We start from the raw sequence: 56,998 nt of genomic DNA on the forward strand, positions 1-56,998 counted from the left end.
GCGCAAGCAGCTGTTCCAGCGCCTGTGCGGCGGGCTCGCCGGCATTGCCAGCCAAGGCGGTGCGCGCTGGTGCGCGGTGCAGCGCATCGTGCAGGTGGTCAGGCAGGTGGTCGGGCTCGATGGTGCCGTCGCCATCGTGGCCGCACAGGGCTGCGGCGTAGCGCAGCGCGTTGTGCAGCTCGCGCAGGTTGCCGGGCCAGGCGTGCGCGGCCAGCACGGCGCGGGCTGCGTCGCCCAGGTGCAGGTGGCTGCCCAGGGTGGCCAGCATCTGGTCGGCAATGGTCTGCAGGTCGCTGCGCTGGCGCAGCGCAGGCAGGCGAAGCTCGGCCGCGTTGAGGCGGTACAGCAGGTCTTCCCGGAAGCTGCCACGCCGCACCAGCTCGGCCAGCGGCTGGTGCGAGGCCGAGATGAAGCGCACCGCCACCGCCCGTGGCACGCGCGCCCCCAAGGGAGTGATTTCGGATTCGGACAGCACCCGCAGCAGCTTGGCCTGCAGGGCCAGGGGCATGTCGCCGATCTCGTCAAGGAACAGCGTGCCCTCGTGTGCCGCAGCAATCAGCCCTTCGCGGCCCTTGCTGGCGCCGCCGGTCCAGGTGCCGGGCAGGTAGCCGAACAGCTCGCTCTCCAGCAGTGCCTCGGGAATGGCTGCGCAGTTGATGGCAATGAAGGAGCCGCTGCGGCCGCTGGATGCATGCAGCGCGCGGGCCAGGTATTCCTTGCCTGCGCCGGTCTCTCCCTGCACCAGCACGGGCAGCTCTTGAGGTGCGAGCCGCGCGGCCTTGCGCAGCAGCGTCTGCAGTGCGGCATCACCCGTGTCCAGCGCCTGCAGCGCAGCAGGCAGCGGGGGCTGCGCCGGCCTTGCCTGCGCTTGCAGGCGGCGTGTCCGGCGCTGCGGCTCCATGGCATGGGCGAAGAGGATGCTGCCGTCGCGGGCGCGGATGATGCGCTCCTGCGCCGGGCGATTGCGGCGCAGCTCGGACAGGTGGCGCAGGTCCACGTCGAAGAAACGCTCCAGCGGCTGGCCGATGAGGCTCTTGCGCTGGCGCCAGTCCAGTTGCGCGGCCGCTGCCAACAGCCGCGCGCCCGCGTGGGTCATGGCGCGGATGCGGCCACGTGCATCGACGCTGATGGAGGCGTCGGGATCGACGTCGAGGAAATCGGGCGACTGGGCCAGGCGCACCACCCAGTCCTGGCCGGACTGCGCCATCAGGTTGGCCTGCTCCACCCGCCGCGCCGCGGCCATGACGAGGTTGAGCGCCAGGTTCTGGCTGGCCCGCTCGGCAGGCGAGCGCAGCAGCGACAGGTCCAGCACCGCCGCGAGTTCGCCGCGCATGTCGTAGATGGGCGCGGCCGTGCAGGACAGGCCGGTGTGGGTGAAGTCGAAATGGTCGCTCTGGTGCACCGTCAGCGCCTCGCCCGTCTCAAGGCAGGCACCCACGGCCGAGGTGCCCGAGTGGTCCTCGCGCCATTGCGCGCCCAGATACAGGCCCGCGCGGCGCAGGTCGCCCTTGTCGGCCTCATGCCCGAGGAAGTCCACGGCCACGCCATGCCGGTCCGCCAGCAGCAGCACGTAGTCCAGTCCCTTGAGCTGCTGGTACAGCCGCTCCAGCGCATGGCGGGCGATGTGGATCAGCGGCTCGGACTCCTCGCGGTGCGCGCGCAACTGGCCTTCGGTGACGATGTGGGCTTCGCTGGTATGCGCCGGGTCGAGCCGGTGGGAGTCGATGCAGCGGCGCCAGCTGCGCAGCACGGCGCGGTCGCGCTCCTGCCCGCGGTGGGAGTAGCCCAGGCCGAAGGCTTCGATTTCCTGGATGTGCGAGGCGTAGGACTGCAGGGGCATGGCGTGGAGTCGATGCGGGCTTTGAACGTGCCGCAGACGATTCTGTGCCCTGTGCGGCGCAGCGCCAATCAAGACTTACCCACTGCCCCTGCTGCGCTGCAGCACGCCTGGTGCGACAGGTGTCGCAGGGCTGCCCCACCTGTGGCGGGCGGCAATGCCGGGCAGCGGGGTGCAAGGCGCAGGGTTTGTACCGGAGGCGCGCAGGCAACCCCTTGATTTGCCTGGCGCATCCTGCCGCCGGGCCTGCCTGGCATGGTGATTGCGTAAGAGCGCCTGCCCGAAGAAAAACCAGCGGGCATGACCGCATCAAGGAGACAACCATGACCGATACGACGCCCAACGCCCGCGCCAAGGCGATGCTTGACCAACTCAACCATGCCCTGGGAGACCGCGACTTCGCGGCCGCCAGCCGCCTGTTCGCCGACGAATGCTACTGGCGCGACCTGGTGCTGCTGACCTGGAACATCAAGACCATGGAAGGGCGCAGCCAGATCGCCGACATGCTGGCTGCGCAGCTGGACGCCGCGGCGCCCGTGCGCCTTTCGCTGGACGAGCGCGAGACGGTGGAGGAGGCCGATGGCGTGGTGTCCGCCTGGATCGTGATCGACACGCGCCATGCGCGCGGCGGCGGCCATGTCCGCATCAGGGACGGGCGCATCTGGACGCTGCTGACGGCCGCCCAGGAGCTCAAGGGCCATGAGGAACCCATGGGCACGCGCCGCCCGATGGGGGCCGAGCACGGCATCCGGCGTGGCCGCCAGACCTGGCTGGAGCGCCGCCAGCAGGAGGCCCAGGAACTGGGCCGCGACAGGCAGCCTTTCGTGCTCGTCATCGGCGGCGGCCAGGGCGGCATTGCGCTGGGCGCGCGGCTGCGCCAGCTGGGGGTATCGCACATCGTCATCGACCGCCAGGCGCGCCCTGGCGACCAGTGGCGCAACCGCTATAAATCGCTGTGCCTGCACGACCCGGTCTGGTACGACCACCTGCCGTACATGCCTTTCCCGGACAACTGGCCCGTGTTCGCGCCCAAGGACAAGATCGGCGACTGGCTGGAGATGTACACCAAGGTGATGGAGGTCAACTACTGGTCGTCCACCAACTGCCTGAACGCCCGCTTCGATGAGGACCGGCAGGAATGGGAAGTCACCGTGGAGCGCAATGGCGAGACGCAGGTGCTGCGCCCCAGGCATGTGGTGTTCGCCACCGGCATGTCGGGCAAGGCGAATGTGCCCAAGATCAAGGGCCAGGACATCTTCAAGGGCGAGCAGCAGCACTCGTCCCAGCACCATGGCCCGGACGCCTACGCGGGCAAGAAGGTGGTGGTGATCGGCGCCAACAATTCCGCCCACGACATCTGCGCGGCCCTGTGGGAGCACGGCGCCGATGTGACCATGGTGCAGCGCTCGTCCACGCACATCGTGCGCTCCGATTCGCTGATGGACATCGGCCTGGGCGACCTGTACTCGGAGCGCGCCGTGGCCAGCGGCGTGACGACCAGGAAGGCGGACCTGATCTTTGCCTCTCTGCCCTACCGCATCATGGCCGACTTCCAGGTGCCGGTGTACAACCGCATCCGCGAGCGCGACGCTCAGTTCTACCGCCAGCTGGAGGCGACCGGCTTCATGCTGGACTTCGGGGATGACGACTCGGGCCTTTTCATGAAGTACCTGCGCCGCGCCTCGGGCTACTACATCGACGTGGGGGCCTGCGATCTGGTGATCGACGGCAGCATCAAGCTGCAGGCGAGCAAGCAGATCAGCCACCTGTCGGAAAACGCGGTGGTGCTGGCCGATGGCACCGAGCTGCCGGCGGACCTGGTGGTCTACGCGACCGGCTATGGCTCCATGAACGGCTGGGTGGCCGACCTGATCAGCCAGGAGGTGGCGGACAAGGTGGGCAAGGTCTGGGGCCTGGGCTCGGACACCACCAAGGACCCGGGACCGTGGGAGGGCGAGCAGCGCAACATGTGGAAGCCCACGCAGCAAGAGGCGCTGTGGTTCCACGGCGGCAACCTGCACCAGTCGCGCCACTACTCGCTGTACCTGGCGCTGCAGCTCAAGGCGCGGCAGGAAGGCCTGCCGGTGCGTGTCTATGACCTGCAGCAAGTTCATCACCTGCGGTAAGGCCGAATAATCGCCATGGGGCGGCTGTGCCGCCCGCCAACCCAGCCTTGCAAAACAGAAAGTTCAATCATGAAAGCAGCACGTTTCCACGACCGGGGCGACATCCGCATCGAGGACATCCCCGAACCCGTGGTGGAGCCCGGCACCGTGGGCATCGAAGTGGCCTGGTGCGGCATCTGCGGCACGGATCTGCATGAGTTCATGGAAGGGCCGATCTTCATCCCGCCCTGCGGCCACCCGCATCCCATCTCGGGCGAGTCCGCCCCCATCACCATGGGGCATGAGTTCTCGGGCGTGGTGTACGCCGTGGGCGCAGGGGTGGACGATATCCAGGTCGGCCAGCATGTGGTGGTGGAGCCCTACATCGTGGCCGACGATGTGCCCACGGGGCCGGGCGACAACTACCACCTGTCCAAGGACATGAACTTCATCGGCCTGGGCGGGCGCGGTGGCGGGCTGTCCGAGCGGATTGCCGTCAAGCGCCGCTGGGTGCATCCCATCTCCGATGCCATTCCACTGGACCAGGCCGCGCTGATCGAGCCGCTGTCCGTGGGCCACCATGCCTACACCCGCAGCGGAGCGAAGGCCGGCGATGTGGCACTGGTGGGCGGCGCCGGCCCCATCGGCCTGCTGCTGTCGGCCATCCTCAAGGCCAAGGGCCTGACCGTCGTCATCACCGAGCTCAGTGCCAAGCGCAAGCAAAAGGCGCGTGAATCGGGCGTGGCCGATCACATCCTGGACCCCTCCGAGGTGGACGTGGTGGCCGAGGTGATGAAGCTCACCGGCGGCAAGGGCGTGGATGTGTCGTTCGAATGCACCAGCGTGAACAAGGTGCTGGACACGCTGGTGGCCGCGACGAAGGCCACGGGCGTGGTGGTGATCGTGTCCATCTGGAGCCATCCGGCCACCATCAACGTGCACAGCGTGGTCATGAAGGAGCTGGACGTGCGCGGCACCATCGCCTACTGCAACGACCACCAGGAAACCATCAAGCTGGTCGAGGAGGGCAAGATCAACCTCGAGCCCTTCATCACCCAGCGCATCCAGCTCGATGACCTGGTGGCCCAGGGCTTTGACACGCTGATCCACAACAACGAGTCGGCGGTGAAGATCATCGTGCAGCCACGGTTCAAATAGCCGCTGGGCACCGCGACTGCACGAACCTGCATCTTTCGTGCCGGTCGCCGGCGGAGCCAGGCGCAAAGGGGTCAAAACCCGGCGGGGGCCGACACATGCCTCCCGCCGGCAAGCAGGGTTTCCAAAAATCGCTCAGACTAGCCAGAAGCGACTTTTTGCAGTGCCGAAGATTTCTGCAACCGACTGAAAAACCCGCGGAACTTCGGCTTTAGCACTCAATCCTAACGAGTGCTAATATGAAGGAATGGAAGAAAGGAACTCTGCAATGACAAACGCCTCCGGCTCCATTGCGACCACCTTGGCGCCCGCTAACCCCTGGGCCCTGGTGCCGCCTCTGGGCAATCTGGATGCCTACATTTCCGCGGTCAACCGCCTGCCCATGCTCACCCTCGAGGAAGAGCAGGACTACGCCCGCAAGCTCAAGGAACACAGTGACCTGGACGCCGCAGGGCGTCTGGTGATGTCCCACCTGCGCCTGGTGGTGTCCATCTCGCGCCAGTACCTGGGTTACGGCCTGCCCCACGGCGACCTGATCCAGGAAGGCAATGTCGGCCTGATGAAGGCCGTCAAGCGCTTCGATCCCGATCAGAACGTGCGCCTGGTGAGCTACGCCATGCACTGGATCAAGGCCGAGATCCACGAGTACATCCTCAAGAACTGGCGCATGGTCAAGGTCGCCACGACCAAGGCCCAGCGCAAGCTGTTCTTCAACCTGCGCTCCATGAAGCAGGGCCTGAAGTCCGACGCCGCCATGGCCGAGGACGGCGCCATGCTGCGCGACACGCTGACCTCCGGCGAGATCGACGCCATGGCCGAGAAGCTCAACGTCAAGCGCGAAGAAGTCATGGAGATGGAAACGCGCCTGGCCGGTGGCGACGTGCTGCTGGACCCCTCGCCCAGCGATGATGGCGAGCAGGCCTTCGGTCCCATCGCCTATCTGGCCGACGGCGCACATGAGCCCACGGCCATGATCGAGTCGCGCCAGCGTGACCATCTGGCCACCGACGGCATTGCCATGGCGCTGGATTCGCTGGACGACCGCAGCCGCCGCATCGTCGAGGAGCGCTGGCTCAAGGTCAACGATGACGGCTCGGGCGGCATGACGCTGCATGAGCTGGCCGCCGTGTATGGCGTGAGCGCCGAGCGCATTCGCCAGATCGAGGTGGCTGCCATGAAGAAGATGAAGAAGGCCCTGGCCGAGTTCGCCTGATGGCCTGACGGCCTGGGCTGACAGGCTGCTTCAAGACAAACCCGGATAATCTCCGGGTTTTTTATTGCCCGCAGCCTTTGCGGCCCCCACGCACCCATGCCCGCCAGCGCCATCTCGCCACTACGCCGCCTCTTCGCCAATGCCTTGGCCACCGCCCTGGCTTCGGCCCTGCTGCCTTGCGCCGCCGTGGCGCGCGACCAGTGGCCCAGCAGGCCCCTGCATCTGATCGTGGGCTTTCCCGCGGGCTCCTCGCCCGACCTCACGGCGCGCGCCCTGGCCGAGCCGCTGGAAAAGCGCCTGGGCCAGCCCGTCATCGTCGAGAACAAGGTGGGCGCAGGCGGCAACATTGCAGGCGAGCAGGTGGCCCGTGCGCGCGATGGCCATACCTTCAGCGTGATGATCAACGGCAACCTGACGATTGCCCGCCTGCTCAACCCCGCCGTGCGCTACGACCCCGTCAAGGACCTGCAGCCCGTCAGCCTGATCGGCGTGGCACCCCTGGTGCTGGTGGCGCCGGCCGGCGCGCCCGAGGGCCGGGCCTTCCTGGAGGCCGCTGCCCAGGCCGGCAGCCGCTGGAGCTACGGCTCGCCCGGCGTGGGCACCGTGGGCCACCTGGGCATGGAGCTGCTCAAGAGCCGCTCCGCGCTCAGGCCCGAGCACATTCCCTATCCCGGCTACCCGCAGGTGTTCAACGCCATCCAGGGCGGCGACCTGCAGCTGTCCATGCTGCCGCCCGCGCTGGCCATGGCCCAGGTCCAGGCCGGCAAGCTGCGCGGCGTGGCCGTGACCTCGGCCGCGCGCAGCCCGCTGGCGCCGGGCCTGCCCAGCCTCAAGGAGCTGGGCGTGGGCGATTTCGACCTGGAGATCTGGAACGCCGTGGCGGCGCCCAAGGCCATGCCCGCCGCCCATGTGCACAAGCTGGCCGAGGCCGTGAGCGAGATCGTGCGCTCGCCCGAGATGCGCGCGCGCCTGGCCGCCCAGGGCTGGCAGGCCGTGGGCAGCTCGCCCGAAGGCCTGGCCCTGCGCATGCGCCAGGACGTGGCGACGCTGGGCCGCATCATCCGCGAACAGGGCATACGCGCACAATGATGCGCCCAGTGACGTGCCCTCTTTGACACCCCCATGACCGCAGCCCAAGCCTTTACCGAACTCAACGCCTGGCAGGTCATGGCCTGGGGCCTGGCCTTCTTTGGCGTGCTCTACCTGGCCGGTGGCTGGGGCATGTCGGCGCTCACGCGCTGGCTGCAGCGGCGCGGCGTGGGCCGCGTGCTGGACACGCGCCCGCTCAAGCCCGACCAGTTGCAGCGCGAATGGCGCCAGTCGCTGCATTCGGTGCTGATCTTCGGCATCGGCATGATCGTGCCCTGGGGCCTTCTGCAACTGGGGTGGGCGCGGCTGGAGCCCGATGCAGGCCCCTGGCGCATTGCCGTCGAAATCGTGGTGCTGCTGATCTGGAACGATGTGCATTTCTGGATCAACCACCGCCTGCTGCATACGCGGCTGCTGGGGCGCTTTCATGGCGACCACCACCGCTCCATCGTCACCACGCCGTGGTCCACCTACAGCTTCCATCCCATCGAGGCGCTGATGCTGGGCAACGTCATCCTGCTGCCCATGGTGGTGCACGACTTCAGTTTCTGGTCGCTGGCCTCGGTGCCGGTGCTCAGCCTGCTGCTGAACGTCATAGGCCACTCCAACTACGACTTCTTTCCCGGGGTGTCCGACACGCATGCGCTGGCCGCCAGCCGGCGCCACCACCTGCACCATGCCCGGCCCAACGGCAACTATGGCTTTGCGCTGGCCTTCATGGACCGGCTGATGCGCACGCGCGTGGCCCTGCCCGCCACGGCCCGGCCCAGGACGGAATGAGCCGACCGCCTGCTCGCCACGTCCAGCCCCGGCTGCCCCGGCTGCGCCACTGGCGCGACCTGCAGTCGCTGGCCTATCTGGTGGCGCTGCCGCTGATCGTGTGGTGGCAGTGGCAGCACGGCTGGAACCTGTGGCTCTACGGGATCGAGCTGTTCCTCACGCTGGGCGTGGGCGTCATCCACCACAACCACACGCATTTGCGCATGTGGCGCGGGCGCTGGGCCAACCGCTTCACCGACTACTGGCTGACCCTGCTGCAAGGCCACCCGACCTTCGTGTTCTGGCCCGCCCATGTGGCCAACCACCACCGCTTCCGCCACGGCCCGCGCGACATGGCACGCACCTACCGCTTCGGCGGCGACCACAACCATCTGCTGGGCTACCTGCTCCACCCGCTGCAGGCCGGCTGGGTGCTGTACCCGCTGTTCCTGCGCTGGCTGGGCCAGCTGCGGCGGCATTGGCCCGGCGCCTTTCGCTACTGCATGGGCCAGTACCTGTTGTGGCTGGGCAGCTGGGCGCTGCTGCTGTCGCTGGATTGGCAAAAGGCCTTGCTGCTGGTGATCGTTCCCCAGCTGCATGGCCTGCACTGGCTGCTGGCCACCAACTACCTGCAGCACGCCCATGCCGATGGCCGGCCGCTGACGCGCGGCCAGCGGCTGGACAGCGCCACGCCACTGAACTACGCGCGCAATTTCGAGGGCTGGGTCAATCCGCTGCTGTTCAACATCGGCCTGCACACGGCCCACCACGAGCGGCCCCAGGCCCACTGGTCCGAGCTCACGCGCCTGCACAGCGAGCACTACCGCCAGCGCGTGGCCCCTGCGCTCAACGAAGGCGGACTGCTACCCTACATGGCCCGCGTCTTCGTGCTGGGCACGATCTGGCCGCCGGCCCGCACGCGTGCGCACATGCCTCCCGGAACATACGACTGATACGTCCCAGAACCCATGCCCGTCGCCTATTCCAACGTCTATCTGCATGCCGCCGGCATGTTCCTGCCCGGTGAACCCGTGGACAACGCAGGCATGGATGCCTACGTGGCGCCGCTCAACCGCCTGTCCGAGCGCCTCAAGCGCCGCATCCTGGCCGAGAACGGCATTGTCCAGCGCCACTACGCCATCGACGCCGAAGGCCGCACTGTCCACAGCAACACGGCCATGGCCGCCCAGGCCATCCAGGACTGCCTGGCGCAGGCCGGGCGCGCGCTGGGCGATGTGGGCTTCCTGGCCAGCGGTTCCTCGGGCGGCGATGCGCTCATGCCCGGCTTTGCCAGCATGATCCAGGGAGAGATGGCCGCGCCGCCCATGGAGACCCTGTCCGTGCACGGCGTCTGCGCCGCCAGCGTGGGCGCGCTGCAGGCGGCGGCCCAGGCCGTGGACCGCGCGCCCGACTCGCTGGCCCTGGCCGTGGCCAGCGAAATGCCCTCGCGCCTGTTCAAGCGCTCGCGCTTCGCGGCACAGGGATACAACACGGATTTCGACGCCCACTTCCTGCGCTGGATGCTGTCCGATGGCGCGGGCGCCGTGCTGCTGGGCGGCCCGCAGGCCCTGCCCGACGCGCCCGGCCTGCGCCTGAAGCTGCGCTGGACGCACCTGCGCAGCTTTGCGGGCGACTACCCTGTCTGCATGCAGCTGGGCCTGACGCCCGACCGCGCCACCAGCCACCTGGACTTTGCCGCCTGGGGCGATGCCGAGGCCGCAGGCGCGCTGTCGCTGCGCCAGGACATCCGCCTGCTGCCGCACCTGTTCGATGTCTGCATCCACGAATACGCCCACCTGGCCCACACGGGCTGGGTGCCCGAGCGCGGCATCGACCATTTCCTGTGCCACTACTCGTCCGAGCGCTTCATCCCCGTGGTCGATGAGCTGCTGGGCAAGGCGCAGCTCGGCATCCCGCGCGAGCGCTGGTGGAGCAACCTGGCCTGGCGCGGCAACACGGGCGCGGCTTCCATCTTCGTGATGCTGTCCGAGTTCCTGCGCACGCAATCGGCACGCCTGAAGCACGGCGACACCGTGCTGTGCTTCATTCCCGAATCGGGCCGCTTCACGGCCGGCTACATGCTGCTGGAAGTGGAGGATGCGGCCCAGGCTCCCACCGCCACCCCGACCACCGCCGCAGCACGCAGTGCCACCGCCGAAGCTCCCGCTGCCCCGGACCTGCTGCCCGATGTCTCCACCATCGCCCCGCCCCACGACCCGAACCAGGCCCCGGCCACGCTGGCGCCGCTGCTGACCGAACTGGCCAGCCTCTGGCAGGACTACCGCTCGCGCGTGTGGCGCACGCCGCTGCTGCAGCGCATACGCACAGGCAGGCTGCAGACGGCGGACTACGTGCGCTGGATGAGCCACTGGGTTCCCCAGGTGCGCGAGGGCAGCCTGTGGATGCGCGAGGGCGCGGCCTCGCTGACCGGCGAACATGCGGCGCTGGCCGCGCTGATCGACGTGCATGCGGGCGAGGAGCAGAACGACTTCCGCATCCTGCACGAGGACTACCTCAAGGCCGGTGGCACCGAGACCGACCTCACCCGCCTGCGCCGCAACCCCGGCGGCGAGGCGCTCAACGCCTATCTGCACGGCCTGGCCGCCACGCCCAATCCGATCGGCCTGCTGGGCGCCATCTACATCATCGAAGGCACGGGCCAGCGCATCGTGCCCAGCCTGCTGCCGCTGCTGCGCGCCAGCCTGCCGCTGCCGCCCGATGCCTTCCGCTTCCTGGAATACCACGGCGCCAACGACGAACACCACCTGGAACGCTGGCTCATGGCCGTGCAGATGGTGATGGCGCTGGACGGCACAGACGGCAGCGGGGGCACGGCGGCGCAGGCCATCGTGCGCACCGCGCGCCACACGGCGGCGCTGTACCTGATGCAGTTCGAGCATGTCCTGACCGAGGAGAACTGATGCCACCGCCAGACTTCATCGACCAGCCCCACGACGAGCGCGACCCCAGCCCCTGGCGTGCCCTGTACCTGGACCAGAGCACGCCGCTGCCCGACGACGTCAAGGCCGCCTGGCTGCGCGACTGCAGCAGCGGCTCGCGCCAGTACCTGCTGCCCTTCCTGCGGCCACTTGCACGCACCAGCATCGTGCTCATCCAGATCCTCAAGGTGCTGCTGCCGCGCAATTGGGCGCACTCCAGGCTGCTGCACCGGCTGCTGGCCTTCAGCATGAACCGCTTCGTCTCGCCCGAGGCCAACTGGCTCATCCTGCGCCATTTCCACCTGGGCTCGCAGATCCTGGCCTTTGTCGCGGCCAACGCGCCCACGCCCGTGTCCACCACACCGCTGGAGCCAGGCAGCATCGACGACATCAGGGACGACCTGTTCCTCAGGCACGACCTGAACCTGTTCAACTTCGTCATCCGCCTGAACAACGCGCTGCGCGCCGCAGGCCAGGAACTGCAGCCCGTGGCCGAGCCCGACTTCTCCATGCTGCGCAACCCGCCCCTGCGCCTGGAGGACATGCCGCGCGGGCGCCTGAACCTGCTGGACCTGCAAAGCGCCATCGAGGTCTACACGCCCGTCTACCAGCTGCTGCTGACCGACAACGACTTCTGGCGCGCCAGCAACTCGCTGCAGCTGGACGAGACCGTGGCCATCTATGCGGCCAAGATCCTCGCCTCGCCCGAGCACCTGGTCATGCTCAACAACAAGCACCCGCTGGTGCCGCTGTCCACCCTGCGGGCCGGCCACCGCCTGGTGCTGCACGGCCTGTCCACCGAAATGCTGCACTGCCTGCTGATGAAGGTCGCCAGCGGCGACATCCCCCTGCCCGCACGCGAGCTGGCACGCATGCGCGAAGCCGCCCGCGCCCACGGCAGCGAAACGGCCAGCGGTGCCGACCATGCCAGCAGCGCCAGCAGCACGGCAGCCGTCTGACCCAGGTCAAGGAACAGCGGCGGATTGACGCCATCTGGCGCGAAAACGGTTACATCGCGTTGCATTCAGCCGCAGGGCCCGCTAGCCTGCACGGCTTCGCCCTGGCCGCACGCCCGGGTCCCTGCCAGCGCCAGGGCGCCTCCTGCCCTGGCTTGCGGCGCCTTCGAACCGTCCGTGCCATGCCATCGTCGTCCTTTGCGCCTTCAGCCGTACGCTGCAGCGAATGCATGCGTTCGTCGCACTGCCTGCTGGGGCAACTGCCCGAACCCGCCTTCCTGCAATGGCTGCCGCACATCCGCGAACGCGGCCTGGCCAAGGGCCAGAAGCTCCAGGCGCAAGGCTGCGTTGCCCATGAATTCCAGGTGATCAAGCTCGGTTTCGTCCTGGCTATCCGCCGTGGCGGCGACGGCGTGCAGCGGCCCGTGGCACTGTTCGGCAACGGCCACGCGCTGGGCAGCCCGGGCTGGCTGCAGCAGCCCTCGGCCATGCACTTCGAGGCCCTGGGCCCGGGGCGCATCTGCTGCGTGGACATCGCCACCATCACGCGCCGCGGCCTGGTCGATGCCGCCTTCGTGCGCGCGCTGGCCACCAGCTACACCTGCAACAACGCCCTGCTGGCGGAATGGGCCCACATCGTCCGCATCCCCGGCGTGCTGCGCCAGCTGGCCGCCACCCTGATGCAACTGGCCGCGCTGCAGTCAAGCCTGCTCGTGCGCCTGCCCAGCCAGGGCGCACTGGCCGCCCTGCTGGCCACCACGCGCGAAACCATCGCACGCAGCCTTGTGCGCCTGGTGCAACTGGGCGCGCTGGAGCGGCCGGATCGATGGCATTGCGTGCTGCAGCCTGCGGTGTTGTCGAGGATCAGTGGAGGTGGGGTGAGGGAGGTGGGGTGAAGGAGGTGGGGTGCGAGAGGCGTGGCGGTTGATCGGGCGGACCGGTAGGCTTGCCGACCTGTTGCAACATCAAGCGCCAGGTTTGGCAGAACCGCCGTCCCTGCTCACCATCGCTGCCTTCCCATCGCAACAGTCCGCAGTTTGATGCTCAAGCGCCTCTTCCTCCTGCTGCGCCAGCAAGGTCGCCACGGGCTTGTGAATCAGCGCGGGAATCTGCTCCGCCGGCATGGCGCGGGCGAAGAGCCAGCCCTGGTAGGCGTCGCAGTCCAGGATGCGCAGCAGGCGCAGCTGCTCGGCGGTTTCCACACCTTCGGCCACCACCTGCAGGCCCAGGGTGCGGGCCAGCGCGATCACGGCCTTGACGATCTTGGCGTCGGCCGGGCTGTCGAGCATGGGGCCGATGAAGGTGCGGTCTATCTTCACGCGCGAGACGGGCAGATCGCGCAGGTGGGCCAGCGAGGAGTAGCCGGTGCCGAAATCATCCAGCACCACGCAGACGCCTGCAGCAAGCAGGCTGCCCAGCAGTTCGCGCGCCTGCTGCGGGTCGGTCATGGCGGCGGACTCGGTGACTTCCAGCTCCAGCAGGTGCGGCGGCACGCCATGCCGGGCCAGGCTGCCCATGAGGCGCTGCTGCAGGTCGGCCTGGCGCAGTTGCTGGGCCGAGAGGTTGACCGCCACGCGCAGCGGCATGCCTGCGCGCAGCCAGTCGCCGGCCTGGCGGCAGGCCGCATCGATCACCCATTCGCCCAGAGCGAGGATCAGGCCCGTGGACTCGGCCACGGGCACGAAGCGCTCCGGCGAGACCCAGCCCATCTGCTCGTCGTTCCAGCGCAGCAGGGCCTCCACGCCCTGGACCTGGCCGCCCATCACCTGCACCTGGGGCTGGAAATGCAGGCTCAGCAGACCCCGGTCCAGGGCGCGCTTGAGGCGTTCGTGCAGCAGCACTTTCTCGGCCATGGCCTCGCCCATGGCGCTGGCATAGCAGGCGTAGGAGGCACGGCCGCGCTGCTTGGCGTCGTACATGGCCATGTCGGCATAGCGCATGAGGGTGGCCGCATCGCCCGCGTCCTGCGGGTAGAAGGCCACGCCCACGCTGGCGCCGAAGTTCAGCGCGTAGTGGCCGATGGCGCAGGGCCGGCACAGCTCGCCCAGCAGCGCGTCGACGCGCCGGCGCAGGTCCGGCCCGTTGCAGGGATGCAGCACGGCGGTGAACTCGTCACCGCCCATGCGCGCCAGCGTGGCCGAAGTGCCCAGCGCGGCCTGCAGGCGGCGAGCCACTTCCTTGAGCACCTGGTCGCCCACGTCGTGGCCATAGCCGTCGTTGATGGCCTTGAAGTTGTCGAGGTCGAGCAGCAGCAGCGCAAAGGACGCGGGCCCGGTGCCCGAGCCCGAACCCGAGCCCGAACCCACTTGCGCCTGCGCCTGCGAGATCGCCTGCTCCAGCTGCAACCCGAACTGCCAGCGGTTGAGCAGGCCGGTGAGCGTGTCGTGCGTGGCGTGGTAGTGCATGCAGGCCTCCATCTGGCGCAGCTGCGACAGGTCGCGCACAAAGGCCACGGCCACGCCCCCGCCGTGCGGGGAATGGCCCAGGGCGATGTCCACGGACAGGCGCTTGCCGTCCTTGCGCAGCAGCCACAGGTCCCGCCCCTGCCCCATGGGCCGGCGCGCGGGCTGGGCGAAGTAGGACTGCAGCTGCGGCCCATGGGCCGCATGCGCCTCGGGCGGCAGCAGCATCTGCAGCGGACGGCCCAGCAGCTCGGAGGCGCCATAACCGCTCATGGCCTGCATGGCGGGATTGGCCAGCAGGATGCGGCCCTTGCGATCCACGAGCACGATGCCGTCGGGCGCGGCCTCCATGGCCACGCGCTTGAGCTCCTCATCCAGCGCCTCGCACGGCCCGATCAGATGGCCGGCTTGCGCGCTCCAGGCCGACGCCATCATGCGGACGGCCCCTTGCCGTGGAAGACCGATGCCGCAGCCTCCAGCGCCTGAGCCTGCGCGGCCAGCTGCTGCGCGTGCGCGATGGTGTCGCGCGCCAGCGTGGCGTTGTGCTGGGTCATCTGTTCGAGCTGCTGCACGGCGGCCTGCACCTGTTGCACGCCACCGGCCTGGGCCTGGCTGGCGGCCTGCATGCCTTCGGCCAGCAGCAGCTGCTCGCGCATGTCGGCCTGCACGGCGAGCATGGCCTCGCCCATTTCGCGCGCCATGGCGCAGCTTTGCGCCACCTGCTGCTGCGATGCCTCGATCAATGCCTTGATCTGGCGCGCAGCGTGGGCGCTGCGCTGGGACAGGCCGCGCACCTCGTCGGCCACCACGGCAAAGCCCTTGCCGTGCTCGCCGGCGCGCGCGGCCTCCACGGCGGCGTTGAGCGCCAGCAGATTGGTCTGAAAGGCAATGCCGTCGATGAGCGAGCTGATCTCCCCGACCTGGTCGCTGGTCCGGGCCACGCCGCGCATGCCCTGGTCCAGTTGCGCGACCATGCGGCTGCTCTGCCCGGCCATGTCCACGCCATGCCGTGCGCGGCGGGCGGCCTCGCCGGCCTGGGCGCTGCTGCGCTCTATGGCGCAGGCCAGGGCCTGCATGGCCTGGGCCGATTGCTCCAGGCTGGCGGCGGCAGCCTCGGTGCGGTCGCTCAGTTCGGTGCTGCCCTGCTGCACGGCCAGCGCGCAGCGGCGCACCTGGTCGCTCTTGCCCTGGATGTCGTCCACCAGGGAGACCAGGTTGAGTCCGGTCTGCCGCACGGCGCCGCCGATGGCGCCGATCTCGTCCGTGCGCTGCGTGAACAGTTCCCCCGTCTGCTGCCCGCTGGCCACGGCCTGGGCCTGTCCGCGCAGGGCAGCCAGGGGCATGAGCAGCCTGGTGCGCAGCCACTGCCCGGCCGCCACGCAAGCCAGGCTCCAGATCAGCCAGGCGGGCCAGATCTCGGCCAGCGTCAGGGACAGGGGCAAAGCCGAGGCCCAGGCCTGCAGCGACGGCAACCACAGCCCGGCCGATCCCAGCAGCCACAGTCCCGCCACCATGGCCTGCGCCCGCCAGGCCAGCGGCCTGAAGCGCCACCAGCGCTGCAGCGCGCCCGCGGCGCCACGCCCCACTGGGAAGCCCCGGTGCAGGCCCAGCGAGCGCACGCCGGCATTGATCTGTTCATAGAGCGCCGCATGCTGCTGCACTTCGCACGGCTGCGGCCGGGTGCGCACGGACAGGTAGCCGACCACGGTGCCCGCATGCCGTATGGGACTGGCGTTGGCGCGCACCCAGTAGTGGTCGCCGTTCTTGCGCCGGTTCTTGACCAGGGCGCTCCAGGGCAGCCCTCGCTGGATGGTGGACCACATGTCGGCGAAGGCGGCGGCCGGCATGTCCGGATGGCGCACGATGCTGTGGGCCTTGCCGTAGAGCTCGGCGGCCTCGAAGCCGCTGACGCGGATGAAGGCATCGTTGGCATAGACGATGCGCCCCTTCAGGTCGGTGACGGAAAGAAGCGTCTCTCCTTCGTTCAAAGGGTACTCACGCTGGGTGACGTACACGTTTCGCCGCATGGATCAGGTCTCTTGGAGATGGGCGGGGCGTCGGCATGACGCTCCAGGCGGGGCCCACTCTAAGCAGTCCTGCGGCGATGCACATCAGGGATGGTGTGCCGCATCGCGCCTAAACGCAGCCAATGTGACGGCGGTCACACTGGCTGCGGCGCGCGCAGGATCAGGAACGCTTTTCCTGCAGCAGGGCCTTGACGTCGGCGCCCAGCACCTGCGGGCCGCCGCCGTATCGCTCATACACGCGCAGGCGGCCGGCCGTGTCATAGACATAGCTGCCGGCCGAATGGTCCAGCGTGTAGGTGCCTTCGGTCTTGCCGGGCACCTTCTTGTAGAAGAGCTTGAAATCCTTGGCCACGGCCGCCGTCTCTTCGGGCGTGCCGTGCAGGCCGACGAAGCCGGGATCGAAGTTGCCCAGGTAGGCCTTGAGCACCTCGGGCGTGTCGCGCTCGGGGTCCAGGGTGACGAAGACGCCCTGCAGCCTGTCGCCATCGGCGCCCAGCTGCTGCTTGACCTCGACCAGCTCCTGCAGGGTGGTGGGGCATACGTCGGGGCATTGCGTGTAGCCGAAGAAGACCACGACGACCTTGCCCGCAAAGTCCTTGATGCTGCGCTGCTTGCCGTCCACATCGCGCAGGGGAATGTCCTTGGCGTATTCGGCGCCCGTGACATCGACGCCCTGGAAACTGGTCTTGGCCTCGCGCGAGCATCCGCTCAGCGCCAGGGCGCCCCATGCCATGGCGGTCACGCCCAGAAAGCGCAGCGCTGTCCGTTTGTTCATGCTTCCTCAACAAGGTAGTTGCCGCAGGCTGCGTGGCCGCAAAGCCTGCGCGCCGCCCGGGCTGGAAAGGGAAAAGGCGAAAGCGTCTGCTGAAGGCGCTTTCGCACAGCCGCAAACCATAACCCATAACCGCAAGACCCCGGCGCTGCGGGGCCTGCCTGCCTCCATGAGACGGCCTGGCTGCCGGCTCGGTTCCTTGGCGCAGGCCTCAGTCGCCGTCGCCGGGGCGTCCCGCCGTGTCCCACGAGGCCGATGCTCGCAGCAGCCGGTCCAGGTCGCGCTTGGCCTTGCCGGCGTCGGCCATGCCCAGCCCGGCGGGCATGCGCATCATCCAGTGGCCCTGCGGGTCCACCACGTACAGGTGGTCCTGCAGCGCATGACCGGGCGCGGGCTGCAGCCAGCCGCGCAGCACGGCCTCGGGCACGCGCAGCACCGTGGCCTGGGCCAGCGCGGGGCGCAGGTGGGCAGGCACGGGAGCGTCGTCGGAGATGAGCCAGACCCGGTCCAGCCGGTCCTTTTCGCGGCCCAGGGTTTCGCGCAGCTGGCGCTGCAGATAGAGATGGCTTTCGCAGGCGCTGCCGCAAGCCCCGCCCGCCACGCTCAGCAGCAGCCATTGGCCCTTGAGCGACTGCAGCGGTACAGGGGCGCCGTCCAGCGTGGTGGCCGTGGCCGGTGGCAAGGCTGGCTGGTCCGCGATCAGCTCGCCAAAGCTGCGCTGCTGGCCAGGCCGCAGCACGTAGTAGGTGAAATAGGAGGCCACCACGGGCGCGGCGCAGACCGCGAACACGGCCAGCATCTTCCAGCGGCCGCTGCGCGTGCGTTGCGCGCCGGCAAGGCCCGGCTGCAAGGGTGGCAGGCCATGGACAGTCATCTCCAGGGGAGTCTCAGGAGCGGGCATGGCGCGGGCGGACAAAGCGTCGGACGATTTGGAACCAGACATACAAAAGCGTGATCAGGGCCGCAAGTCCAAACCATTGGAACGCATAGCCATGGTGTTTCTCGACACCGGCCGTCACAACGGGCCAGTCGCGCCGCAGGCCTTCGCTGGCTTCGCCGGTCTGCAGCAGGCTCCATTCGCGCAGCGGCAGCCCGGAGGCCACGGCCCATTCGGCAATGTCCACATTCTGTCGGATGCGCGACTTTTGCCCATCAGGGTCTGCCCCTGCACGGCCGAATTCGTAGAGCCGGGACGGCGCGGCCTCCATGCGCCCCTCAACGGTCACCAGCCCTTCGGGCGTCTGCACCTCGGGCAGGGCCGTGCGGTCCAGGAAGTTGCGCGGCACCCAGCCGCGCTGCACGGCAATCACCACGTCCTCATGCGGCGCAGCCAGCCGCAGCGGCGTGAGCACGAAGAAGCCCGGCTGGCCCTGCATCTGGCGGTTGTCCAGGTACAGCGTCTGCCCCGCAATCCAGTGGCCCTGCAATTGCACGGGACGGTGCAGCCAGGGCGCGGCTTCGGGGTTCGGCACCGCACCGGGCTGCACGGCTGCCAGCTGGGCGTTGCTCCACGGCGGCAGGCCCTGCTGGCGCTGCACGGCGTCGAACAGTTCCTGCTTGTAGGCCGCGCGCTGCAGCTGCCAGCGGCCCAGGGACAGCGTGACGGCCACGCCGATCAGCGCGGCCAAGGTGATCAGTACAAACCGCCAGCGCTCTGGCATTCTGGAAACACGCACCGGATAATCCACCCATGAAATTCGTGATCGTTCTCGCCCTGCTGGCCATTGTCGCCAGTCTGGGCAGCGCCCTGTTCTTCATGATGCGCCGCAATCCCGAAGACCAGCAGGGAGCGGGCGACGACAGGCGCCGCAGCCGCGCGATGTTCCGTGCACTGGCGCTGCGCGTGGGCCTGTCCATCGCGCTGTTCCTGTGCGTGCTGCTGGCGGCCAAGCTGGGCTACATCCATCCCACCGGCTGGACCGCCGGGCAATAGACAAGCCCCCTGCCCCCACAAACAAAAAGAAGCGCCCTGGCGCTTCTTTTTGCATGGGGCCGGATACAGATTACATCCAGTAGACCAGCACGTAGAGGAACAGCCACACCACGTCCACGAAGTGCCAGTACCATGCCGCGCCCTCGAAGCCGAAATGCCGCTCGGCCGTGAAGTGCCCGGCATGCAGGCGCATGGTGATGAAGAACAGCATCAGCATGCCCACGAAGACGTGGAAGCCGTGGAATCCCGTGAGCAGGAAGAAGGTCGAGCCGAACACGCCCGAGGACAGCTTGAGGTTCAGATCCGTGTACAGGTGGTAGTACTCGTAGCCCTGCACGCACAGGAAGACGAAGCCCAGGATCACCGTCATCCACATGAAGGCGATGGTGCGGGCGCGGTGGCCGGCCTGCAGCGCATGGTGGGCAATGGTCAGCGTCACGCCCGAAGTCAGCAGCAGCGCCGTGTTGATGGTGGGCAGCCAGAACGGGCCCACGGTCTGGAAAGGCTCGACACTGTTGGCCGGCGAGGCCGTGGCGCCGGCTGCCATGCTGGGCCAGACGGCCTTGAAGTCGGGCCACAGCAAGGCGTTGTCCAGGCTGCCCAGCGCGGGCACCGAGTGCGAGCGCGCCCACCACAGGGCGGTGAAGAAGGCGCCGAAGAACATCACCTCGGAGAAGATGAACCAGCTCATGCTCCAGCGGAAGGACAGGTCGATCTTGCGACCGTACTTGCCCGACTCGCTTTCATGCGCGGCCTCCCGGAACCAGAAAAAGAGCACGGCCAGCCACCAGACCAGGCCCAGGCCCAGGCTGTACATGCCCCATTCATGGCCGTTGATCCAGTTGCCCGCGCCCAGGATCACGAAGAACAGCCCCGCCGCCGCCATGACGGGATGGCTGGACTCTGCCGGCACGTAGTAGTAAGGCGTTTTGCCGTGGGTGGTTGCACTCATTGCTCAGCTCCTGACATTCTTGGTTCTGTGTTTCCCGTCGATCACTCTCTGTCCCCGATGGCCGCGCCGCTCAGACCACGAGCTTGACCAGCGCGATCAATCCCAGCACCAGCAGGAAGATGGCCGCCAGCCCCACTGCAATCACATGCAGCGGCGTGATGCGCTCCCCGTCCTGCTGGTACTCGCTAGCCCTGCGCACGCCGAACAGGGACCAGGCCACGGCGCGCACCGTGCGCCACACGCTGGGCGGGCGGCGCTTGTCCCCGGGTTGCGGCGCATTCATGAGGCCGGCTCCTGCTTCGGCCCTGCGGCCACCGGCGCATCGCCCGTGGGCGCGGCCGGCGTCCTGCCGCCCACCTCGAAGAAGGTATAGGACAGCGTGATCGTGGTCACGTCCTTGGAGATGCGCGGATCGATCACGAAGGCCACCGGCCACTCGCGCTTTTCCCCTGGCTCCAGCGTGTACTGCGAAAAGCAGAAGCACTCGAGCTTGTTGAAATGCGCAGCCGCCTGGCGTGGCGCATAGCTCGGTATCGCCTGGGCCGCCATGCGGCGGTTCTGCACATTCTGGAATTCGTACATGACCGTGGCCAGCTCGCCCGGATGGACCTGCATGGAGCGCTGCGCCGGCTTGAAGTCCCAGGGCCCGCGCGCATTGGCGTCGAACTCCACGGTGATGGTGCGGCTCTTGTCCACCTGCGAGTTGGCCGGCAGCTTCACATCGCGCCCGGCCGTGCCGTTGCCCGGCACCTGCCGCTCGGACAGCGACAGGATGTTGATGCCCGTGAGCTCGCAGATGTGCTTGTAGATGGGGATCAGCACGTAGCCGAATGCAAACATGCCCAGCGCCACCACGGCCAGCTTGCCCACCATCTTCGCGTTTTCACTGCGCACGCTCACGGATTGCCCTCCTGTTGCCTTCAAGCGCTCAATGGAGCACGGTGATCTTGATCACGAAGCCGGCCAGAAAGACCAGCGCCACCGATACCAGGATCAGCGCCAGCCGCACGTTGGCTTTTCGTTGCTGTGCATCCATTTTTCTGATCTCCATGACTACTGGCAATCTCTGAGACTGTCGCGCCCCACCCCAGGGGCACCGAGGAAGGGGGAAGGCGCGAAGCGACCCAGGGGGTGGTTCATTTCAGCCTATGACGCGGGTCGCCGTCGCATCCAGCTTGGGCGGCGTCTCGAAGGTATGGAACGGCGCCGGCGAGGGCACTTCCCACTCCAGGCCTTCGGCAGCCTCCCAGGGCTTTTGCGGCGCCTTCTCGCCCTTGCCGCGCATGGCGGGCACGACGACGAAGAGGAAGAAATACACCTGCATCAGGCCGAAGCCCAGCGCGCCCAGCGAGGCCACCATGTTGAAGTCGGCGAACTGCATGGGGTAGTCGGCATAGCGGCGCGGCATGCCGGCCAGGCCCAGGAAGTGCATGGGGAAGAAGGTGACGTTGAAGAAGATCAGCGAGCCCCAGAAGTGGATCTGGCCGCGCGTCTCCGAATACATCACGCCGGTCCACTTGGGTGCCCAGTAGTAGTACGCCGCGAACATGGAGAACAGCGATCCGGCCACCAGCACGTAGTGGAAGTGGGCCACCACGTAGTAGGTGTCCTGCAGCTGGATGTCGATGGGCGCCATCGACAGGATCAGGCCCGTGAAGCCGCCCATGGTGAACACGAAGATGAAGCCCACCGAGAACAGCATCGGCGTCTCGAAGGTCATGGAGCCGCGCCACATGGTGGCCACCCAGTTGAAGATCTTCACGGCCGTGGGCACCGAGATCAGCATGGTGGCGTACATGAAGAACAGCTGGCCCGTGACGGGCATGCCGGTGGTGAACATGTGGTGCGCCCACACGATGAAGGACAGGATGGCGATGGACGAGGTCGCATACACCATGGAGGCATAGCCGAACAGCTTCTTGCGGCTGAAGGCCGGCACGATCTGGCTGATGATGCCGAAGGCCGGCAAGATCATGATGTAGACCTCGGGGTGGCCGAAGAACCAGAAGATGTGCTGGTACATCACCGGATCGCCGCCGCCTGCGGGGTTGAAGAAGCTGGTGCCGAAATGGCGGTCCGTCAGCGTCATGGTGATGGCGCCGGCCAGCACGGGCATGACGGCGATCAGCAGGTAGGCCGTGATCAGCCAGGTCCAGGCGAACATGGGCATCTTCATCAGCGTCATGCCGGGCGCGCGCATGTTGAGCACGGTGACGATGATGTTGATGGCGCCCATGATGGAGCTGGCGCCCATGATGTGCATGGCCAGGATGGAGGTGTCCATGGACGGCCCCATCTGCAGCGTCAGCGGCGCATACAGCGTCCAGCCTGCGGCGGGTGCGCCGCCGGGCATGAAGAACGAGCCCACCAGCATCAGGCCGGCCGGGATCAGCAGCCAGAAGCTGAAGTTGTTCATGCGCGCGAAGGCCATGTCGGAGGCGCCGATCTGCAGCGGCAGCATCCAGTTCGCAAAGCCCACGAAGGCCGGCATGATGGCGCCGAACACCATGATCAGGCCGTGCATGGTGGTCAGCTGGTTGAACAGCTCGGGGTTGACGATCTGCAGCCCGGGCTGGAACAGCTCGGCGCGGATCAGCAGCGCCAGCACCCCGCCCACCATCAGCATGGTGAACGAGAACAGCAGGTACAGCGTGCCGATGTCCTTGTGGTTGGTGGCGAACATCCAGCGCCGCCAGCCCGTGGGCGTGGCGTGGTGGTGATGGTCGTCATGCCCGTGTCCATGCTCGTGCTCATGCGCATGTTCGTGGCCCTCGCCCGCAGGGCTGTGGATGGGGGGAAGTACGGCGCTCATGCTGTTATCTCCAATCGCTCATCTGTCTTGCGTGCTCACTGCGCAGGGAACTTGCCTGTGCGGGCGGCCACGAACTCGGCCGGCTGCACCAGCTGGCCGGTCTTGTTGGACCAGTGGTTCTTGGCAAAGGTGACCACGGCGGCCAGCTCGGTATCGCTCAGCTGCTTCCAGGCGGGCATGGCGCCGTTGGCACGGCCTTCCAGCACCACATGCATCATCTCGGCCGTGGGACCCAGGACCACGGGGCTGCCGTCCAGCGCCTTGATGGGACCGGCGCCCTTGCCGTTGGCCTGGTGGCAGGCCGCGCAGTTGGCCGCATAGACCTTCTCGCCGCGTGCGATCAGGTCTTGCAGGGACCAGACCTTGCTGGGGTCGTCCTTCTTGGCGGCGGCGATCTTCTTTTGCTCGTCCACCCAGGCCTTGTAGCCGTCATTGGACAGCACCTTCACGTGGATGGGCATGTAGGCATGCTCCTTGCCGCACAGCTCGGCGCACTGGCCGTAGTAGTCGCCGGTCTTCTCGGCGCGGAACCAGGTGTCGCGCACGAAGCCCGGAATCGCATCCTGCTTGATGCCGAAGGACGGCACCATGAAGGAGTGGATCACGTCGTTGGCCGTGGTGATGATGCGCACCTTGCGGTCCACGGGCACGACCAGCGGGTTGTCCACCTTGAGCAGGTAGTCGTTGGGTGCCTTGGACACATCGCCGCTGTCGGACAGCACGCGGTGGCTGCTGTCCAGCGTGGAGATGAAGCTCAGGCCCTCGCCTTCGCCGTTGATGTAGTCGTAGCCCCATTTCCACTGGTAGCCCGTGGCCTTGATCGTGACATCGGCGTTGGTGGTGTCCTTCTGCGCCACCAGCACCTTGGTGGCAGGCAGCGCCATGAGCACGACGATGATGAAGGGCACGACGGTCCAGACCACCTCGACCGTGGCCGATTCGTGGAAGTTCGCGGCCTTGGCGCCGCGCGATTTGCGGTGCTTCCAGATCGAATAGAACATCACGGCGAACACGCCGATGAAGATCACCGTGCAGATGATCAGCATCATCCAGTGCAGGTAATGCTGCTCGTGCGCGATGCGCGTGACCGCCGGATGAAGGTTGAGCTGATTGACGGCCGGGCCGCCTGGCAGATCTGTCGCCGCATGTGCAAGGGAGCCTGCCCCTGCCACACTCATCAAGCCCCAGAGAACCAGCCTGGTGGAAATGCTTTTCATAGTTTTCACTTACATCTAAGCCTCGGGTTATCCACTCGCTCCGCTGCGCCGGCGTGGGGGCCGCGCAGCCAGACCGTTCAACGCCTGCCCAAAGGGCAACTCCCGGCCTCAACTTTCCGAGCATGCATGAAAGCGCCGCAGATGTGCCTGCGCGCAATCACCAATAGCGTGCCAGCCGGCATCAACGGCAGCTCGGACGTGGGACCAGGATGGGGGCGGGCCGCCATCCCCGCCTGCGCCTGCAGGCGCATGAACTCGGGGGACAGCAGCAAAGTGGATGGGAGGATGCGCGCGCGCCGGCCCTTAAGGGCATGTGTGCCGTGTGTGCCGTGCGGGCCGGGAGCGGATGGAAAGAGGCAGCGCATGCGGCCCAGCAGTGCGGGCAGCAGGGAACACAGTGACAGAAAGGCCAGTGCCCGCTCCCAGAGGAGCAGGCACTGCTGCAGCCGGTGATGATCAAACTTGCGGGCGGGCCACTCTTGAATGCGCCGGCCCGTTCTCGTTCCCGTGGCAAAGCGAAACACCAAATCGTCTCCCCTTTCGGCCTGCGGACCGCTGGTCTTTTCCCGGCCCGGGAGAGCGAGCCCAGGGAAAAGCTGTTGTCTCTGTCAGCTCGGGAAAAGTGTAGACGTTTTTGTTTTCGATCAATGACCGGAAAGCGACATTCAGGCTATCGCAAACCCGTGTTGCGTGGCTGGCGCAGCATGCTGCGCATGTCCTCCAGCGACACGGCGCTGCTGGACTCCAGGCGCACGCGCGGCTGCGGCTTGTAGGCATGGCCGTAGACGATCTCGAAGGTCAGCGCCAGCTGTCCGTCGGGGCCGGCCAGCCGTTCGCGCAAGGCGTCGTGCAGGCGCTGCTGCCAGCGGCGGCCGCGCAGCGCGGCAAAGCGTTGCGGATGGAAGTTGCGGCCCAGCTCGCGCAGCTCCTGCAGCAGCCGCTCGGGCGTGGCAAAGGTCAGCGTGATGTGCTCCATGTCCATCACCGGCTCGCTGAAGCCTGCGTGCACCAGCATGTCGCCCCAGTCATGCATGTCGGTGAAGGCCTGGCCGGCGGGCGGCCAGCCGAGCTGGGCGTAGAGGGCATGCAGCTCGCGCAGCGTATCGGGCCCCAGGCAGGAGAACATCACATAGCCGTCCACGGACAGCGCCTGGTGCCAGCGCGTGATCAGCGCCTGCGGGTCGGCCTGCTGGTGCAGGGCCATGTTGGCCCACAGCATGTCCACGCCGGCGGGCTCGGGCTCGCCGAAGCGCGTGGCGCCCCCGGTCCAGCGCGCGGGCTGCCACCAGCGCGCGCCCAGCTGCTCGCGGGCGGCGGCCTCATGCAGCGGCGAGGCTTCATAGACCAGGCATTCGGACTGCGCATAGCGCTGGCGCAGCAGCGCATGGGCCTGCAGGCCGCCGCGCACGGGCTGCCAGTGGCACCAGCGCTGGGGCGGCTTGACGATCCAGTCCAGCCGCTCCTGCATGCGGCGCGCCACCTCCTCATGCAGCCACGGCGAGGCCGCAGGCGCGCCCTGCTGCCAGCGCAATGCGGCGGCCGGATCGATGGTGGGAGGCAATTCGTGGGACATGGCTGGGCGGGGAATCCGTGCTCCTCAAAAGACAGGCGCCCGGCCCCGGAGCAAAGGGGTGGCGGACGCGGCGCGAGTATATTGACTCCATGCCCAACCTGCCTGCGTCATGGCTTTCGCGCTGGCATGCCGGCCTGCCCGGCCTGCTGCCCAGCCAATGCGCCGTCTGCCACCGCTGGCCTGCGCGGCGCCTGTGCCAGGACTGCCGCGCACGCTGGGCCGGACCCATGGCGCGATGCGGGCGCTGCGCCATGCCGCTGCCGGCCCGCACCGGCGCCGATGGTCCCCGCACCTGCGGCGCCTGCCTGATCAAGCCGCCGCCGCTGACGCACTGCCTGGCCGCGCTGGACTATGCCTACCCGTGGCACACGGTGATCGGCGACTTCAAGTTCCGGGGAGATACCGGCCTGGCACGCAGCCTGGCCGATCTGCTGCTGGAGTTGCCTCAGGCGCGCGAGCAACTGCAGCAATGCGACCTGCTGCTGCCCATGCCGCTGTCGCCGCAGCGCCTGCGAGAGCGCGGCTTTCACCAGACCCTGGTGCTGGCCCGCGCGCTCTGCAGCGCATCCACCCGGGGCAAGCTGCGGCACCAGGCCGTGCAGCGCGCCCACACGGCACAGGCCCAGCATGACCTGCCGCGCGCCCTGCGCCTGCGCCAGCTGCGCACGGTCTTTGCCGTGCCACCTGCGCAGCTGGCCCACGTGTGCGGCCGCAAGATCCTGTTGATCGACGATGTGATGACCACGGGCGCCAGCCTGCATGCGCTGGCCACCTGCCTGCGCCGCGCAGGCGCGGCCGAGGTCAGCGCCCTGGTGCTGGCGCGCACGCCCTGACCGCAGGGGACCGGGGCCCGGGGGCATCTGCCGCCGCGAGACAATACGGGCCATGTTCCATATCGTTCTCGTCGCGCCGGAGATCCCGCCCAATACCGGCAATGTGATCCGTCTGGCCGCCAACACCGGCTGCAGCCTGCACCTGATCGAGCCGCTGGGCTTTTCCATGGAAGACCGCCTGATGCGCCGCGCCGGCCTCGACTACCACGAGTACGCGCCCGTGCGCCGCCATGCCGACTGGCAGGCCTTCCTGCAGGACTGCCGGCCGGACCGCCAGCGCATGTTCGCCATGACCACGCACAGCAGCAGCCCCGCCCACGCCATCGGCTTCCAGCCCGGCGACTGGCTGGTGTTCGGCTCCGAAAGCAAGGGCCTGCCCGCCGAGCTGCGCGAGCAGTTCCCGCCGCAGCAGCGCCTGCGCCTGCCCATGCTGCCGCAGCAGCGCAGCCTGAACCTGTCCAACGCCGTGGCCGTGACGGTGTTTGAAGCCTGGCGCCAGCAGCAGTTTGCCGGCGCCGCACTGGCCGAGGGCGCGCCCGGCGCGGCCTGAGCGACCGGCCCGGGTCGGCGGAAAGTTCCCCGCCGATTGTTTCAACCGCTGAAAAAGCGCATTGCCAATCCAAGGGTTTATCCCGATTCCACACCGTCCTACATTTGAGTCATGGGCTCTACGTTACCAAGCGATTTCCGCAAGGAACGCCCTGTCCCAGAAACAAAACAAAGGACTTGAATCATGAAGAACACCCGCCGTTTTGCCGTCCTGGCCGCCCTCACCGTTTCCGCCTTCGCCGCCCAGGCCGCCGGCTTCGACTACGCCGACAACAGCAGCTACCCGCCCGAAGTGAAGACCCAAAGCACGCTGACACGTGCCCAGGTCATGGCCGACCTGAAGGCCGCCCAGGCCAATGGCACCATGCCCTCCGTCGCCGAAGGCTACCTGCCCATCCAGAACACCGCCACTGCTGGCGTGAGCCGCGAGGAAGTGCGCCGCGAGGCCGCCGCTGCCGAGCGTTCGGGCCAGCTGAACTTCGGCGCCTGAGCCCCAGACCCCGCAACCGCTGCCACCACGCAGCCAGCCCGCAGGTGCCGCCTGCGGGCTTTTTTCATCGCCGGGCAGCCCCAACATGAAAAGCGCCCCCTTGGGGGGGCAGCGGGCCTTGCGCAGCAAGGGTAGCGTGGGGGTCAGTTTTCATTCAGGCCTTGGCACCGTAGTTGCGGGCCACGGACTCGGCCACGCAGGCGGGCTTGTCGGCGCCTTCGCGCTCCACGGTCACCAGCCAGGTCATCTGCAGGCCGCCGGGCTCGATGGGCTCGGCGGCCTGCAGCGTCAGGCGCGCGCGCAGGCGGCTGCCCACGGGCACGGGCGAGGTGAAGCGCACGCGGTTGAGGCCGTAGTTCACGCCCATTTGCGCGCCTTCGATGTGAAAGCAGCTCTGGAAAAACTGGGGAATCAGCGACAGCGTCAGAAAGCCATGCGCGATCGGCGCGCCGAAGGGGCCCTTGGACGCACGCTCGGGGTCCACATGGATCCACTGCTGGTCGCCCGTGGCATCGGCGAACAGCTGCACCTGCTGCTGGGTGATGGTGATCCAGTCGCTGACGGCGACTTCCTGCCCCACGCAGGCACGCACTTCGGAATAGGAATGGAAGGTTTTCATGCCCCAAATGGTAGGGGCCGGTGCCGCGCGCTCCATGTCGGGCGCGCGACAGCTAGGGTTAGCCCAGGGCCGGCCTCAGCGCGAGGCGCGCTGCACGAAGAACAGCCCCGTGCCCACGGCCATCAGCAGCGCGCCGAAGACCCGGTTCTGGCTGCGCACGGCACGCGCGCTGCGCATGAAGCCGCGCAGCGCGCTGGCGCTGGCCGCATAGCCGTGCATGACCATGGTGTCCACGGCCAGCATGGTGGCGGCCAGGATCAGCAACTGCAGCCACAGCGGGCGGCTGGTGGTCATGAACTGGGGCAGCACGGCCACCATGAAGATGATGCCCTTGGGGTTGGTGGCGTTGGTCAGGAAGCCCGTGAGCACGCGGCGGCGCACGCTGAGCTCGGGCATGGATTCCTGGGTGGCCAGGGGTGCGGCACCCGAGCGCCATTGGCTGATGCCCAGGTAGATCAGGTAGCAGGCGCCGACGATCTTCACGGCGTTGAACGCCCATTCGGAGGCCAGCAGCAGCGAGCCCACGCCCGCGCCGGCGATCAGCAAGATGGTCAGCAGCCCCAGCTGCAGCCCGAAGATGGTGGCGCTGCTCTTGCGCACGCCATACGACAGGCCATGGCTCATGGACAGCACGGCGCCCGAGCCCGGGGAGACCGCAATGATCCAGCAGGCCACAAAGTAGGCGATCCAAGTGTGCCAATCCATGCCAAACACCTTAAAAATACGGAGCAGGCCGGCATCTTAAAACCGTGCAGCCGATCTGGCGCACTGCCGCGGCAAAGCCGGATGGGGCGGTGAAGCATTCGGTGGCATTTTTCATCGCCGGGCCGCCCCAAGATGAAAACGGCCCCCTCGGGGGGCGCCCGGCCAGGGGCAGCGGACCTAGCGCAGCAAAGGGAGCGTGGGGGGCATTTTCAACCCTGTCAAAAAGCTGACCCAGCTGTGAGAGTGACACAATCAATCACCCCAGGGTAAACACCAACTCCAAGATCCCGAGCTTCCATGGAACACAGCGCCCCCATCTGGCTGACCTACGGCTTTCTCTATCTCACCGCCGCCGTGCTGGCCGTGCCCATTGCGCGTGCCCTGGGCCTGGGCGCCATCATTGGCTACCTGGGTGCCGGCATTGCCATGGGCCCCTGGGGACTGTCGCTTGTCAGCAATGTGGATGACATTCTTCACTTTGCCGAGTTCGGCGTGGTGCTGATGCTCTTCGTGATCGGGCTGGAGCTGCAGCCCAGCCGCCTGTGGGAGCTGCGCCGGCCCATCCTGGGATGGGGGCTGGCGCAGATGCTGGCCTGCACGGGCGTGCTGTTCCTGGCGGCCTGGGCCTTCGGCTTTTCCTGGCGCGTGAGCCTGATCGCGGGCATGGGCCTGGCCCTGTCGTCCACGGCCATCTGCCTGCAGGTCATGGCCGAGCGCAACCTCATGCGCACGCCCAGCGGCCAGGCCAGCTTTTCCATCCTGCTGTTCCAGGACGTGGCCGCCATTCCCATCCTGGCGCTGATCCCCATCCTGGGCGCGGTCAAGGCCGCCAATGCCACGCACACAGACAGCCACCTGTGGCTGCAGGTGCTCAAGACCGTGGGCACCATCGCCGCCGTGGTGGTGGGCGGCCGCCTGCTGCTGCGCCCCCTGCTGCGCTGGATCGCCCGCAGCCGCACGCCCGAGATCTTCACGGCCACCTCGCTGCTGCTGGTGGTGGGCATTGCCATGCTGATGGTGCAGGTGGGCCTGTCCATGGCGCTGGGAGCCTTCCTGGCCGGCGTGCTGCTGGCAGACAGCGAGTACCGCAGCGAGCTGGAGACCAACATCGAGCCCTTCAAGGGCCTGCTGCTGGGCCTGTTCTTCATGGCCGTGGGCATGAGCATCGATTTCGGCGTGCTGCTGCGCGCGCCCTGGGCCATGGCGGCCATGGTGCTGGGCTTTCTGGCGCTCAAGGGCGCCGTGCTCTACACCCTGGCCCGCGTGCTGAAGCTGCCCTGGCGCGAGCGCCCGGTGTTCACCCTGCTGCTGGCCCAGGGCGGCGAGTTCGCCTTCGTGGTGTTCCAGACGGCGGCGCAGTACAAGGTGTTCCACCACAGCATCTCGTCCATGCTGGTGGCCGCCGTGGCCCTGTCCATGCTGATCGGCCCGCTGGTGCTGGTGCTGATGGACAAGCTGCTGCTCAAGCGCTTTGCCGACATGAAGGATTGCCAGGTCGACGGCGCGGGCCAGGCTGCCAGGGCCCATGAAATCTCGGAGCCGCAGGACGCGCAGATCATCATTGCGGGCTTTGGCCGCTACGGCCAGATCGTGGCGCGCGTGCTGCTGACCCAGGGCGTGCCGGCCACCATCCTCGACCACAGCGTGGAGATGCTGGAAGTGGCACACACCTTCGGCTACCGCGTGTTCTTCGGCGATGCCACCCGCATGGACCTGCTGCGCATTGCCGGCGCGGACAAGGCGCGGGTGCTGGTCATTGCCGTGGACTCTTCCGAGCAATCGCTGAAGATCGCCGCCCGCGTGCGCAAGCGCTTTCCGCACCTGGAGATCGTGGCCCGCGCGCGCGACATGGCCCACTGGTACCAGTTGCGCGACCTGGGCGTGCACCATGTCGAGCGCGAAGTCTTCGAGTCCAGCCTGGTCTCGGCACGCACCGTGCTGGAGCTCGCTGGCCACAGCCCTGCCGAGGCCCGGCGCACCACCGCGCGCTTTCGGGAGCACAACCTGCAGCTGATCGAGCGCATGTACCCCCACCACAAGGACCAGGCCCAGCTCATCGCCGTGGCCAAGCAGGGCCGCCAGCAGCTGGTCGAGCAGATGGCCAAGGAGCGGCAGGAGGCCCAGGCGCAGCAGGAGAAGGACCAGGCGCCGCAGGAAACCCCGCCCCCGCCCACCCCCTGAAAACCGGGCCTCAGGACGCGCCCAGCGCCTGCACCATGTGGTCCACGAACTGCGCCAGCTTGGGCAGTTGGCGGCGGTCCGGCAGATAGACCAGGTGCACCGGGCGCGGCAGTGGCACGCAGTCCTGCAGCACGGGCACCAGCCGGCCCGCGGCCATGTCGGCGGCCAGCAGCACCTCGGGCTGCAGGATCAGGCCCAGGCCGCGCAGCGCCGCATGGCGCAGCCCGTCGCCGCTGTTGCAGCGCAGGCGGGCATCGTCGGGCCACTGCACCGGCGCCGAGCCGTCGCCGCGCAGAATCCATTCCGAGCGGCGCTGCCAGACCGCGTAGCTCAGGCAGTCATGGCGCGCCAGATCGCCCACGCCACGCGGATGACCGCGCCGCCGCAGGTACGAAGGCGCCGCCGCGATCACCATGCGATAGGGCAGCAGCGGCCGCGCCACCAGGCCTTCGCCGCCCACGGGGCCGATGCGCACGGCCACGTCGATGTTCTCGCCCACCAGGTCGACCATGCTGTCGCTCAACTGCAGGTCCACGCGCACCAGCGGATGGGCCAGCTGGTAGTCGGCCACCAGCGGTGCGATCACATGGTTGCCCAGCGTGGTCGGCGCGCTGATGCGCAGCAGGCCCTGGGGCGCGCTGCGGCTGCGCTCCACGGCCGACTCGGCCCAGCGCAACTGCTCGAAGACCTGGCGGCTATCCTCGTAGAAGCTGCGCCCCACCTCGGTCAGGCTGTGGCGCCGCGTGGTGCGCTGAAGCAGGCGCGCGCCCAGATGGGCTTCCAGTTGCTGCACATGCTTGCCCACCATCACGGCCGAGATGTCCAGGCGCCGCGCGGCCTGGGCAAAGCTGCCGTCCTCGACCACGGCCATGAAGACCTCCATATTGCGCAGCTTGTCCATGGATTGCCAACCAATGCTTAGGAGTACAAAAAGATCCGGCTACTTTATGCCATCCATGATTTGCAAAACACTGGAGGCCTGTTCACCCCCTCAGAAAGAAAACCGCATGAAGATCCTTCTCATCGGTGCCTCCGGCACCATCGGCCGCGCCGTACACGCCCTGCTGGCCCCGCGCCATGACATCGTCACCGTGGGCCGCAACAGCGGCGATCTGCGCGCCGACTTCACCCAGCCCGAGACGCTGCAGAAAATGTTCGAAGCCGCCGGTCAGGTGGACGCCATCGTCAGCACGGCCGGAAAGCTGCACTTCGGCCCGCTGTCCGAGATGACGGCCGAGCAGTTCAACTCCGGCCTGCAGGACAAGCTGCTGGGCCAGGTGCGGCTCGCCCTGCTGGGCCAGCGCTGGCTGCGCGACGGCGGCTCCATCACGCTGACCAGCGGCGTCGCCGCCACCGAGCCCATCCGCCACGGCGCCAATGCATCGACAGTGAATGCCGCCCTCCACGGCTTCGTCACCGGCGCCGCGGTCGAACTGCAGCGCGGCCTGCGCATCAACGCCGTGAGCCCCACCCTGCTGACCGAATCGGCCGATGCCTATGGCTCGGTCTTCCCCGGCTTCGAGACCGTGCCCGCCGCCCGCGTGGCCCTGGCCTACCAGCGCAGCGTGGAAGGCGCCCAGACCGGCAGGGTCTTCGAGGTGCTCTGACCTCTTCTTGCGGCGGGCCCTCGGCAAAGTCCTTGCGTGCCCGCCCAAAAGGGCCGCGTGCTACGCTGCGCGCCACCATGTTCAACCCCACCCAAGCCGATGTGCGGCGCTTTTTCTGCGGCGTGCGCACCAAGATGCTGAGCGGCGCGCCGATGGAGGCCATAGAGACGCTGGCCAGCCTCTGGATTGCCGAGCATCCCGAGTATTTCGATGACCTTGCCGACGTGGACGCCGCCCTGCTACGCGACTACGACGCCACGCCCGGCGTGACCAATCCGTTTTTGCATCTGTCCATGCATCTGTCCATCAGCGAGCAGTGCAGCATCGACCAGCCGCGCGGCATACGCCAGGCCGTGGAGCTGCTCAGCCGCCGCCTGGACTCGCTGCACGACGCCCACCACGCCACCATGGAATGCCTGGGGCAGATGCTCTGGGAAAGCCAGCGTTCGGGCCGCCCGCCCGATGGCGAAGCCTATATCGCCGCAGTCCAGCGCCGCGCCACGAGTGACGGCGCCAAGGCCACGGGCGGCGCATAGCGCCTCTGTGCATCACCCTCAAGACAAAGCCCGCGATTGCGGGCTTTTGCTATGGGGTATGGGGCTGCGCGCGATTCACTGCGATTTGTGGCCCAGGCGGAAATGGGGCTGCGGCAGGGTCTGCAGCTCGCCATCGAGGCTGCCGATGTAGTTGGCCAGCGCCTTGAGTTCGCTGTTGGTGAACTGCTTGGCAATGCCGGCCATCACGCCGTTGCTGCGGCCGATATGGGGGTTGCCTTCGGTCTTGTAGGACTTGAGGGCGGAGTACAGATAGTCCGCGTACTGGCCGGCCACCTTGGGGTAGCTGGGATCGATGGGTTTGGAAAAGCCCTGGCCGTGGCAGGATACGCAGGCGCCCTTTTGCAGCAGCGCGGCGACCTGGGTGCTGGGCTCGCGGACCTTGGCGTCGGCGGCCTTGGCCACGCCATGCTCGGCGTAGTAGGCCGCCACGTCGGCCATGTCCTGCTCGGTCAGCGGATCGGCAATGCCGCGCATGGTGGGATGCTTGCGTTCGCCCTTCTGGTAGGCCTGCAGCGCGGCCACGATGTAGGGTGCGCCCTGGCCGGAAATCTTGGGGACCTTGTACACCTCGGGGAAGCTGGCCTGGTAGCCCTGGATGCCATGGCAGCCAATGCACATGGCGATCTTCCCCTCCCCTGCCTTTGCGTCACCTTTGCTTTGCTGGGCCTGTGCCACAGAGGTCACAGATGCGACAGCCAGCGCCAATACCGTGGTCAAAGTTTTTATCATTTTGCGCGCACAATCCTTCAAGAGTTCTGACGGATGCCTACTGCTGAGCGGGTAGCGCGAACGATTATGGCAGTCACCGTCAAGCGTCCCCATCAATACTTACGCTGATACCGCCCATGAAATTTCAAGGTTCCGAGAACTACGTCGCCACCCAGGATTTGATGCTCGCGGTGAATGCCGCAGCCACCTTGCAGCGCCCGCTGCTGGTCAAGGGAGAGCCCGGCACGGGCAAGACCATGCTGGCCGAGGAAGTGGCCGCCGCGCTGGACATGCCGCTGCTGCAGTGGCACATCAAGTCCACCACCAAGGCCCAGCAGGGCCTGTATGAATACGACGCCGTCAGCCGCCTGCGCGACTCGCAACTGTCCGACATCGACGGCGGCGAGCGCGTCAAGGACATCCACAACTACATCGTCAAGGGCGTGCTGTGGCAGGCCTTCACGGCAGACCGGCCCGTGGCCCTGCTGATCGACGAGATCGACAAGGCCGACATCGAATTCCCGAACGACCTGCTGCGCGAGATCGACCGCATGGAGTTCTACTGCTACGAGACGCGCGAGATGATCCGCGCCAAGCACCGGCCGCTGGTGTTCATCACCTCCAACAACGAAAAGGAGCTGCCCGACGCCTTCCTGCGCCGCTGCTTCTTCCACTACATCAACTTCCCCGACGCCGACACCATGCGCCAGATCGTGGCCGTGCACTTCCCCAAGCTGCAGGGCGAGCTGCTGGCCGCCGCGATGAAGGTGTTCTACGACGTGCGCAACCTGCCCGGCCTCAAGAAGAAGCCCTCCACCAGCGAGTTGATCGACTGGCTCAAGCTGCTGGTGGCCGAGGACATTCCCGTGGAATCGCTGCAGACCGCCGAGGGCAAGGTCGCCGTGCCGCCGCTGGTGGGCGCCCTGCTCAAGAACGAGCAGGATGTGAGCCTGTTCGAGAAGCTGGTCTTCATGAACCAGCGCAACCGCTGAGGCCAGCCATGCCGGATTCCAAGCCCGACACCGAAGGCCCCGACCACGCCGGCGCAGACCCGCGCGTGCCGGTCATCACCGGCCAGGTCACCACCATCCCCGTGGCTGGCGCCGTGGCGCACCAGGGCTTCGTGCAGCCCGTGGTCATGCGCTTCAACGGCGTGCGGCTCGAGCCCCTGGCGCTCAGCCATGAAGCGGGCCTGCGCGAGGCCGTGCAGGACGGCCAGCTGTGGCGCATCCGCGTGACCTCCGCGCCCGAGCCCGACGACGTGCGCGCCTATATCGAGGCCGCGCTGGAGCAGCGCAGCCAGGGCAAGCGCTTCGCGTTTGCCGTGCTCGACGACGACAGCGGCCGCGTGCTGGGCACCAGCAGCTACCACGACATCCTGCCCGAGGTGCGCCGCGTGGAGATCGGCTACACCTGGTACGCGCGCAGCGTGCAGCGCACCCATGTCAACACCTCGGCCAAGCTCATGCTCATGGGCCATGCCTTCGACACGCTGGCCTGCCATGTGGTGGGCTGGCGCACGGACTGCTTCAACTTCGCCAGCCAGCGCGCCATCGAGCGCCTGGGTGCCAGGAAGGACGGCGTGATCCGCGGCCACGCGCTGCGCCGTGACGGCACCATCCGCGACACCGTGATGTACAGCCTGCGCAGCGGCGAATGGCCCGAGTCGCGCGCCCAGTTGCTGGACCAGTTGCAGCGCCATTCGGACGGCAGCACCGCCGTGGCGCGCACATGAGGGCGCGTACGCAAGGCCCCCGGGAGATGCCATGCTGATCGACTTCTTCTACACCATGCGCGCGGCCAAGCTGCCCGTCTCGGTCAAGGAGTTCCTGACCCTGCTGGAGGCGCTGCAGGCCGGCGTGGTCGGCCCCAGGAGCGAGGACGCCTGGAGCCTGGACGACTTCTACCACCTGGGCCGCACCGTGCTGGTCAAGGACGAGAAGCACTACGACAAGTACGACCGCGCCTTCGCCGCCTACTTCAAGGGCGTGGAGATGGTGGCCGACCTCACGCGCGAAATTCCCCAGGACTGGCTGAAGAAGCTGCTGGAGCGCGAGCTCTCGCCCGAGCAGAAGGCCGCCATCGAAGCCATGGGCTGGGACGAGCTGATGGACACGCTCAAGAAGCGCCTGGAGGAGCAAAAGGAGCGCCACGAAGGCGGCAACAAGTGGATAGGCACGGGCGGCACCAGCCCCTTCGGCCACGGCGGCTACAACCCGGCCGGCGTGCGCATCGGAGGGCCGGGCCGCAACAAGAGCGCCGTCAAGGTCTGGGAGCAGCGCGCCTACCGCGACTACGACGACACGCAGGAGCTGGGCACGCGCAACATCAAGGTGGCGCTGCGCCGGCTGCGCAAGTTCGCACGCGAAGGCAGCGACCTGGAGCTGGACCTGCCCGACACCATCCGCAGCACGGCCGCCAACGCGGGCTACCTGGACATCAAGATGATCCCGGAGCGCCACAACAACGTGAAGGTGCTGCTGCTCATGGACGTGGGCGGCACCATGGACGAGCACGTGCAGCGCGTGGAGGAGCTGTTCTCCGCCGTCAAGAGCGAGTTCAAGCACCTGGAGTTCTACTACTTCCACAACTGCGTCTACGACTTCATGTGGAAGAACAACCGCCGCCGCTTCGCCGAGAAGTTTCCGACCTGGGACATCATCCGCAAGTACAACAAGGACTACAAGCTGATCTTCGTGGGCGACGCCACCATGAGCCCCTACGAGATCCTGCAGCCCGGCGGCAGCGTGGAGTACATGAACGAGGAGCCCGGCGCCGAATGGCTGCAGCGCCTGACGCATGCCTTCCCGCGCTTTGCCTGGATCAACCCCGAGCCGCCCGGCGTCTGGCAGTACCGCCAGAGCATCAGCATCATCCAGCAGCTCACGGGCAACCGCATGTACCCTTTGACACTCAAAGGTCTGGAAGACGCCATGCGCCTGCTGTCAAAATAGGCCGATGCCCAAGCTCCCCCCCGCGACAGCGCCGGCCCGAGGGCCGGCGTTTTTGTTTCTGTTGAGTGCAGCCCTGATGCTCGGCGGCTGCAGCCTCCTGCCGTCCAAGAATGATGACAAGGACACGGACCCGTCGCTGATTGCAGCGACCGGCGACCCGGCCTTCTCCCTTGTCGTCGATGCGCCCAAGGAAGTGCGCGAGCTGCTGGAAAAGCACCTCGAACTGCGCCGCTACCGCTACCAGAGCGACCTGCAGCGGCGCGAGTTGACGCGGCTGCTGGGCGCCACCGACGCCAACGTGCGCGACCTGATCGGCACGCTGGGCTACTTCAGCCCCACGGTCACGGTGGAGATCAAGGAAACGCCCGAATCCGACGAGGCCCCGCTGCAGGTCACCGTCAAGGTGGACCCTGGCGAGCCCGCCACCATTGCGCGCAGCCAGGTGCGTTTTGCGGGCGTCAATGCCGACGATCCCGAAGGCGCCTCGCAGCGCGCCACCATCGAAAGCCAATGGCCGCTGCAGCCCGGCCAGCGCTTCAGCCAGGCCAGCTGGAGCCAGGCCAAGAGCCAGGGCCTGCGCACGCTGCAGTCGCGCCGCTACCCGCTGGCGCGCATCGACTCCAGCCTGGCCGACATCGACGCCGACACGCACGAGGCCGACGTCAGCGTGGCCTATGCGCCCGGCCCGGCCTACACCTTCGGCCCGCTGCGCATCGAAGGCGCCCAGCGCTACGACCCCGTGGGGACGGCCCGCATCGCACGCCTGCCCGAGGGCGAGGAATACGACCAGACCGCCCTGGTCGATGCCCAGCTGCGCCTGGCCAGCAGCGGCTACTACGACTCCGTCTTCCTCACGCTGGCCAACGTGCCCCAGCAGGGAGACAGCGCCGCCGAGGACGAGGAAGCCATCAAGCGCAAGGGCGCCCAGGTCACCACGCCCGTCATCGCCCAGGTGCGCGAGGCCCAGATGCAAAAATGGGTCTTCGGCGTGGGCATGAGCACCGACACCGGCCCGCGCCTGAGCGTGGACCACATCCACAACCGCCTGCCCTGGCTGGGCTGGCGTGCCGTCACGCGCATGCGCTTCGACCGCAAGAACCCGCTGATCTCCACGCAGTGGACCGCCCTGCCCGACGAAACCCTGTGGCGCTGGTTCACCACGGCCAAGGCCGAGCGCGCGCCCTCGGGCGACTTCGATGTCAACAGCCTGCAGCTGCGCGCCGGCCGCACCAAGTCCGAAGACCACATCGACCGCAACTACTACCTGCAGTACGACTACGCCAAGACCCAGGGCGAGGGCGCGCCCCCGTCCAGCTCGTCGGTCACGGCCAACTACGGCTGGACGGGCCGCTACTTCGACAGCACGCTGGCGCCCTCCTCGGGCTTCGGCTTTGCCTGGGAAGTCGGCGCGGGCACCACGCTCACGCCCCAGCGCACACCGTTCGGCCGTGTCTCGGGCCGCTGGCTCAGCCTGATTCCCATCGGCGAGGTCGATCCCGAGACCAAGCGCCGCAGCCGCCTGGCGCTGCGCGCCTCCGGCGGTGCCCTGCTGGCCCGCAAGGATGCCGACCTGCCCGTCACCCAGCTGTTCATCACCGGCGGCGACAACACCGTGCGCGGCTACGGCTACCAGAGCATCGGTGCGCGCACCGACAGCGGCAAGGTCATCGGCGGGCGCTACATGGCCGTGGGCAGCATCGAGTGGCAGCGGCCCATCGTCATCAAGGGCAACACACAGGACTGGGAGCACGCCGTCTTCCTGGACGCCGGCACCGTGGGCGATGCGCCCGACTCCATGTACATGCGCGTGGGCGTGGGCACCGGCCTGCGCTGGCGCAGCCCCGTGGGCCCCGTGCAGGCCGACATCGCCTGGGGCGCCCAGGAAAAGCAGCTGCGCCTGCACCTGCGCCTGGGCTTCAACTTCTGACCATGGTGGATTCCCGCTTGAATACCCCTGCCTCCTCCGCCGCGCCAGACCAAAACCCCCAGGCGTCCCCTCCGTCGCCTGCGCCCCGCCGCCGCTGGCTGCGCTACCTGCTCTGGTTCTTCCTGGTCCTGGTCCTGCTGCTGGCCGCCCTGCTGGGTTCCGCCTGGTGGTGGAGCGGCCGTGCCGATTCGCTGGCCTACACCCTGCAGCGCGTGGCCGGCTGGCTGCCCGCAGGCCAGAGCCTGCAGGCCAAGGAAGTCACCGGCACCGTGCGCCAGGGCGGGCGCATCGGCTGGCTGCAATGGCAAAGCCCCACCATGAAGGTGGAGCTGCGCGACGCCACCATCGGCTGGCAATTGCGTCCCCTGCTGTCGCGCACCGTGCGCCTGGGCGAAGTCCGCATCGCCGAGCTGAACATTGCCAGCACGCCCGACCCCGAGGACAAGAAACCCGTCGAACCGCTGCAGCAGCTCGTGCTGCCCGTGAAGATCGACGTGCCCTTCCATGTGGAACGCATCGTCTGGCAAGGCCCGCCCCAGGCCGAGGTACTGGGCCTGCAAGGCCACTACGTCTACGACGGCAGCGAGCACCAGCTGGACGTGCGCGACCTGCAATGGGCCGATGGCAGCTACCAGGCCAGGCTGCGCCTGCAGGCCCGCGCGCCCATGGCCATCCAGGCCGAGCTGCAGGGCGACCTGCAGGCGCCTGCCCTGGCTTCGGACGACGAGGCCTCCGCAGCCAAGGCCCCCAAACCTGCACCGCTGGCCGTGCAGGCAAAGGCCCGGATCGACGGCACCCTGGCCACCGCCGCTGCGCAACTGGGCATCAAGCTCCAGGTTGATGCCAAGCCCGGGACGGTGCCCGAGGAAACGCCTGACCCTCCCGCCGTACAGAAATCCGCCAAGGCCGATGGCAAGAACGGCAAGGCCAGGGAGCGCAAGGAAGCCGCCCCCGTGTCCGAACCCATGCACGCGGACATCGAGGCCAGCATCCGGCCCTGGCAGCCCCAGCCGCTGCAGACCGCGCGCGCCCAACTCAGCCAGATCGACATCGCCGCCTTCTGGCCCCAGGGACCGCGCACCCGCATCAGCGGCGAATTGCAGGCCGGGCCGGATGGCAAGGCAGCTGATACAGCCCAGGCACCCGCCACGGAACAGGCACCGGACCAGGCACCAGGCTCGGCCATCGCCACCACCGCCTGGCAGCTGACGACACGCCTGAACAACGCCATGCCCGGCCCCTGGGACCGCCAGCGCCTGCCGCTGGACCAGATCGAGGCCGCAGTGCGCTATGACGGCCAGCAGTGGCTGCTGGAGCAGGCGCAGATCGCCATCGGCTCGGGCAGCATCGACGCCCAGGGCCGCTTCGAGCCCGCCACCAAGGTCTTCGAAGGCCAGGCCAAGGTCCAGCGCCTGGACCCCGCCGCGCTCTACAGCCTCCTGGAAGCCGCACCGCTGCAGGGCGAGCTGCGCGCCAGCACCACGGCAGAGCAGCAGGTGGACTTCAGCGTGGACATCCAGGCCGCAGCAGCGCCCGCAGGCGCCAAGCGCCAGCCCCTGCGCATAGAAAAACTCGCCACCAAAGGCCGCTGGGCCCAGCCCGTGCTGTCGCTGGAGAACCTGCAGCTTGATGCGCTGCAGGCCTCGGTGCGCAGCCGCAGCCTGCAGTTCGACACCGAACAGCAAAAGCTGCAGACCGTGCTGAAGGCCCAGCTGCCCGGCGCCGAACTCTCGCTGGACGGCCACATCAGCCCTGCCGCAGGCCAGGGCAGCAGCCAGCTCAAGCTGTCGTCACTCACCGCCCTCACACAGTGGCTGCGCAAGCTGCCCGGCATGAAGGACCCGCTGGCCGGCGCCCTGATCGAAGGCCAGGCCCAGCTGGACGCCAGCTGGCGCGGCGGATGGGGCGCACTGCAAAAGCGCATGAAGGCCGCCGTGGGCGACCCCCTGCCCGCCAGCGGCCTGCAGCTGCAGGCCGACCTGCAGGCCGCCAAGCTGCGCTACCTGCCCGCCAACACGCCGCCCGAGCAGGCGCTGGAGCTGCCCGAGCTGCGCCTGGCCCTCAAGGGCTCGCCCGAGCAGGCCAGCCTCACCCTGGCCGGCCAGGCGAAGCGCGGCACGCAGACCGCGCAGATCGACACGGCCCTGCAGGCAGGCCTTGCCACGGCGCGCGGTGCCGCGCCCCTGGACTGGCAGGCCAGCATCGACAAGCTGCAGGCCCGGCTGAGTCCGGGCCAGGACCTGCCCGGCCCATGGCAGCTGCAACTGGCAGGCAACCAGCCCGTACGGATCGCCCAGCGCACCACGGGCCGCACCGTGCTGTCCACCGCCTTCACGGCATCGGCCGGCAGCCTGCAGGTCACGCCGCCCACCCTGCCCCAGCGCCGCACCAATGCCCAAGCGCCCCAGCCCGTGCTGCTGGCCTGGGATGACACCCGCGCCAGCCAGGGCAGCGACGGCCGCTGGGCCCTGCGCAGCACCGGCCGCGCCCAGGCATTGCCGCTGGCCTGGGTCGATGCCCTGTCCATGGCCGAGGAGCCCCCGCTGGCCGCCATGGGCCTGAGCGGCGACCTGAGCTTCAACGCCCGCTGGGACATCGACACGACAGGCCCCGCGCTCAAGGCCGAACTGCTGGTCGAGCGTGCAGCCGGCGACCTGCGCCTGGCCGTGGAAGACGGCTCGGGCACCACCGTCATCCACACCACGGGGCCGCGCTCCAGCAAGCCCGGCGAAGTGCGCACCCGTACCGTGCGCGGCGCCGGCATGCGCGCCCACATCAAGCAGGCCCGCCTGAGCGTGCGCGCCCAGGGCGACGACGTGCAGGCCAAGCTCGACTGGGACAGCGAACGCGCCGGCACCCTGACCGCGCAGCTGGGCACGCGCCTGGCCCAGCAGGACGGCACCTGGACCTGGCCCGAGAAGGCCCCTCTGTCCGGCCAGATCGACGCCCGCATGCCCGACATCGGCATCTGGGCGCTGTTCGCCCCGCCCGGCTGGCGCGTCACCGGCTCGCTGCAGGCCAAGGCCGAGATCAGCGGCGACCGCCAGAACCCGCAGTGGCAGGGCAATCTCTCGGCCGACGGCCTGAGCATCCTGTCCGCGCTGGACGGCATCGACCTGCAAAACGGCGTGCTGCGCGCGCGCCTGCAAGGCAACCGCCTGGACCTGACCGAGCTGCGCATGCAGGGCGGGCGCGGCAGCAATGCGCGCATCCTGGGCTACAGCGGCAACCTCACCACGGCACCGCGCGAAGGCGGCGAACTCACGGGCTCGGGCTTCGTGCGCTGGGACCCGCCCAACGCCGATGGCAGCAACTCCGGCCTGAGCATGGACCTGCGCGCCCAGGCCACCAGGCTGCAGGTGCTGGTGCGCGCGGACCGCCAGGTCAGCGTCTCGGGCGGCCTGCAGGCCAGGCTGGAGCAAGGCCAGTTCACGCTGCGCGGCGACCTCACCACCGACCGCGCCACCATCATCCTGCCCGAGGAATCCGCGCCCTCGCTGGACTCCGACGTGGTCGTGCACTCGGCCGCCTCGCGCAAGGCCGAGCAGGAAGCGGCGCGCAAGCAGCAGCAGGCCGACCGCAAGGCCCAGGCCCGCGCGGAAACCATCAAGCTGCCCGACATCCTCGTCAAGCTTGACCTGGGCCGCGACTTCGCGCTGCAGGGCTACGGCATCACCACACGCCTGGAAGGCGCGCTGGAAGTGCAAGGCCCCACCGTGGCGGGCGGCCCGCCGCGCATTACCGGCGAGATCCGCACCGTGCAGGGCCGCTACCGCGCCTGGGGCCAGTCGCTGGACGTGGAGACCGGCCTCATCCGCTTCAACGGCCCCTACGCCAACCCCTCGCTGGACATCCTGGCGCTGCGCCCGAACATCGCCGTGCGCGCAGGCGTGCAGGTGCAGGGCACGGCCAACGCCCCGCGCGTGCGCCTGTACTCCGACCCCGAAATGCCCGATGCCGAAAAGCTCTCCTGGGTGGTCATGGGCCGCGACCCCGCCACGGGCGGCGCCGAAAGCGCCCTGCTCCAGCAGGCCGCGCTGTCCCTGCTCAGCGGCGGGCGCAACAACAGCGGCAAGATCGCCAGCAACCTAGGCCTGGACGAAATCGGCTTCAAGGGACCGGGCGGCGAAGGCTCCACCGGCGCCGCCCTCACCCTGGGCAAGCGCCTGTCCAGCGACCTCTATGTCACCTACGAGCAAAGCCTCTCGGGCGCCATGGGCACGCTGTACATCTTCTACGACCTCTCGCGCCGCCTCACCCTGCGCGGCCAGACCGGGGAAACCAGCGCGCTGGACCTGATCTACACCGTGCGCAAGGACTGACGCCCCACCCCTGCGCAGCCGCCCTGCCGGCGCTGCGCGGGGCGGACCCGCCATGGGTTTACAATCGCCGTTTGCTCCTCTCCGTAGTTCAATGGATAGAACGGGCGCCTCCTAAGCGCCAGATACAGGTTCGATTCCTGTCGGAGGGACCATCAGATGGTTTTTGCATTAATCATTTGCGCGCACTGTAAATGGTCTGGTGACATACCGGGGACATGAACAGTGCAGAAACGACAAGAGCCCCTCGACACCGGATAGGGTGTTGAGGGGCTTTTTTGCATCGCACACCGTCATAGATCGCGATTCGCCCCGCTCCCGTTCGGGGCGATCGTCCAGAGCCAGTCCTATGTACGGAACCGATAGCACAGGCTGACGAGCTGCTGCAGCCTCGGCGCACCCATCAAGCACGCGGACTGAGTCGCTTGCGGTTTGGCATGAATTGGATGGAGCCTTTGCCCGACTGCCGCAGCATGGAGACTCAATGGCCGCAGGACCCTGCACCTGCAGCAAAAACACAACAACTGGGGGGGACTCTCCTACCCCAGCCCCCCCTGATGAAGCGCCTGGTAACGCGATCTGCTCAGACTTGCTCAGATTCAGAATGTTTCTTTTTGTTCTAATTTGTAGCAAAAGTCTCACTATGAGACCAAGGCCCAAACCTCCGGTCCAAGCAATTCTTCTTTCCAGCCTCCCCAATCCTCAAGGCGTGCATTGCAAGCTTTCAGGGGTTTTCCTCAAAGGTGTCCACACATGATTCAGCGCCGTTCTTTGCAGCACGTCCTCGCCGCCGCTTCGCTCTCACTCATTGCCTGTGCCGTAAGCGCCGCCGATTACGCCTATATTCCCAATTCAAACAGCAGAACAATTTCGGTCATCAATACCGCGACTGGAGAACTCGCCACCACATTAAGTCCAGCAAGCATGGACGCAACGTTAAATGATAACATCTACACTCTTGCATTGCGACCAGGCGCCAACAATGAGTCGTGGTTCGGACAATACAGATACAACAACAAACTGGGAGTTATTGACACAACAAACAACTCCCTAAAAGCAGTTATCGACAACACTGGATCATCTGTCTCCATCACCTTTTCTGCAGATGGTGCCATCGCCTACGTCAGTGATTACGTCAATAGTAAGCTGCATATTATAGACGCCAACTCCAAACAAATCACTGCCAGCTTAAATACGGGATGCTGGACAATCTCCTCTGCACTAAGCCAAGACGGTGCCTCACTTTATGTGCGGTGTGGAGACACTGGTGAGATCAAAAAACTGGATACTGCCACCAACACGTTATCCACACTGGAAAACGTCTCAAATTCGGGATTTGGCTTGGCTTATGACCCGACAGGAGCCGGAAAACTATATACGTCGAGCAATGCTGGCAACACGGTTGGCCTCATCGATTTGGCAGACAACACGGTTACTCAGATCACAATAAGCGGTATTAATGGCACCGCCAAGGCAGTAGCAGTTCGAAAGAATGGCAGCAAACTATATGTTGGCGGAAACAACAATGTACTGCACGTCGTTGACACTGCCAACACTTCAACACAGAAAACGCTCACACTGAGCGGTGAGGTCTCAGGTATCACGGGCCTTGGTATCTCGGCAAACGATGCGGCGCTGTATGCTGTAACAGCGAATGGCACAGTCCATGTCATTGATGTCGCCACCGATACGGAAACCAAGACGATATCTGCCGCAGCCGGCGCCTCTTCTTTATGGATCTGGGGTGACTTCCTCGGCAACGTCGTCGCCAGTGCCACGCCGGGTGGACCCTCGGTGGCATCGATTGCCCCGCAGGGCACACCATCAGCCAGCGCCACAAGCATCAATTTCGCAGTGACCTTCAGCGAAGCGGTCAACGGAGTGGATGGCACCGATTTCGCGCTGACCACTACAGGCACCGCCACCGGCACGATGGGCACGCCATCCAGTGCCGACAACGGCATCACATGGACTGTACCCGTCACTGCCATCAGCGGCACGGGCAGCCTGCGCCTGGACCTCAACAGCAGCGGCACCGGCATCGAGAGCACCGCAGCAGCCAAGCCCATTGCAGGGGGCTTCGCGACAGGAACCGTGCACAACGTTGATGTACAGGTGCCAGTCGCTGGCGCTTGTGGCACGGCGGCGGGCCAAGCCACGGCATTGGCCCCTGCAGCGGGCCTGTGCAGCGCGGGCACGGCTACGGCGATCTCCAGCGCCAGTGGCAAATACACCTGGCAGTGCCAGGGCTTGAACGGCGGCAGCGCCAACAGCTGCGAAGCCCCCTGGTCCACCGCTGGAGGCAGCAAGGCAATGGTCGCACTGCAGACAGCCAACGGTTGGCAGGTGAGCAACGCCAGCTTCAGCACCACGCCACCCGCGACCGCTCCGCAAGGCGTGACTTTCCCCTCTGGACTGCTCTCGCTGAATCTCAGCAGCGGCAACCTGGGCAGCGATGCAACCGTCACCCTGAACTTCAGCACACCGGTGCCTGCAGGCGCGGTATACATGAAGTACGGCCCCAGCCCTGATGGTTTCAACTGCCAAGGCGCAGCATGTGCTCAACCACACTGGTACCAACTGCCTGCCAACCGTGCTGTGCTGGCATCGGACCGGCTGAGCGCCACGTTGACGCTGACCGACGGCGGGCTCGGCGACAACGACGGCATAGCCAACCAATCCATCCAGGATCCGGGAGGCTTTGCACTGCTGGCAGCACCCGCCAGCACTGCGGCGATTCCCACCCTGTCTGAATGGGGCATCATCGCGCTGTCGTCCCTTCTGGCCATGTTCGGCATCGCAAGAATGCGCCGCCGCCAGGGCTGAAAACAAAAGCCACCTTCGGGTGGCTTTTTTCATTTCACCGGCCGCGAAACGAGCAACCGGGCTTACCGCTCTCTGCCGTCCCTCAATGCATTTCCTTGATAGCTCCATGGCAAGAACCCAGAACCCGGCTCCAACACAAAAAATCGTCACCGTCAGCTGACTCAATGCCTACCATGGGTCAATACTGGAAATCCTCAATTCAATCCCATTGAGATGATCGCAATGTGAATGCGATCTCAATATCAATTGAAATGCCCTACCCGACACAATAAAAAAACAATTCCTTGCAAAATAAAATCCGCCTTCATACACTCCAGTCTCCAACTTTCATGGAGGAGAACGCAATGACTGGAATTCGTCGTGATGTCAATCAAGGTGGAACTGTCTGGAATGAAACGCTGATCTGGTATTCCAAGGCCGTGGGGCACCTTTACTCTCTTCCCATTACGGACAGGACCAGCTGGAGATATCTTGCCGCCATTCATGGCATCAACAAGAGCGGCTGGATCAGTGCCGGCGTGCTTTCGGCCAAGGACCCTTTGCCACCCACATCCGAAACCGAGGAGATGTGGGACCAATGCCAGCATGGCACCTGGTACTTTCTTCCCTGGCATCGCGGCTATCTCGCCGCATTCGAAGCCATTGTGGCGAAGACCGTCAAGGAGCTTGGCGGTCCTGCGGACTGGGCGCTTCCCTATTGGAACTACCTGAATTCCAGCAATCAGGCCGCACGCAACATACCCCAGGCTTTCCTGGAAGAGAAATTGCCGGATGGTTCTCCCAATTTCCTGGCCAAGGCCAGGCGCAATGGGTCAAAGCGCCTGGGACCAACGCCTGACATTCCCCGTGATATCACGCTGGGTTGCCAGGACTACCACCGCTTCACCAGCGCTCCCGGCACCTTGGAATACGGCGGTGGCATCACCGCCTTTTCCCATGACGGCAGCGACACTGGCGCCATTGAATCCAATCCGCACAATCTGGTTCACATCATGGTCGGCGGACTGCAGGAGCCCTATGGATTCATGTCAGACCCCGACTATGCCGCCCTGGACCCGATTTTCTGGGTGCACCATTGCAATGTGGACCGGCTTTGGGCCGCCTGGCTGACCCAGCCCGGCAACATCCAGGACAACAGCGCCGCCTGGAGCAACGGACCTGCCGGCCGCGGCTTCGTCATGCCGGACACCGAAGGAAAGCTGGCCTCCTATGATCCGGGTGAAACCCTGCCTGGCGGTGCGCTGGCCCCTGACTATGACAATCTGACCAGCGGCACGGGCGCCACCACGCTCACGGCCAGCACGGCAGGCCTTACACCGCAGGAGATCGACATGCCCGCAGAATTCTCGACGGTCCCGCCGCCCGCGCCGCGTGTACTGGGCTCCAATGCGGAGCGGGTCATCGTGGGCCGCACGCCGCGGCTGACCACCGTATCGATCGCGGACCCCGGTGCCGCAAAGGTCGAGTTGCTGCAGGCAGGCGCCGCGCTGCCGCGGCCACAGCGCTACTTTCTTCACCTGGAAGGCATTCGCGGCAATGCGCCCAGCGGCGTGCTGACGGTCTCCATCGGCTCGCCCGGGGCGACAGCGCGGCATGCAGACACCGTCGCCCTGTTCGGATTGGCCAAGGCCTCGGCCAGCGACGGACCGCATGGAGGCAACGGACTGGGCGCCACCATCGACATCACCGATGCCACGCAGGCCATCCTGGACGCAGGCGGCAGTCTGGACCAGTTGAACGTGGCCATCGAACAGCCCGAAGCCGACCCCGGGCGCGAAATCACCGTGGACCGCGTGAGCGTGGTCGCACAGGACGCCACCCGCTAAGGCCCGCGTATGGACGCGCTGCTGAGAGACCTGCGGACCGCTCCCGCGCCAGCACTGATGGCCGTGTCGGGGGCAGGCTTCATCAGCCTGGCCATCAGCCCGCCTGCCACGCCCGGCCTGTCGCTGTGCGGCTCGCTGTCCTCGGTCACGCTGGCCGACCTGTCGCCGCTGGTGCTGGACGGGCACACGCTCGGCATCCTCGGTGTGGCATGGCTGGCCATGGTTCTGGCCATGATGCCGCTGCTGGCACTGCGGCAGGTGCGCCACGCCATGCGATCGAGCGTGGCCCGCCGGCGCCTGCTGGCGGCGGGCCTGCTGCTTGCGGGCTATGCGCTGGTGTGGATGGCGGCCGGCCTGGTCATGGTGCCGCTTGCCGCCCTCTTGCACGCAGCCGCGCATCCCGCGCTCATTCTTGCCTGCATTGCCGTGGCGGTCCTGTGGAGTTCATCGCCCGCAGGAACGCGCGCCCACAATGCCTGCCACAGGCTGTACCCCGTGGCCGCCAGCGGCCCCACGGCCAACCGGGACAGCCTGCAGCACGGACTGCGAACCGGCGTGGCATGCGCCACGGCATGCTGGCCGTGGATGCTGGCGCCCTTCGCCTTTCCCGCGGCCTGGCACCTGCCGGCCATGGCTGTTGCTGCCGTTTTACTCTTTGTGGAGCGCACAGGCCCATCGCTGCGGCCCGCCTGGCGCCTGCCCTATGTCCTGCGGCGCCTTCTGCACGGCAAGCCGCGCACGTCGCTGGGCCGGGCGACAAGACACTGAACCCTGTGGAGGGTGAACCTCACCCCCGCCCGGCCAGCTCCGCCACCCCTCGCACCAGCGCACGCCCGGCGTCCGTCGCCTTGCCGTAATGCGCCAGCAGTGCCTGTACATCGGCGTCGGGCGCATGGGAGCGCAGGGACAGCAGCACGTAGCCGATATCGACGCCGGCAAGGTGCAATTGCTGCAGCGCCGTGGCGTCGGGGACGAGGGCGCCGGACTCGAATTGCTGCAGGACCTGTTTGGCTTGGCCGGCCTTGCGGGCGAGTTCGGCTTCGCTGAGGTTCAGGCGCTGGCGTTCCTGTTGCAGGCGGGCGGCAAGGGTGGGTTCGGGGCGCTCATGCTGGATGGCGTTCGGATCAAACGAGCGGAGGCCGGTCAGCACAAAGGAAATGTCCAGGCCATGCGCAGAAATCCGTGCAAGAAACTCGGCGCTGACGGTTGCCACGTCACGCTCCCAGTCCTGATAAGTGCGCATTTTGGTGCCGCCCAGCTTGGCCATGTCCGCTTGAGACAGGCCGAGACGCTCGCGCTCCTGACGAAGGCGTTCACCAAAAATTACACGGATTTCTGCATTCATCTTGTTGACGACCACGGATTTCCGTGCAATAGTCGATGTACCTTGTAGACCTTGACTTCAAATACTACCTGACCCCTCAGGCGGCTCCTTTGCGCGCCTGTACGTTGCACGAAGGAGGTCCATGAAGCACTCCGCCGCCAAACCGTCGCGCAAGAAGCTCGCCAAGGCGGACCGCGCGCTGTTCCTGCAGGCCGCTGAAGCACTCACGCAGGCCGCGATGACCGACGAGAAGCACCGGCACAGCGGGGAGTCCGACCGCCTGCTGCGCATCGCCAGCGATGTGGCACGCCACGCGGCGCAGCCCGGCTCGACGTGCGATCTGCAGAACACGGCGTTTGACGTGGCCGCCTGCATCAATTCGGCGCGGCTGGTGCCCGGCGATGCGGAGTCAGGCCCACGCACCCGCCTGCTGGCAGTAGCGGCCCAGGCGCTGGCTCAGATATCAGAGACGCCGGTGGACGGGATCGTGTTTCCGCGCACCACGCTGTACGAATTGCAAGCGAGGCTGGACACCGGTGCAACGCCATCGCAGTGGCGCGAACTGGCCCGCGAGGCCAACTACGAGGTCCAGCAGTTGGCGCAGGTGCTGATGCAAATGGGCGACTACCAGAACACGGAGAGCCATATCGTGGCGCACGGCATGGCGGCACGCATCTCGCAGTTGTCGGAGATCGTTTACGTGGCGGCCGCCCTGCATGGCGAGCACCGTGATGAATGGGGTTCACAGACCTTTCGTGACGTGCGCGATGTCTTTGAAGGCGGCATGGGCCGCCCGGGGTGAACCGGGTGCGGATCAGCCCTGAACGACCACGTTCTCCAGCCGCAGCACGGCCTCGCGCACTTCGCCCAGCCGCGTGTCCTGCGCCTGCGAGGCCTGCCACGCCACACCGACCCACAAAGGCCTCGCCACGCGCAAGCCGCGTCTGCACATCGGCGTCGGGCGTGGCGGAGCGCAGAGACAACAGCACCTAGCCAATATCGACTCCAGCAAGGTGCAGTTGCTGCAACGCCGTGGCGTCAGGGACAAGGTCGCCGGACTCGGACTGCTTCAGGGTCCGTTGGTCCTGGCCGGCTTTGTGGGCCATTCGGCGAAGTTCAAGCGCTGGAACTCTTGGTACAGGCGGGCGGCGAGGGTTGGTTCGGGGCGCTCGTGCTGGACGGTAAATGAGTTCCTTATGCTATCTTTGCTTAATATTGAGGTGGATAACAGCAGCAATCATGCGCAATATCATTTTGCCAAACTGGATAGCTATCGGGATCCCTGAGACAGCACATAATTGCGCCACAACAGGTTCCATTAAGAGATTGGCAACGGATATCGCAGCAGCCATACGTTCCTGATGCACTCTGAGATTTCAGGACAATAGGACTTTCCAAGCTCAAATCGCAGGTTTTTCTAGGCATATTTTTCAAGTATCCCTCTTCGTCCTGGATGTCAGCTATGGTTACCTCCACCTGCATCTCGTCAGATGCTTCGTCAAGTCTGAAAAAGGCAGGAACTGATTTTTCCACAACTGCAAAAATATCGCGCTTGGACAACCAAGTTTCACCACCCTCTACACCAGAGTATAAAGTCGCAGATAAGCTATATTTCTTCAAATTATTCACTTGAATATTTTTTATCACATATTCTATAGCAACAATCATTCCTTCTTGACTGGATGTGAGCTTTATTGAATCACCCAAACCCACGACGGCACTCCTTTTAACCACCTCACCCTTGAAATGAGTGGATATTTTCACCTGCACGACCTCTTCATTCGCCAGGACGGTATCAGGAAAAATCGCACTCAATATTACAAAGAAAAAAACAAGTAAACTTTTCATAATTCTCCCCCAGAAATATTAAGAACCATAGAAATATCGCCTATTGATTTAATACAGGCGAGTTGCTCAACTTGCGCCAAGCAGCCTTCGAGAGGGAACGTGGTCCAATCAATTGAATCCTAAAACTCCAGCTTGGGAAAAGCTGAGAACTGGATAATCAAAAGCACCAAAAACCCAACTCCAAAGGTGGGCGGCATTGTTCTGGCGTGACCATCCGCCAAGAGCGGACCGGCGCAGCTGGAGTCAGCGTACGGCTACTGATTTTTAGGGGCTGGCCCAATGCTATAGGGAAATTCTATAGATGCAATAAATGCGTGCAAACAGGCTATCGATAGTTTAAGAATTTTCTTAGGAATCCTCTGCAAAAATCGACTTTTTCTGTGACAGCCAACTTCAGGCATGAACTATCTATCGTTGCAATCGCAACGACTTACAGGCGACTGGCTGTCTGGACAGTGTTGTGATGAATGGTGCGTAGCAGATCGTTTTTGATCTGTGCAGAGGACCCTTAACCTTCTGACCGATGCTGCCGATCCATGTACAGTGCCCACCGGTTGGCAAAGTTCATGGCGTGGGCCAGTCGGCGAGGCTGACTTGGACAATCGGAGTCACAAGGTGAGGCAGACTGCCTACTCGGGCCATAGGCCCCGAGTGCTCAGCTACCATCAGTGCCCCAATCACCGATGCAGTCCCCCTGAAAGGCCCTCATGCTGCTGTACGCCGATTCGCAATTCGCCTCTCCCTATGCCCTGTCCGTGTTCGTGTCGCTGAAGGTCAAGGGGATTGACTTCGAGCTGCGCACGCTGGACCTTTCGGCGGGACAGAACACCGGGGCGGACTATGTGGCGGCATCGCTCACGGCACGGGTGCCCACGCTGGTGGACGGCGATTTCAGCCTGTCGGAGTCTTCGGCGATTTGCGAGTACCTGCAGGACCGCTTTGGCGGCGCACCGCTCTACCCCCAGGATGCGCAGGCGCGCGCCCGTGTGCGCCAGGTCCAGGCCTGGCTGCGCAGCGATCTGATGGCCTTGCGCTCGGAGCGCAGCACCGAGGTGGTGTTCTACCGCCCCACGCCCACGCCGCTGTCGGATGCGGGCCAGGCGGCGGCGCGCAAGCTGTTTTCGGTGGCCGGAGCCTTCATCCGCTCGGAGGGCGACCACATCGCCGGCCCATGGTCGATTGCCGATGTGGACCTGGCGCTGATGCTCAACCGCCTGGTGCTCAACGGCGACGCCGTGCCTGCGCTGCTGGCCGCCTATGCGCGCCGGCAGTGGCAGCACCCCGCCGTCCAGCAGTGGCTGGCCCTGCCGCGCCCGCCGCTGGCAGGCTGAGCCCCCCGGGATATTGGCAAGCCATGGACAGTCTTCTCTACATGGGCGTGCGGATCACGCCAGCATCACTGCCCAGCGATGTCACGCCCGGCGCCTGGCTGCCGCGCGCCACGCTGCTGGAGGTGGCCAGCGGCAAGGCCCTGGGAGCAGTCACCGAAGACCAGGGCTGCGACACGCGGCAGGAGGCCGATGCCCGTGCGCTGCGGCTGGGCAAGCGCCATGTGATGAAGGTACTGCACCAGGGATAAAGCGCCGGGGCGAAGGCCGCAGGCCCGCCCCTGTCAATCCATTTTCACGGCCACCAGCTTCCATCCCATCAGGCCTTCGCGCCTGAAGACGAAGCCGCCCGGCTCGCCGCGCGGGTGCACGAAGACCTTGGACCAGCCCTGGTACTCCACGGAGTAGTCCTTGCGCGGCGGCCCGCCCTGGGTGTCCACGCCCACGCCTGCGGCGGCCACGTCCGTGGGTTTGCCGGGCTTGCCTTTTTCCAGCATGAGCATGACGCCGTCGGGCGAGACCAGCGCCTCGGTGAACTGGCTGACCAGGCCCTGGGCCAGTTGCTGGCCAAAGCCGGCCAGGGGGTTGGAGGCTCTGTCGCCCGAGCCGCCCATCTGGGATTGCAGCCTGGCCATCATCTGGCCCTTGATGCTTTCGCGCAGCGCAGGGAAGTCCACGTAGCCGGAAAGGGCCTGGGCGTCGCGACGCTCCACGGCCTTGCCGATCTGGTGCAGGGCGATATAGGGCGATGCATAGAGCAGTCCGGCCGCAGCCACGCAGAGGGCGGCCAGCGCACCGGCCAGTGTTTTGGGTTTCATGGATCTCTTTCGTGAAAGCGTGCCAGCGGCCACGCGCAAACGCGGATTCTAGGCGGGCCCGTCCGGCGCGCGGCGCCGGCCAGGGACGGCCCCGGGCACAGGCCGTCTCTTCCTGCCGCAGCAATGGGCAGAGAACCCCTATCAGGCCAGGGCGAATACCTGAAAAGCTGGTATTGCCTGCCCCATCCGATTCATACTATAGTTTGTAACAAATAGTTTACAAACCAATACAACATGGATCGCCATTGGCCACGCAGGCCATCGGCAAGCCAGCATCGCCGTTTCCGGATGCCTGTGAGCCTTTGTGCAGACCGGGCATTTCCCGTGAATGAAATCTCATTTTCACGACCGAGTTCTTTTTGCGAGAGATGTGAGCCATCACGGGGCGGCCTGACAACGCGAGTACCCACCAACCATCCGCAATGCATGCAAAGGACGCAGTATGAATAATTTCAAGTTATCGACTCGCCTGACCGCCTTGATTGGTTTTCTCTCACTGCTCATGATCGTGATCGGCGCTTTCGGGCTTTATGGAATCAGCGAGTCCAACCGCCGATTCAAGGTGGTCTATGAAGAGCGCCTGGTCGCACTGGGCGATCTGCTGGAAGTGCAGCGCCTGCTGCTGCGCAACCGCAATGCGGTCTCGGGCGCCATTGCCGTGCACCTGCCCGAATACACGCAGCAAAAGCAGCAGGAGATACAGACCAACATCAACGACGTGAACAAGGCCTGGGCCTCGTTCCGCCAGACCCGGATGACAGAGGAAGAGGCGCAGCTGGCCGACCGCTTCGAGGCCGTGCGCGCGCTGTTCCTGCAGGGCTTTCTGAAGCCGGCCCAGCAGGCGCTGCTGTCCGGTGACCTGGAGCTGGCCCGGCAGCTGCTGATCGACAAGGACGAGGCGCTGTACGCGCCGCTGCGTGATGTGATCGTGCAGCTGACCGCGCTGCAGACCCGCGTCGCCAAGGAGGAATACGAGGCCGCGCAATCGCTGTACCAGGTGATTTTTGCGGTGGCCGTGGGCTCCATCATCGGGGGCGTGCTGCTGGGAGTGCTGCTGGGCTGGTCCATCATCCGCAACATGGCGCGGTCGCTGCGACAGGCCATCCATACGGCCGATGCCGTGGCGGCGGGAGACCTGACGCGGCACATCGATGTGCGCGGCAAGGACGAGGTGTCCATGCTGCTGCGCGCGCTGCAGACCATGCAGGAGGGGCTGCGCGGCGTGGTGCGCCAGGTGCACCAGGGATCGGTCAGCGTGGCGGCGGCCAGCGGGCAGATCGCGCAGGCCAACCAGGACCTGTCCTCGCGCACCGAAAGCCAGGCCAGCGCGCTGCAGCAGACGGCAGCCTCCATGGAGCAGCTCAGCTCCACCGTGCGCCAGAACGCCGACAACGCGCAGATGGCCAACCAGCTGGCCCTGGGCGCCTCCACCGTGGCCGAGCAGGGCGGCGAAGTCGTGCGGCAGGTGGTCGATACCATGCGCGGCATCAGCGAGTCGAGCCGGCAGATCGCCGACATCATCAACGTGATCGATGGCATTGCCTTCCAGACCAACATCCTGGCGCTGAACGCGGCCGTGGAAGCGGCACGCGCCGGCGAACAGGGCCGGGGCTTTGCCGTGGTGGCCACCGAGGTGCGCGGCCTGGCCAGCCGCAGCGCCGAGGCCGCCAAGCAGATCAAGCAGCTCATCACCGACAGCACCAGCCGCGTGCACAACGGCAGCGCGCTGGCCGACCAGGCCGGCACGACCATGGCCGAGGTGGTGGACGCCATACGCCGCGTGACGGATCTGATGGGCGAGATCAGCGCCGCCAGTTCCGAGCAAAGCTCGGGCGTGGCCCAGATCGGCCAGGCGGTCACGCAGATGGACCAGGCCACCCAGCAGAACTCGGCACTGGTGGAGGAGATGGCCGCCGCGGCCTCCAGCCTGCGCGGCCAGGCCGGCGATCTGGTGCGCACGGTGGGCGCCTTCAAGCTGGAGGCGGCAAGCGGCCATCAGCATGCCGCCGTGGAGCTGCAGCGCAGGCAGCCCATGCTGGCAGCAGGCTGAGACGGAAAGAAACAAGAGCGAAGAGCGCGCGCGAGAAGCCGCCAGACAGGCCAGAGCAAGGCAGCAACAGGCCCTGGCCGCCGGGCCAGTGCCTGCGGCTGGCTCAATGCAGCGCGGTGCCCCTGGCGCCGCGGCTGCGTGCCATCTTGACGCGGTACATGGCCGCATCGGCCTTTTGCAGCGCGTCGTCGGCGTCAATGGAGTCCGGCCGCAGGCAGACCACGCCCACGCTGGCGCCGCCGTAGTCCAGCGTCTTGCCATCGGGCAGCTCGACCTTCATGACCGAGGCCTCCGACAGGCGCTGCTGCAGGTCGCGCGATACGGCGTCGGCCTCGCTGCCGAACAGCGGGCCCACGCCGATGAAGACGAACTCGTCACCGCCGAAGCGCGCCAGCATGTCGGCGCTGCGCAGATGGGAGGACAGGCGCTCTCCCATGGCGCGCAGCAGTGCGTCGCCGGCCTCGTGGCCGTGCTCGTCGTTCACGTTCTTGAAGCGGTCCAGGTCGATGAAGCCCACCACCACGCATTCCTGGCTGCGTGCGCAGCGTGCAATGAGCCGGCCCAGCTCGTCGGTGAGGCAGCGCCGGTTGGGCAGGCCGGTCAGCGGGTCCAGCAAGGCCAGTGCCGCCAGCTCCTGGTTGGCCTTGCTCAGGCTGGTGATGAGCTGCTCGCGCTCCACGCGCTCGGCGATGAGGTTGGCGAACAGGCGCAGCAGGCCCTGGGCCTCGGTGCTCAACGCCTGGGAGGTCTTGCTGGCCGCGCACAGCGTGCCGTAGAGCTGGCCGTCGGAAAAGCGTACCGGGGCGCTGGCGTAGGTGCGAATGCCCAGTTCACGCGCGGCCTCGGAGTCGCCCCAGCAGGCACCGACATCGGGCGTGTACATGCGGCCTTCGTCCAGGGCGCGCTTGCACAGCGTGTCGCCCCAGGGGACGACCAGGCCTTCGGGAATCTGCATCTCGCTCGCGTTGCGCGCGTACAGCACGCGCTGCTGGCCCTGTTCTTCGTTGATGGTGGTGAGATAGGTGGACTCCAGATGCGTACTCTCTTCGAGCATTTGCAGCAGGGGCCGCGTCAACTCTTCCAGAGAATGCGCCTGGGTCACGGACTGGGACAGGCGCTGGACAAGGGACTCCATGAAATACCTCTCGAAATGACGACGGAAGCAGACTGCCCGCGCGCCTGATGAGGGAATGGGAAGGCAGGCGGGCCGGCACCAATTTGGGGATTGTGACCCGGCCAGACGCAGGCGGGAAGCATCCCGGCCGCGCTGCAGGCCGACAAGCCTGCGCGCCACGCGCCGCTGTCAGCAGGCCGACACAGGCGGCCATATCACCTGCACGCGCAGGCCGCCCAGCGTGGGCGAGCGGTCGAGCAGCAGGCGTGCTCCATGCCGCTGGGCAATGGTCTGCACGATGGCCAGGCCCAGTCCGCTGCCCTGCGCCTGCTGGCCCGCAGAAGCCGCTGAAGGCCCGCGCACAAAGCGCCGCAGCACCAGTTCGCGCTCGCTTTCGGCAATGCCGGGGCCCGAGTCCTCGACCACCAGCGCGCGGCCCTGGGCATCGCTGCGCCAGCCCACATCGACGCGGCCGCCTTGCGGCACGTACTTGATGGCGTTGTCCAGCAGGTTGCGCACCAGCATCTGCAAGGCCTGTGCGTCGCCCGCCACGGCAAAGGACTGCCGCAGATGCGGGGACTCGCTCAGGCCCATGTCCAGGCCGTGCTGCTGGGCCGCCACGGCCTGGTCCGCCAGGGCCTGCTCCACCACCTCGCGCATGTCCACGTCCGCAG

The 56,998-nt window shown here is 66.6% G+C and carries 50 protein-coding genes and 1 tRNA gene (1 of these 51 cut by a window edge); 29 read left to right on the top strand and 22 right to left on the bottom strand.

The window, feature by feature from the left end; translation table 11 throughout:
- On the bottom strand, window positions 1-1,840 hold a 1,840-nt coding region (locus GRX31_RS06330; protein ID WP_160851920.1), incomplete at its 3' end, for a sigma-54-dependent Fis family transcriptional regulator.
- Between the two features lie 320 nt (window positions 1,841-2,160).
- Between GRX31_RS06330 and GRX31_RS06335 the strand changes: the two genes are divergently transcribed.
- From GRX31_RS06335 to GRX31_RS06375, 9 genes are all read left to right on the top strand, one after another.
- Complete coding sequence (locus GRX31_RS06335) at window positions 2,161-3,963, top strand: NAD(P)/FAD-dependent oxidoreductase (protein ID WP_160851922.1); 1,803 nt, start codon at window positions 2,161-2,163, stop codon at window positions 3,961-3,963.
- A gap of 69 nt (window positions 3,964-4,032) precedes the next feature.
- A complete protein-coding gene (locus GRX31_RS06340; protein WP_016450158.1) occupies window positions 4,033-5,100 on the top strand; it encodes a 2,3-butanediol dehydrogenase in 1,068 nt (355 codons plus the stop codon).
- 265 nt (window positions 5,101-5,365) lie between these two features.
- Entirely contained in the window at window positions 5,366-6,310 is a 945-nt protein-coding gene (gene rpoH / locus GRX31_RS06345) for an RNA polymerase sigma factor RpoH (RefSeq protein WP_016450157.1), read from the top strand.
- Between the two features lie 96 nt (window positions 6,311-6,406).
- The gene (locus GRX31_RS06350; RefSeq protein ID WP_160851924.1) at window positions 6,407-7,399 is read left to right on the top strand and encodes a Bug family tripartite tricarboxylate transporter substrate binding protein; all 993 of its coding nucleotides are present in this window, start codon (window positions 6,407-6,409) and stop codon (window positions 7,397-7,399) included.
- A gap of 33 nt (window positions 7,400-7,432) precedes the next feature.
- Window positions 7,433-8,179, top strand: coding sequence for a sterol desaturase family protein (locus GRX31_RS06355; RefSeq protein WP_160851926.1), 747 nt, complete (start codon window positions 7,433-7,435; stop codon window positions 8,177-8,179).
- Window positions 8,176-9,111, top strand: coding sequence for a fatty acid desaturase (locus GRX31_RS06360; protein ID WP_047219393.1), 936 nt, complete (start codon window positions 8,176-8,178; stop codon window positions 9,109-9,111). The genes GRX31_RS06355 and GRX31_RS06360 overlap by 4 nt, the downstream gene beginning before the upstream one ends.
- 15 nt (window positions 9,112-9,126) lie before the next feature.
- The gene (locus tag GRX31_RS06365) at window positions 9,127-11,079 is read left to right on the top strand and encodes a 3-oxoacyl-[acyl-carrier-protein] synthase III C-terminal domain-containing protein (protein WP_160851927.1); all 1,953 of its coding nucleotides are present in this window, start codon (window positions 9,127-9,129) and stop codon (window positions 11,077-11,079) included.
- A complete protein-coding gene (locus GRX31_RS06370; RefSeq protein WP_016453749.1) occupies window positions 11,079-12,056 on the top strand; it encodes a DUF6999 family protein in 978 nt (325 codons plus the stop codon). The genes GRX31_RS06365 and GRX31_RS06370 overlap by 1 nt, the downstream gene beginning before the upstream one ends.
- 227 nt (window positions 12,057-12,283) lie before the next feature.
- Entirely contained in the window at window positions 12,284-12,949 is a 666-nt protein-coding gene (locus tag GRX31_RS06375) for a Crp/Fnr family transcriptional regulator (protein ID WP_016450151.1), read from the top strand.
- A 69-nt stretch (window positions 12,950-13,018) separates the two neighbouring features.
- Here GRX31_RS06375 and GRX31_RS06380 read toward each other — a convergent pair whose 3' ends face one another.
- From GRX31_RS06380 to GRX31_RS06400, 5 genes are all read right to left on the bottom strand, one after another.
- Window positions 13,019-14,890: a putative bifunctional diguanylate cyclase/phosphodiesterase gene (locus GRX31_RS06380; RefSeq protein WP_160851929.1), complete on the bottom strand. Its 1,872-nt coding sequence runs from the start codon at window positions 14,888-14,890 to the stop codon at window positions 13,019-13,021.
- Window positions 14,887-16,482 carry a methyl-accepting chemotaxis protein gene (locus GRX31_RS06385; RefSeq protein WP_160851931.1) on the bottom strand — a complete coding sequence of 532 codons (1,596 nt, stop codon included), beginning with the start codon at window positions 16,480-16,482 and terminating at the stop codon, window positions 14,887-14,889. Before GRX31_RS06385 ends, GRX31_RS06380 begins: the two co-directional genes overlap by 4 nt.
- A 160-nt stretch (window positions 16,483-16,642) precedes the next feature.
- Window positions 16,643-17,257, bottom strand: coding sequence for an SCO family protein (locus GRX31_RS06390; protein WP_016453745.1), 615 nt, complete (start codon window positions 17,255-17,257; stop codon window positions 16,643-16,645).
- A 208-nt stretch (window positions 17,258-17,465) separates the two neighbouring features.
- Window positions 17,466-18,155, bottom strand: a complete 690-nt coding sequence (locus tag GRX31_RS06395) for an SCO family protein (protein WP_047326130.1) — start codon at window positions 18,153-18,155, stop codon at window positions 17,466-17,468.
- The gene (locus tag GRX31_RS06400) at window positions 18,142-18,915 is read right to left on the bottom strand and encodes an SURF1 family protein (RefSeq protein ID WP_074923042.1); all 774 of its coding nucleotides are present in this window, start codon (window positions 18,913-18,915) and stop codon (window positions 18,142-18,144) included. Before GRX31_RS06400 ends, GRX31_RS06395 begins: the two co-directional genes overlap by 14 nt.
- A 29-nt stretch (window positions 18,916-18,944) precedes the next feature.
- Here GRX31_RS06400 and GRX31_RS06405 point away from each other — a divergent pair, with 29 nt between their 5' ends.
- Window positions 18,945-19,187, top strand: coding sequence for a twin transmembrane helix small protein (locus tag GRX31_RS06405; RefSeq protein WP_016450145.1), 243 nt, complete (start codon window positions 18,945-18,947; stop codon window positions 19,185-19,187).
- A gap of 70 nt (window positions 19,188-19,257) precedes the next feature.
- Here GRX31_RS06405 and GRX31_RS06410 read toward each other — a convergent pair whose 3' ends face one another.
- From GRX31_RS06410 to GRX31_RS06435, 7 genes are all read right to left on the bottom strand, one after another.
- Window positions 19,258-20,139, bottom strand: coding sequence for a cytochrome c oxidase subunit 3 (locus GRX31_RS06410; RefSeq protein ID WP_016450144.1), 882 nt, complete (start codon window positions 20,137-20,139; stop codon window positions 19,258-19,260).
- A gap of 70 nt (window positions 20,140-20,209) precedes the next feature.
- Window positions 20,210-20,422, bottom strand: a complete 213-nt coding sequence (locus tag GRX31_RS06415) for a DUF2970 domain-containing protein (protein WP_016450143.1) — start codon at window positions 20,420-20,422, stop codon at window positions 20,210-20,212.
- Window positions 20,419-21,039: a cytochrome c oxidase assembly protein gene (locus tag GRX31_RS06420; RefSeq protein ID WP_016453742.1), complete on the bottom strand. Its 621-nt coding sequence runs from the start codon at window positions 21,037-21,039 to the stop codon at window positions 20,419-20,421. Before GRX31_RS06420 ends, GRX31_RS06415 begins: the two co-directional genes overlap by 4 nt.
- 28 nt (window positions 21,040-21,067) lie before the next feature.
- Window positions 21,068-21,175, bottom strand: a complete 108-nt coding sequence (locus GRX31_RS30740) for a cytochrome oxidase small assembly protein (protein ID WP_016450141.1) — start codon at window positions 21,173-21,175, stop codon at window positions 21,068-21,070.
- A 105-nt stretch (window positions 21,176-21,280) separates the two neighbouring features.
- Window positions 21,281-22,951, bottom strand: coding sequence for a cytochrome c oxidase subunit I (gene ctaD / locus GRX31_RS06425; RefSeq protein WP_160851933.1), 1,671 nt, complete (start codon window positions 22,949-22,951; stop codon window positions 21,281-21,283).
- A 35-nt stretch (window positions 22,952-22,986) separates the two neighbouring features.
- Complete coding sequence (coxB, locus tag GRX31_RS06430; RefSeq protein ID WP_016450139.1) at window positions 22,987-24,168, bottom strand: cytochrome c oxidase subunit II; 1,182 nt, start codon at window positions 24,166-24,168, stop codon at window positions 22,987-22,989.
- A gap of 670 nt (window positions 24,169-24,838) precedes the next feature.
- Window positions 24,839-25,741 (bottom strand): class I SAM-dependent methyltransferase, encoded by a 903-nt coding sequence (locus GRX31_RS06435; RefSeq protein ID WP_074923041.1) that lies wholly within the window; start codon window positions 25,739-25,741, stop codon window positions 24,839-24,841.
- Window positions 25,742-25,830: 89 nt separating this feature from the next.
- On the opposite strand from GRX31_RS06435, the gene GRX31_RS06440 reads away from it, so the two are divergent.
- The 3 genes from GRX31_RS06440 to GRX31_RS06450 all read left to right on the top strand — a co-directional run bounded on the left by GRX31_RS06440 (window position 25,831) and on the right by GRX31_RS06450 (window position 27,613).
- The gene (locus tag GRX31_RS06440; protein ID WP_074923040.1) at window positions 25,831-26,574 is read left to right on the top strand and encodes a ComF family protein; all 744 of its coding nucleotides are present in this window, start codon (window positions 25,831-25,833) and stop codon (window positions 26,572-26,574) included.
- A gap of 52 nt (window positions 26,575-26,626) precedes the next feature.
- Window positions 26,627-27,124, top strand: a complete 498-nt coding sequence (gene trmL / locus GRX31_RS06445; RefSeq protein WP_160851934.1) for a tRNA (uridine(34)/cytosine(34)/5-carboxymethylaminomethyluridine(34)-2'-O)-methyltransferase TrmL — start codon at window positions 26,627-26,629, stop codon at window positions 27,122-27,124.
- A gap of 183 nt (window positions 27,125-27,307) precedes the next feature.
- Window positions 27,308-27,613: a DUF4148 domain-containing protein gene (locus GRX31_RS06450; protein WP_016453737.1), complete on the top strand. Its 306-nt coding sequence runs from the start codon at window positions 27,308-27,310 to the stop codon at window positions 27,611-27,613.
- Between the two features lie 154 nt (window positions 27,614-27,767).
- Here GRX31_RS06450 and GRX31_RS06455 read toward each other — a convergent pair whose 3' ends face one another.
- Both GRX31_RS06455 and GRX31_RS06460 read right to left on the bottom strand, forming a co-directional pair.
- Window positions 27,768-28,232, bottom strand: coding sequence for a MaoC family dehydratase (locus tag GRX31_RS06455; protein ID WP_017406698.1), 465 nt, complete (start codon window positions 28,230-28,232; stop codon window positions 27,768-27,770).
- Window positions 28,233-28,307: 75 nt separating this feature from the next.
- Window positions 28,308-28,937, bottom strand: a complete 630-nt coding sequence (locus GRX31_RS06460; RefSeq protein WP_012203595.1) for a LysE family transporter — start codon at window positions 28,935-28,937, stop codon at window positions 28,308-28,310.
- Window positions 28,938-29,234: 297 nt separating this feature from the next.
- Here GRX31_RS06460 and kefC point away from each other — a divergent pair, with 297 nt between their 5' ends.
- A complete protein-coding gene (gene kefC / locus GRX31_RS06465; protein ID WP_160851936.1) occupies window positions 29,235-31,118 on the top strand; it encodes a glutathione-regulated potassium-efflux system protein KefC in 1,884 nt (627 codons plus the stop codon).
- A 10-nt stretch (window positions 31,119-31,128) separates the two neighbouring features.
- Here the strand turns inward: kefC and GRX31_RS06470 are convergent, their stop codons facing one another.
- Window positions 31,129-32,019 (bottom strand): LysR family transcriptional regulator, encoded by an 891-nt coding sequence (locus tag GRX31_RS06470; protein ID WP_160851938.1) that lies wholly within the window; start codon window positions 32,017-32,019, stop codon window positions 31,129-31,131.
- Window positions 32,020-32,125: 106 nt separating this feature from the next.
- On the opposite strand from GRX31_RS06470, the gene GRX31_RS06475 reads away from it, so the two are divergent.
- Both GRX31_RS06475 and GRX31_RS06480 read left to right on the top strand, forming a co-directional pair.
- Window positions 32,126-32,725, top strand: a complete 600-nt coding sequence (locus GRX31_RS06475) for a short chain dehydrogenase (protein ID WP_034347952.1) — start codon at window positions 32,126-32,128, stop codon at window positions 32,723-32,725.
- A gap of 77 nt (window positions 32,726-32,802) precedes the next feature.
- Window positions 32,803-33,261, top strand: coding sequence for a DUF1841 family protein (locus tag GRX31_RS06480; protein WP_016453732.1), 459 nt, complete (start codon window positions 32,803-32,805; stop codon window positions 33,259-33,261).
- A gap of 75 nt (window positions 33,262-33,336) precedes the next feature.
- Here GRX31_RS06480 and GRX31_RS06485 read toward each other — a convergent pair whose 3' ends face one another.
- Window positions 33,337-34,011, bottom strand: coding sequence for a c-type cytochrome (locus GRX31_RS06485; RefSeq protein WP_016450129.1), 675 nt, complete (start codon window positions 34,009-34,011; stop codon window positions 33,337-33,339).
- A gap of 116 nt (window positions 34,012-34,127) precedes the next feature.
- On the opposite strand from GRX31_RS06485, the gene GRX31_RS06490 reads away from it, so the two are divergent.
- From GRX31_RS06490 to GRX31_RS06530, 9 genes are all read left to right on the top strand, one after another.
- Window positions 34,128-34,982, top strand: coding sequence for an AAA family ATPase (locus GRX31_RS06490; RefSeq protein WP_160851940.1), 855 nt, complete (start codon window positions 34,128-34,130; stop codon window positions 34,980-34,982).
- Between the two features lie 8 nt (window positions 34,983-34,990).
- Window positions 34,991-35,725 (top strand): GNAT family N-acetyltransferase, encoded by a 735-nt coding sequence (locus tag GRX31_RS06495; protein ID WP_034367829.1) that lies wholly within the window; start codon window positions 34,991-34,993, stop codon window positions 35,723-35,725.
- A 31-nt stretch (window positions 35,726-35,756) separates the two neighbouring features.
- Entirely contained in the window at window positions 35,757-36,944 is a 1,188-nt protein-coding gene (locus GRX31_RS06500; RefSeq protein WP_016453729.1) for a vWA domain-containing protein, read from the top strand.
- Between the two features lie 4 nt (window positions 36,945-36,948).
- On the top strand, window positions 36,949-38,871 hold the full coding sequence (locus GRX31_RS06505; protein WP_410172287.1) for an autotransporter assembly complex protein TamA: 1,923 nt from the start codon (window positions 36,949-36,951) through the stop codon (window positions 38,869-38,871).
- A 2-nt stretch (window positions 38,872-38,873) separates the two neighbouring features.
- Window positions 38,874-43,193, top strand: coding sequence for a translocation/assembly module TamB domain-containing protein (locus tag GRX31_RS06510; protein WP_160851941.1), 4,320 nt, complete (start codon window positions 38,874-38,876; stop codon window positions 43,191-43,193).
- 77 nt (window positions 43,194-43,270) lie between these two features.
- Window positions 43,271-43,345, top strand: a tRNA-Arg gene (locus GRX31_RS06515).
- A gap of 598 nt (window positions 43,346-43,943) precedes the next feature.
- Window positions 43,944-46,016: an IPTL-CTERM sorting domain-containing protein gene (locus GRX31_RS30510; RefSeq protein ID WP_237426619.1), complete on the top strand. Its 2,073-nt coding sequence runs from the start codon at window positions 43,944-43,946 to the stop codon at window positions 46,014-46,016.
- Between the two features lie 284 nt (window positions 46,017-46,300).
- Window positions 46,301-47,842 carry a tyrosinase family protein gene (locus GRX31_RS06525; RefSeq protein WP_237426620.1) on the top strand — a complete coding sequence of 514 codons (1,542 nt, stop codon included), beginning with the start codon at window positions 46,301-46,303 and terminating at the stop codon, window positions 47,840-47,842.
- A gap of 9 nt (window positions 47,843-47,851) precedes the next feature.
- Window positions 47,852-48,610 carry a copper chaperone gene (locus GRX31_RS06530; RefSeq protein WP_016447904.1) on the top strand — a complete coding sequence of 253 codons (759 nt, stop codon included), beginning with the start codon at window positions 47,852-47,854 and terminating at the stop codon, window positions 48,608-48,610.
- Between the two features lie 19 nt (window positions 48,611-48,629).
- Here GRX31_RS06530 and GRX31_RS06535 read toward each other — a convergent pair whose 3' ends face one another.
- Window positions 48,630-49,202 carry a helix-turn-helix domain-containing protein gene (locus GRX31_RS06535; protein ID WP_225971056.1) on the bottom strand — a complete coding sequence of 191 codons (573 nt, stop codon included), beginning with the start codon at window positions 49,200-49,202 and terminating at the stop codon, window positions 48,630-48,632.
- 106 nt (window positions 49,203-49,308) lie between these two features.
- Here GRX31_RS06535 and GRX31_RS06540 point away from each other — a divergent pair, with 106 nt between their 5' ends.
- Window positions 49,309-49,968 carry a hypothetical protein gene (locus tag GRX31_RS06540; RefSeq protein ID WP_047217498.1) on the top strand — a complete coding sequence of 220 codons (660 nt, stop codon included), beginning with the start codon at window positions 49,309-49,311 and terminating at the stop codon, window positions 49,966-49,968.
- 407 nt (window positions 49,969-50,375) lie between these two features.
- Here GRX31_RS06540 and GRX31_RS06545 read toward each other — a convergent pair whose 3' ends face one another.
- Window positions 50,376-51,014: a hypothetical protein gene (locus GRX31_RS06545; protein ID WP_016453214.1), complete on the bottom strand. Its 639-nt coding sequence runs from the start codon at window positions 51,012-51,014 to the stop codon at window positions 50,376-50,378.
- Between the two features lie 707 nt (window positions 51,015-51,721).
- On the opposite strand from GRX31_RS06545, the gene yfcF reads away from it, so the two are divergent.
- Complete coding sequence (gene yfcF / locus GRX31_RS06550; RefSeq protein ID WP_160851943.1) at window positions 51,722-52,345, top strand: glutathione transferase; 624 nt, start codon at window positions 51,722-51,724, stop codon at window positions 52,343-52,345.
- Between the two features lie 23 nt (window positions 52,346-52,368).
- Entirely contained in the window at window positions 52,369-52,593 is a 225-nt protein-coding gene (locus GRX31_RS06555) for a hypothetical protein (RefSeq protein WP_026062392.1), read from the top strand.
- A gap of 33 nt (window positions 52,594-52,626) precedes the next feature.
- Here the strand turns inward: GRX31_RS06555 and GRX31_RS06560 are convergent, their stop codons facing one another.
- The gene (locus tag GRX31_RS06560) at window positions 52,627-53,160 is read right to left on the bottom strand and encodes a DUF2939 domain-containing protein (protein ID WP_017405438.1); all 534 of its coding nucleotides are present in this window, start codon (window positions 53,158-53,160) and stop codon (window positions 52,627-52,629) included.
- Window positions 53,161-53,602: 442 nt separating this feature from the next.
- Between GRX31_RS06560 and GRX31_RS06565 the strand changes: the two genes are divergently transcribed.
- Entirely contained in the window at window positions 53,603-55,210 is a 1,608-nt protein-coding gene (locus GRX31_RS06565) for a methyl-accepting chemotaxis protein (RefSeq protein ID WP_016447912.1), read from the top strand.
- 103 nt (window positions 55,211-55,313) lie between these two features.
- Here the strand turns inward: GRX31_RS06565 and GRX31_RS06570 are convergent, their stop codons facing one another.
- Both GRX31_RS06570 and GRX31_RS06575 read right to left on the bottom strand, forming a co-directional pair.
- Entirely contained in the window at window positions 55,314-56,345 is a 1,032-nt protein-coding gene (locus GRX31_RS06570; protein ID WP_016453209.1) for a sensor domain-containing diguanylate cyclase, read from the bottom strand.
- A 168-nt stretch (window positions 56,346-56,513) separates the two neighbouring features.
- Window positions 56,514-56,998, bottom strand: the 3' portion of a protein-coding gene (locus GRX31_RS06575; RefSeq protein WP_160851945.1) for an ATP-binding protein. Its footprint extends 967 nt past the window's final position; only the last 485 of its 1,452 coding nucleotides appear in the window; its start codon lies off the right edge, out of view; its stop codon occupies window positions 56,514-56,516.

The sequence above is a fragment of the Delftia sp. CH05 genome (assembly GCF_009827015.1).
GTDB classification, from domain to species: Bacteria; Pseudomonadota; Gammaproteobacteria; order Burkholderiales; family Burkholderiaceae_C; genus Comamonas; species Comamonas tsuruhatensis.

Bases quoted from the DNA above. Each gene is read 5' to 3' on its own strand.
- GRX31_RS06335 (WP_160851922.1), top strand. From the start codon at position 2,161: ATGACCGATACGACGCCCAACGCCCGCGCCAAGGCGATGCTTGACCAA.
- GRX31_RS06340 (WP_016450158.1), top strand. From the start codon at position 4,033: ATGAAAGCAGCACGTTTCCACGACCGGGGCGACATCCGCATCGAGGAC.
- rpoH (WP_016450157.1), top strand. From the start codon at position 5,366: ATGACAAACGCCTCCGGCTCCATTGCGACCACCTTGGCGCCCGCTAAC.
- GRX31_RS06350 (WP_160851924.1), top strand. From the start codon at position 6,407: ATGCCCGCCAGCGCCATCTCGCCACTACGCCGCCTCTTCGCCAATGCC.
- GRX31_RS06355 (WP_160851926.1), top strand. From the start codon at position 7,433: ATGACCGCAGCCCAAGCCTTTACCGAACTCAACGCCTGGCAGGTCATG.
- GRX31_RS06360 (WP_047219393.1), top strand. From the start codon at position 8,176: ATGAGCCGACCGCCTGCTCGCCACGTCCAGCCCCGGCTGCCCCGGCTG.
- GRX31_RS06365 (WP_160851927.1), top strand. From the start codon at position 9,127: ATGCCCGTCGCCTATTCCAACGTCTATCTGCATGCCGCCGGCATGTTC.
- GRX31_RS06370 (WP_016453749.1), top strand. From the start codon at position 11,079: ATGCCACCGCCAGACTTCATCGACCAGCCCCACGACGAGCGCGACCCC.
- GRX31_RS06375 (WP_016450151.1), top strand. From the start codon at position 12,284: ATGCGTTCGTCGCACTGCCTGCTGGGGCAACTGCCCGAACCCGCCTTC.
- GRX31_RS06380 (WP_160851929.1), bottom strand. From the start codon at position 14,890: ATGATGGCGTCGGCCTGGAGCGCGCAAGCCGGCCATCTGATCGGGCCG.
- GRX31_RS06385 (WP_160851931.1), bottom strand. From the start codon at position 16,482: ATGCGGCGAAACGTGTACGTCACCCAGCGTGAGTACCCTTTGAACGAA.
- GRX31_RS06390 (WP_016453745.1), bottom strand. From the start codon at position 17,257: ATGAACAAACGGACAGCGCTGCGCTTTCTGGGCGTGACCGCCATGGCA.
- GRX31_RS06395 (WP_047326130.1), bottom strand. From the start codon at position 18,155: ATGCCCGCTCCTGAGACTCCCCTGGAGATGACTGTCCATGGCCTGCCA.
- GRX31_RS06400 (WP_074923042.1), bottom strand. From the start codon at position 18,915: ATGCCAGAGCGCTGGCGGTTTGTACTGATCACCTTGGCCGCGCTGATC.
- GRX31_RS06405 (WP_016450145.1), top strand. From the start codon at position 18,945: ATGAAATTCGTGATCGTTCTCGCCCTGCTGGCCATTGTCGCCAGTCTG.
- GRX31_RS06410 (WP_016450144.1), bottom strand. From the start codon at position 20,139: ATGAGTGCAACCACCCACGGCAAAACGCCTTACTACTACGTGCCGGCA.
- GRX31_RS06415 (WP_016450143.1), bottom strand. From the start codon at position 20,422: ATGAATGCGCCGCAACCCGGGGACAAGCGCCGCCCGCCCAGCGTGTGG.
- GRX31_RS30740 (WP_016450141.1), bottom strand. From the start codon at position 21,175: ATGGATGCACAGCAACGAAAAGCCAACGTGCGGCTGGCGCTGATCCTG.
- ctaD (WP_160851933.1), bottom strand. From the start codon at position 22,951: ATGAGCGCCGTACTTCCCCCCATCCACAGCCCTGCGGGCGAGGGCCAC.
- coxB (WP_016450139.1), bottom strand. From the start codon at position 24,168: ATGAAAAGCATTTCCACCAGGCTGGTTCTCTGGGGCTTGATGAGTGTG.
- GRX31_RS06435 (WP_074923041.1), bottom strand. From the start codon at position 25,741: ATGTCCCACGAATTGCCTCCCACCATCGATCCGGCCGCCGCATTGCGC.
- GRX31_RS06440 (WP_074923040.1), top strand. From the start codon at position 25,831: ATGCCCAACCTGCCTGCGTCATGGCTTTCGCGCTGGCATGCCGGCCTG.
- trmL (WP_160851934.1), top strand. From the start codon at position 26,627: ATGTTCCATATCGTTCTCGTCGCGCCGGAGATCCCGCCCAATACCGGC.
- GRX31_RS06450 (WP_016453737.1), top strand. From the start codon at position 27,308: ATGAAGAACACCCGCCGTTTTGCCGTCCTGGCCGCCCTCACCGTTTCC.
- GRX31_RS06455 (WP_017406698.1), bottom strand. From the start codon at position 28,232: ATGAAAACCTTCCATTCCTATTCCGAAGTGCGTGCCTGCGTGGGGCAG.
- GRX31_RS06460 (WP_012203595.1), bottom strand. From the start codon at position 28,937: ATGGATTGGCACACTTGGATCGCCTACTTTGTGGCCTGCTGGATCATT.
- kefC (WP_160851936.1), top strand. From the start codon at position 29,235: ATGGAACACAGCGCCCCCATCTGGCTGACCTACGGCTTTCTCTATCTC.
- GRX31_RS06470 (WP_160851938.1), bottom strand. From the start codon at position 32,019: ATGGACAAGCTGCGCAATATGGAGGTCTTCATGGCCGTGGTCGAGGAC.
- GRX31_RS06475 (WP_034347952.1), top strand. From the start codon at position 32,126: ATGAAGATCCTTCTCATCGGTGCCTCCGGCACCATCGGCCGCGCCGTA.
- GRX31_RS06480 (WP_016453732.1), top strand. From the start codon at position 32,803: ATGTTCAACCCCACCCAAGCCGATGTGCGGCGCTTTTTCTGCGGCGTG.
- GRX31_RS06485 (WP_016450129.1), bottom strand. From the start codon at position 34,011: ATGATAAAAACTTTGACCACGGTATTGGCGCTGGCTGTCGCATCTGTG.
- GRX31_RS06490 (WP_160851940.1), top strand. From the start codon at position 34,128: ATGAAATTTCAAGGTTCCGAGAACTACGTCGCCACCCAGGATTTGATG.
- GRX31_RS06495 (WP_034367829.1), top strand. From the start codon at position 34,991: ATGCCGGATTCCAAGCCCGACACCGAAGGCCCCGACCACGCCGGCGCA.
- GRX31_RS06500 (WP_016453729.1), top strand. From the start codon at position 35,757: ATGCTGATCGACTTCTTCTACACCATGCGCGCGGCCAAGCTGCCCGTC.
- GRX31_RS06505 (WP_410172287.1), top strand. From the start codon at position 36,949: ATGCCCAAGCTCCCCCCCGCGACAGCGCCGGCCCGAGGGCCGGCGTTT.
- GRX31_RS06510 (WP_160851941.1), top strand. From the start codon at position 38,874: ATGGTGGATTCCCGCTTGAATACCCCTGCCTCCTCCGCCGCGCCAGAC.
- GRX31_RS30510 (WP_237426619.1), top strand. From the start codon at position 43,944: ATGATTCAGCGCCGTTCTTTGCAGCACGTCCTCGCCGCCGCTTCGCTC.
- GRX31_RS06530 (WP_016447904.1), top strand. From the start codon at position 47,852: ATGGACGCGCTGCTGAGAGACCTGCGGACCGCTCCCGCGCCAGCACTG.
- GRX31_RS06540 (WP_047217498.1), top strand. From the start codon at position 49,309: ATGAAGCACTCCGCCGCCAAACCGTCGCGCAAGAAGCTCGCCAAGGCG.
- GRX31_RS06545 (WP_016453214.1), bottom strand. From the start codon at position 51,014: ATGAAAAGTTTACTTGTTTTTTTCTTTGTAATATTGAGTGCGATTTTT.
- yfcF (WP_160851943.1), top strand. From the start codon at position 51,722: ATGCTGCTGTACGCCGATTCGCAATTCGCCTCTCCCTATGCCCTGTCC.
- GRX31_RS06555 (WP_026062392.1), top strand. From the start codon at position 52,369: ATGGACAGTCTTCTCTACATGGGCGTGCGGATCACGCCAGCATCACTG.
- GRX31_RS06560 (WP_017405438.1), bottom strand. From the start codon at position 53,160: ATGAAACCCAAAACACTGGCCGGTGCGCTGGCCGCCCTCTGCGTGGCT.
- GRX31_RS06565 (WP_016447912.1), top strand. From the start codon at position 53,603: ATGAATAATTTCAAGTTATCGACTCGCCTGACCGCCTTGATTGGTTTT.
- GRX31_RS06570 (WP_016453209.1), bottom strand. From the start codon at position 56,345: ATGGAGTCCCTTGTCCAGCGCCTGTCCCAGTCCGTGACCCAGGCGCAT.